This is a genomic window from Sphaerisporangium siamense (genome assembly GCF_014205275.1).
Taxonomy (GTDB): domain Bacteria; phylum Actinomycetota; class Actinomycetes; order Streptosporangiales; family Streptosporangiaceae; genus Sphaerisporangium; species Sphaerisporangium siamense.
Genome location: NZ_JACHND010000001.1, coordinates 857,183 through 912,036 on the forward strand (window position 1 = coordinate 857,183; position 54,854 = coordinate 912,036).

General features: G+C 71.3%; 58 protein-coding genes and 1 pseudogene (2 of these 59 running past the window's edge). 29 read left to right on the forward strand and 30 right to left on the reverse strand.

Annotation, left to right across the window (positions count from 1 at the left end):
* Positions 1-7, forward strand: the final stretch of a protein-coding gene (locus BJ982_RS03875; RefSeq protein WP_239123248.1) for a VOC family protein. The gene continues 518 nt to the left of window position 1, outside the view; the window shows 7 of its 525 coding nt (coding positions 519-525); its start codon lies beyond the left edge, outside the window; the stop codon is at positions 5-7.
* Positions 8-15: 8 nt separating this feature from the next.
* Here the strand turns inward: BJ982_RS03875 and BJ982_RS03880 are convergent, their stop codons facing one another.
* Positions 16-438, reverse strand: coding sequence for an STAS domain-containing protein (locus BJ982_RS03880; protein ID WP_311772305.1), 423 nt, complete (start codon positions 436-438; stop codon positions 16-18).
* Positions 439-478: 40 nt separating this feature from the next.
* Entirely contained in the window at positions 479-1,744 is a 1,266-nt protein-coding gene (locus tag BJ982_RS03885) for a styrene monooxygenase/indole monooxygenase family protein (RefSeq protein WP_184876621.1), read from the reverse strand.
* A 250-nt stretch (positions 1,745-1,994) separates the two neighbouring features.
* On the opposite strand from BJ982_RS03885, the gene BJ982_RS03890 reads away from it, so the two are divergent.
* Positions 1,995-2,573, forward strand: coding sequence for a DsbA family protein (locus tag BJ982_RS03890; RefSeq protein ID WP_184876622.1), 579 nt, complete (start codon positions 1,995-1,997; stop codon positions 2,571-2,573).
* Between the two features lie 404 nt (positions 2,574-2,977).
* Here BJ982_RS03890 and BJ982_RS03895 read toward each other — a convergent pair whose 3' ends face one another.
* Positions 2,978-3,970 (reverse strand): zinc-binding dehydrogenase, encoded by a 993-nt coding sequence (locus tag BJ982_RS03895; RefSeq protein WP_184876624.1) that lies wholly within the window; start codon positions 3,968-3,970, stop codon positions 2,978-2,980.
* A gap of 89 nt (positions 3,971-4,059) precedes the next feature.
* Between BJ982_RS03895 and BJ982_RS03900 the strand changes: the two genes are divergently transcribed.
* The 3 genes from BJ982_RS03900 (at position 4,060) to BJ982_RS03910 (ending at position 8,089) form a co-directional block, all read left to right on the forward strand.
* On the forward strand, positions 4,060-4,719 hold the full coding sequence (locus BJ982_RS03900; RefSeq protein WP_203959258.1) for a TetR/AcrR family transcriptional regulator: 660 nt from the start codon (positions 4,060-4,062) through the stop codon (positions 4,717-4,719).
* A gap of 119 nt (positions 4,720-4,838) precedes the next feature.
* A complete protein-coding gene (locus tag BJ982_RS03905) occupies positions 4,839-6,437 on the forward strand; it encodes a carboxylesterase/lipase family protein (protein ID WP_184876626.1) in 1,599 nt (532 codons plus the stop codon).
* 8 nt (positions 6,438-6,445) lie between these two features.
* Complete coding sequence (locus BJ982_RS03910; protein WP_184876628.1) at positions 6,446-8,089, forward strand: outer membrane protein assembly factor BamB family protein; 1,644 nt, start codon at positions 6,446-6,448, stop codon at positions 8,087-8,089.
* An 84-nt stretch (positions 8,090-8,173) separates the two neighbouring features.
* Here BJ982_RS03910 and BJ982_RS03915 read toward each other — a convergent pair whose 3' ends face one another.
* Positions 8,174-9,403 carry an MFS transporter gene (locus BJ982_RS03915; protein ID WP_184876630.1) on the reverse strand — a complete coding sequence of 410 codons (1,230 nt, stop codon included), beginning with the start codon at positions 9,401-9,403 and terminating at the stop codon, positions 8,174-8,176.
* 123 nt (positions 9,404-9,526) lie between these two features.
* Between BJ982_RS03915 and BJ982_RS03920 the strand changes: the two genes are divergently transcribed.
* The 3 genes from BJ982_RS03920 (at position 9,527) to BJ982_RS03930 (ending at position 11,944) form a co-directional block, all read left to right on the forward strand.
* A complete protein-coding gene (locus BJ982_RS03920; RefSeq protein ID WP_184876632.1) occupies positions 9,527-10,243 on the forward strand; it encodes an ArsR/SmtB family transcription factor in 717 nt (238 codons plus the stop codon).
* Positions 10,244-10,445: 202 nt separating this feature from the next.
* Positions 10,446-10,868, forward strand: a complete 423-nt coding sequence (locus BJ982_RS03925; RefSeq protein ID WP_184876634.1) for a helix-turn-helix domain-containing protein — start codon at positions 10,446-10,448, stop codon at positions 10,866-10,868.
* A gap of 347 nt (positions 10,869-11,215) precedes the next feature.
* Positions 11,216-11,944, forward strand: a complete 729-nt coding sequence (locus BJ982_RS03930) for a DUF1707 SHOCT-like domain-containing protein (RefSeq protein WP_184876635.1) — start codon at positions 11,216-11,218, stop codon at positions 11,942-11,944.
* 32 nt (positions 11,945-11,976) lie between these two features.
* On the opposite strand, the gene BJ982_RS03935 is transcribed toward BJ982_RS03930, so the two are convergent.
* Positions 11,977-12,690, reverse strand: a complete 714-nt coding sequence (locus BJ982_RS03935) for an SRPBCC family protein (protein ID WP_184876637.1) — start codon at positions 12,688-12,690, stop codon at positions 11,977-11,979.
* A gap of 237 nt (positions 12,691-12,927) precedes the next feature.
* On the opposite strand from BJ982_RS03935, the gene BJ982_RS03940 reads away from it, so the two are divergent.
* From BJ982_RS03940 to BJ982_RS03950, 3 genes are all read left to right on the forward strand, one after another.
* Positions 12,928-14,109 (forward strand): MBL fold metallo-hydrolase, encoded by a 1,182-nt coding sequence (locus BJ982_RS03940; RefSeq protein ID WP_184876639.1) that lies wholly within the window; start codon positions 12,928-12,930, stop codon positions 14,107-14,109.
* A 46-nt stretch (positions 14,110-14,155) separates the two neighbouring features.
* Positions 14,156-14,329, forward strand: coding sequence for a hypothetical protein (locus tag BJ982_RS03945; RefSeq protein ID WP_184876641.1), 174 nt, complete (start codon positions 14,156-14,158; stop codon positions 14,327-14,329).
* Between the two features lie 65 nt (positions 14,330-14,394).
* Positions 14,395-14,943 carry a hypothetical protein gene (locus tag BJ982_RS03950; protein ID WP_221482271.1) on the forward strand — a complete coding sequence of 183 codons (549 nt, stop codon included), beginning with the start codon at positions 14,395-14,397 and terminating at the stop codon, positions 14,941-14,943.
* On the opposite strand, the gene BJ982_RS03955 is transcribed toward BJ982_RS03950, so the two are convergent.
* The 3 genes from BJ982_RS03955 to glyA form a co-directional block, all read right to left on the reverse strand.
* Positions 14,931-17,369 (reverse strand): HelD family protein, encoded by a 2,439-nt coding sequence (locus BJ982_RS03955; protein ID WP_239123239.1) that lies wholly within the window; start codon positions 17,367-17,369, stop codon positions 14,931-14,933. The genes BJ982_RS03950 and BJ982_RS03955 overlap by 13 nt on opposite strands.
* A gap of 149 nt (positions 17,370-17,518) precedes the next feature.
* Positions 17,519-21,385, reverse strand: a complete 3,867-nt coding sequence (locus BJ982_RS03960; RefSeq protein ID WP_184876645.1) for a non-ribosomal peptide synthetase — start codon at positions 21,383-21,385, stop codon at positions 17,519-17,521.
* Between the two features lie 287 nt (positions 21,386-21,672).
* The gene (gene glyA, locus BJ982_RS03965) at positions 21,673-23,127 is read right to left on the reverse strand and encodes a serine hydroxymethyltransferase (RefSeq protein WP_239123236.1); all 1,455 of its coding nucleotides are present in this window, start codon (positions 23,125-23,127) and stop codon (positions 21,673-21,675) included.
* An 823-nt stretch (positions 23,128-23,950) separates the two neighbouring features.
* On the opposite strand from glyA, the gene BJ982_RS03970 reads away from it, so the two are divergent.
* Complete coding sequence (locus tag BJ982_RS03970) at positions 23,951-24,463, forward strand: superoxide dismutase family protein (RefSeq protein WP_184876647.1); 513 nt, start codon at positions 23,951-23,953, stop codon at positions 24,461-24,463.
* A gap of 286 nt (positions 24,464-24,749) precedes the next feature.
* Here BJ982_RS03970 and BJ982_RS03975 read toward each other — a convergent pair whose 3' ends face one another.
* Entirely contained in the window at positions 24,750-25,685 is a 936-nt protein-coding gene (locus BJ982_RS03975; RefSeq protein WP_184876649.1) for a LysR family transcriptional regulator, read from the reverse strand.
* A 134-nt stretch (positions 25,686-25,819) separates the two neighbouring features.
* Between BJ982_RS03975 and BJ982_RS03980 the strand changes: the two genes are divergently transcribed.
* The 4 genes from BJ982_RS03980 (at position 25,820) to BJ982_RS03995 (ending at position 30,537) form a co-directional block, all read left to right on the forward strand.
* Complete coding sequence (locus tag BJ982_RS03980) at positions 25,820-27,202, forward strand: MFS transporter (protein ID WP_184876651.1); 1,383 nt, start codon at positions 25,820-25,822, stop codon at positions 27,200-27,202.
* Complete coding sequence (locus BJ982_RS03985) at positions 27,199-27,855, forward strand: cysteine hydrolase family protein (RefSeq protein ID WP_184876653.1); 657 nt, start codon at positions 27,199-27,201, stop codon at positions 27,853-27,855. Before BJ982_RS03980 ends, BJ982_RS03985 begins: the two co-directional genes overlap by 4 nt.
* Before the next feature lie 151 nt (positions 27,856-28,006).
* On the forward strand, positions 28,007-28,177 hold the full coding sequence (locus BJ982_RS03990; RefSeq protein WP_184876654.1) for a hypothetical protein: 171 nt from the start codon (positions 28,007-28,009) through the stop codon (positions 28,175-28,177).
* 548 nt (positions 28,178-28,725) lie between these two features.
* On the forward strand, positions 28,726-30,537 hold the full coding sequence (locus BJ982_RS03995; protein ID WP_184876656.1) for a cellulose binding domain-containing protein: 1,812 nt from the start codon (positions 28,726-28,728) through the stop codon (positions 30,535-30,537).
* Between the two features lie 268 nt (positions 30,538-30,805).
* On the opposite strand, the gene BJ982_RS04000 is transcribed toward BJ982_RS03995, so the two are convergent.
* Positions 30,806-30,943 (reverse strand): hypothetical protein, encoded by a 138-nt coding sequence (locus BJ982_RS04000; RefSeq protein ID WP_184876658.1) that lies wholly within the window; start codon positions 30,941-30,943, stop codon positions 30,806-30,808.
* Between the two features lie 458 nt (positions 30,944-31,401).
* Between BJ982_RS04000 and BJ982_RS04005 the strand changes: the two genes are divergently transcribed.
* The 5 genes and pseudogenes from BJ982_RS04005 (at position 31,402) to BJ982_RS40850 (ending at position 33,849) form a co-directional block, all read left to right on the forward strand.
* Positions 31,402-31,785 carry a DUF6221 family protein gene (locus BJ982_RS04005; protein WP_184876660.1) on the forward strand — a complete coding sequence of 128 codons (384 nt, stop codon included), beginning with the start codon at positions 31,402-31,404 and terminating at the stop codon, positions 31,783-31,785.
* Positions 31,786-32,081: 296 nt separating this feature from the next.
* The gene (locus BJ982_RS04010) at positions 32,082-32,858 is read left to right on the forward strand and encodes a hypothetical protein (protein WP_184876662.1); all 777 of its coding nucleotides are present in this window, start codon (positions 32,082-32,084) and stop codon (positions 32,856-32,858) included.
* Positions 32,859-32,881: 23 nt separating this feature from the next.
* The gene (locus BJ982_RS38915) at positions 32,882-33,007 is read left to right on the forward strand and encodes a hypothetical protein (protein ID WP_260413661.1); all 126 of its coding nucleotides are present in this window, start codon (positions 32,882-32,884) and stop codon (positions 33,005-33,007) included.
* Between the two features lie 86 nt (positions 33,008-33,093).
* On the forward strand, positions 33,094-33,447 hold the full coding sequence (locus BJ982_RS04020) for a DoxX family protein (RefSeq protein WP_184876664.1): 354 nt from the start codon (positions 33,094-33,096) through the stop codon (positions 33,445-33,447).
* 16 nt (positions 33,448-33,463) lie between these two features.
* Positions 33,464-33,849 (forward strand): annotated as a pseudogene (locus BJ982_RS40850) (RtcB family protein).
* 482 nt (positions 33,850-34,331) lie between these two features.
* Here the strand turns inward: BJ982_RS40850 and BJ982_RS04030 are convergent.
* Positions 34,332-34,574 carry a hypothetical protein gene (locus tag BJ982_RS04030; protein ID WP_184876668.1) on the reverse strand — a complete coding sequence of 81 codons (243 nt, stop codon included), beginning with the start codon at positions 34,572-34,574 and terminating at the stop codon, positions 34,332-34,334.
* Positions 34,575-34,715: 141 nt separating this feature from the next.
* Here BJ982_RS04030 and BJ982_RS04035 point away from each other — a divergent pair, with 141 nt between their 5' ends.
* From BJ982_RS04035 to BJ982_RS04065, 7 genes are all read left to right on the forward strand, one after another.
* A complete protein-coding gene (locus BJ982_RS04035) occupies positions 34,716-35,537 on the forward strand; it encodes a DUF6907 domain-containing protein (protein WP_184876670.1) in 822 nt (273 codons plus the stop codon).
* Positions 35,538-35,864: 327 nt separating this feature from the next.
* On the forward strand, positions 35,865-36,017 hold the full coding sequence (locus BJ982_RS04040; protein WP_184876672.1) for a hypothetical protein: 153 nt from the start codon (positions 35,865-35,867) through the stop codon (positions 36,015-36,017).
* Positions 36,014-37,270, forward strand: a complete 1,257-nt coding sequence (locus BJ982_RS38925; protein ID WP_203959256.1) for a hypothetical protein — start codon at positions 36,014-36,016, stop codon at positions 37,268-37,270. The genes BJ982_RS04040 and BJ982_RS38925 overlap by 4 nt, the downstream gene beginning before the upstream one ends.
* A gap of 47 nt (positions 37,271-37,317) precedes the next feature.
* A complete protein-coding gene (locus BJ982_RS04050; RefSeq protein WP_184876673.1) occupies positions 37,318-37,692 on the forward strand; it encodes a DUF6292 family protein in 375 nt (124 codons plus the stop codon).
* A 92-nt stretch (positions 37,693-37,784) separates the two neighbouring features.
* Positions 37,785-38,060, forward strand: coding sequence for a hypothetical protein (locus tag BJ982_RS04055; RefSeq protein ID WP_184876675.1), 276 nt, complete (start codon positions 37,785-37,787; stop codon positions 38,058-38,060).
* Positions 38,057-38,434: a TraA-like protein gene (locus BJ982_RS04060; protein ID WP_184876677.1), complete on the forward strand. Its 378-nt coding sequence runs from the start codon at positions 38,057-38,059 to the stop codon at positions 38,432-38,434. The genes BJ982_RS04055 and BJ982_RS04060 overlap by 4 nt, the downstream gene beginning before the upstream one ends.
* Positions 38,434-40,431 (forward strand): hypothetical protein, encoded by a 1,998-nt coding sequence (locus BJ982_RS04065; RefSeq protein WP_184876679.1) that lies wholly within the window; start codon positions 38,434-38,436, stop codon positions 40,429-40,431. Before BJ982_RS04060 ends, BJ982_RS04065 begins: the two co-directional genes overlap by 1 nt.
* A gap of 357 nt (positions 40,432-40,788) precedes the next feature.
* On the opposite strand, the gene BJ982_RS04070 is transcribed toward BJ982_RS04065, so the two are convergent.
* The 11 genes from BJ982_RS04070 to BJ982_RS04120 all read right to left on the reverse strand — a co-directional run bounded on the left by BJ982_RS04070 (position 40,789) and on the right by BJ982_RS04120 (position 45,630).
* Positions 40,789-41,115, reverse strand: a complete 327-nt coding sequence (locus tag BJ982_RS04070; protein WP_184876680.1) for a hypothetical protein — start codon at positions 41,113-41,115, stop codon at positions 40,789-40,791.
* Positions 41,112-41,294 carry a hypothetical protein gene (locus tag BJ982_RS04075; RefSeq protein WP_184876682.1) on the reverse strand — a complete coding sequence of 61 codons (183 nt, stop codon included), beginning with the start codon at positions 41,292-41,294 and terminating at the stop codon, positions 41,112-41,114. Before BJ982_RS04075 ends, BJ982_RS04070 begins: the two co-directional genes overlap by 4 nt.
* Positions 41,291-41,506 carry a hypothetical protein gene (locus tag BJ982_RS04080; RefSeq protein WP_184876684.1) on the reverse strand — a complete coding sequence of 72 codons (216 nt, stop codon included), beginning with the start codon at positions 41,504-41,506 and terminating at the stop codon, positions 41,291-41,293. Before BJ982_RS04080 ends, BJ982_RS04075 begins: the two co-directional genes overlap by 4 nt.
* A gap of 174 nt (positions 41,507-41,680) precedes the next feature.
* Positions 41,681-42,541 carry a helix-turn-helix domain-containing protein gene (locus tag BJ982_RS04085; RefSeq protein ID WP_184876686.1) on the reverse strand — a complete coding sequence of 287 codons (861 nt, stop codon included), beginning with the start codon at positions 42,539-42,541 and terminating at the stop codon, positions 41,681-41,683.
* Positions 42,501-43,046, reverse strand: coding sequence for a DUF6879 family protein (locus BJ982_RS04090; RefSeq protein WP_184876688.1), 546 nt, complete (start codon positions 43,044-43,046; stop codon positions 42,501-42,503). Before BJ982_RS04090 ends, BJ982_RS04085 begins: the two co-directional genes overlap by 41 nt.
* The gene (locus BJ982_RS04095; protein WP_184876690.1) at positions 43,039-43,236 is read right to left on the reverse strand and encodes a hypothetical protein; all 198 of its coding nucleotides are present in this window, start codon (positions 43,234-43,236) and stop codon (positions 43,039-43,041) included. The genes BJ982_RS04090 and BJ982_RS04095 overlap by 8 nt, the downstream gene beginning before the upstream one ends.
* 221 nt (positions 43,237-43,457) lie before the next feature.
* A complete protein-coding gene (locus tag BJ982_RS04100) occupies positions 43,458-43,820 on the reverse strand; it encodes a hypothetical protein (RefSeq protein ID WP_184876692.1) in 363 nt (120 codons plus the stop codon).
* A 123-nt stretch (positions 43,821-43,943) separates the two neighbouring features.
* On the reverse strand, positions 43,944-44,717 hold the full coding sequence (locus BJ982_RS04105) for an N-acetylmuramoyl-L-alanine amidase (RefSeq protein WP_184876694.1): 774 nt from the start codon (positions 44,715-44,717) through the stop codon (positions 43,944-43,946).
* Entirely contained in the window at positions 44,714-45,046 is a 333-nt protein-coding gene (locus BJ982_RS04110) for a putative phage holin (protein WP_184876696.1), read from the reverse strand. Before BJ982_RS04110 ends, BJ982_RS04105 begins: the two co-directional genes overlap by 4 nt.
* Positions 45,027-45,284 carry a DUF7620 family protein gene (locus BJ982_RS04115; protein WP_184876698.1) on the reverse strand — a complete coding sequence of 86 codons (258 nt, stop codon included), beginning with the start codon at positions 45,282-45,284 and terminating at the stop codon, positions 45,027-45,029. Before BJ982_RS04115 ends, BJ982_RS04110 begins: the two co-directional genes overlap by 20 nt.
* Positions 45,268-45,630, reverse strand: coding sequence for a hypothetical protein (locus tag BJ982_RS04120; RefSeq protein ID WP_184876700.1), 363 nt, complete (start codon positions 45,628-45,630; stop codon positions 45,268-45,270). Before BJ982_RS04120 ends, BJ982_RS04115 begins: the two co-directional genes overlap by 17 nt.
* A 201-nt stretch (positions 45,631-45,831) precedes the next feature.
* On the opposite strand from BJ982_RS04120, the gene BJ982_RS04125 reads away from it, so the two are divergent.
* The gene (locus BJ982_RS04125) at positions 45,832-46,275 is read left to right on the forward strand and encodes a DUF4190 domain-containing protein (RefSeq protein WP_184876702.1); all 444 of its coding nucleotides are present in this window, start codon (positions 45,832-45,834) and stop codon (positions 46,273-46,275) included.
* Here BJ982_RS04125 and BJ982_RS04130 read toward each other — a convergent pair.
* The 8 genes from BJ982_RS04130 to BJ982_RS04165 form a co-directional block, all read right to left on the reverse strand.
* Positions 46,265-46,510, reverse strand: coding sequence for a hypothetical protein (locus BJ982_RS04130; RefSeq protein ID WP_184876704.1), 246 nt, complete (start codon positions 46,508-46,510; stop codon positions 46,265-46,267). The genes BJ982_RS04125 and BJ982_RS04130 overlap by 11 nt on opposite strands.
* The gene (locus BJ982_RS04135) at positions 46,510-47,622 is read right to left on the reverse strand and encodes a hypothetical protein (RefSeq protein ID WP_184876706.1); all 1,113 of its coding nucleotides are present in this window, start codon (positions 47,620-47,622) and stop codon (positions 46,510-46,512) included. The genes BJ982_RS04130 and BJ982_RS04135 overlap by 1 nt, the downstream gene beginning before the upstream one ends.
* On the reverse strand, positions 47,619-48,374 hold the full coding sequence (locus BJ982_RS04140) for a hypothetical protein (RefSeq protein WP_184876708.1): 756 nt from the start codon (positions 48,372-48,374) through the stop codon (positions 47,619-47,621). The genes BJ982_RS04135 and BJ982_RS04140 overlap by 4 nt, the downstream gene beginning before the upstream one ends.
* A 15-nt stretch (positions 48,375-48,389) precedes the next feature.
* On the reverse strand, positions 48,390-49,382 hold the full coding sequence (locus BJ982_RS04145) for a hypothetical protein (protein WP_184876710.1): 993 nt from the start codon (positions 49,380-49,382) through the stop codon (positions 48,390-48,392).
* Positions 49,383-49,410: 28 nt separating this feature from the next.
* On the reverse strand, positions 49,411-50,286 hold the full coding sequence (locus BJ982_RS04150; protein WP_184876712.1) for a phage distal tail protein: 876 nt from the start codon (positions 50,284-50,286) through the stop codon (positions 49,411-49,413).
* Entirely contained in the window at positions 50,286-53,906 is a 3,621-nt protein-coding gene (locus tag BJ982_RS04155) for a hypothetical protein (protein ID WP_184876713.1), read from the reverse strand. Before BJ982_RS04155 ends, BJ982_RS04150 begins: the two co-directional genes overlap by 1 nt.
* A gap of 297 nt (positions 53,907-54,203) precedes the next feature.
* Positions 54,204-54,704, reverse strand: coding sequence for a hypothetical protein (locus BJ982_RS04160; RefSeq protein WP_184876714.1), 501 nt, complete (start codon positions 54,702-54,704; stop codon positions 54,204-54,206).
* Positions 54,701-54,854: the final stretch of a phage tail tube protein gene (locus BJ982_RS04165; RefSeq protein WP_184876715.1), read on the reverse strand. It continues 329 nt past the right edge of the window; the window shows 154 of its 483 coding nt (coding positions 330-483); the start codon falls outside the window, past its right edge; its stop codon occupies positions 54,701-54,703. Before BJ982_RS04165 ends, BJ982_RS04160 begins: the two co-directional genes overlap by 4 nt.

Sequence of the window (54,854 nt, forward strand, 5' to 3'; positions counted from 1 at the left end):
CGGCTGACCCGCCCGTCAGGGCTCGCAGAGTTCCTTGACGGCCTGCTCGACCGTCTCGCGCGACTGCAGGTGACGCTCCAGGCCGCTGATCCGCATCCGCCGCCGCAGATGGGGAGGGACGGCGGCCAGCAGGAGCCGTCCCTTGGCCGAGGTCACCTGGTTGAACGCGTAGACGAGCGCGCCGAGCCCCGCCGAGTCGCAGAAGCGCACCTCGTGGAGGTCGATGACGACACGGGGACCCTCCTGGTCAGAGGGCCATGCCCCGTCGATGTGGGCGTAGAACATCGGCGTGGCCTCGAAGTCGAACTCGCCCACGACGCTGAGCACGGTGCAATGCTCCAGCCGCTCAACACGGATTTCCACATGAGGCCCGTGCTGTGACGCTGGCATGGAGGTGCGTCCCTTCTTCCGACGTAGCTTTTCGGCGGATCTGTGCATGGTATGCCGCGATCCGGCCTGAATGGCCACTTAGAGATTCTCACACCTCGCCGGTCGCGGGTGAGCCCTCCTCGCTCAAGACCTCTGCCCGGGATGCCAGCAGCGCGTCCACCGCCTCCGGGTCCCCCAGCAGCGCCCAGGCCCGCACCGGGTCACCGAACAGGTTGACGAAGTGGTCGGCCACGAACGGGTCCAGCGCCGCGGCGGCGAACAAGCGAAGCACGTGATCGCCCGGCGCGCCGAGGAACGCGTTCGTCCAGTCGGTCACCGGGCCCGCGACCTTCCACATCTCCGTCGCCAGCGACCGGGCGAACCCCTCGTCGTACGGGCCGCCCCGGGCGATGGCGTCGGCGGTGACCCAGGCGCAGTGCGAGCCGAGGTTGGCGCCCTGCCCGGTGATCGGGTCGTTGGTGACCCACGCGTCCCCGATGGCCAGGGCGACCCGCCCGCTCGGCAGCGTCGCGAAGGGCCTGCGGACGACCGGCGTCACCCCGCCCTGCAGCACGTCGTCCGGGCCCACCAGGTCGAACGCGCCGGGCTCGATCCGCTCGGCGAGGCGGGGGGCGTGCTCGGCCAGCGTCTTCTCCAGCAGGTGGAGGAACAGGCCGGGGTCATCGCGGTAGGACAGCTTGGTCACCGGCTCGATCGGGCCGCCCGGGATCGCCTCGACGAGGATCCCGGTGACCAGCCCGCCGTGCGCCACCATCGGCAGCGAGAACACCTCGCCGCCGCCGGGCGACACGTTGTAGCTGAAGAAGTCACCCGTCGTCATCCCCGCGTACAGGCCAGCGAGCAGCGAGCGCTGCGGGCGGTCGTAGGGGGAGCGGCGCCCGTCGCGGGGGAACAGCTCGGCCACCGAGCGGCGGCCCGCCGCCACGACCATCAGCTCGTGCCCGGCCGACCAGGCGTCCACCTCGCGCGCGCCCGGCGGCTCCGGCGTCACCACGACCCGCCCGCCGCGCGCGGTGTAGTCCTCGTACAGGGCCGGCAGCAGGACGCGGAAGTCGGCCGCGTGGAAGGGATCGGCCAGCGTCCCGCGGAACTCCAGCGGCGGCGCGCCGCCGATGTGCAAGCGGGCGCCGCCGACCAGGCTGCCCTCCAGCCTGCCGTGGACGCTGCCGAGGATCTCCTCGCGCTCCTGGGCGCGCCGCATGCGCGCGACCGTGTTCGGCAGCCGGCCCGCGCGCATCTCGTCGGCCGTCTTCTCGGCGTACAAGGTCACCTCGACGCCGAGCTGCTGCAGGCGCAGGGCCAGCGTGAGCCCCGAGATCCCGGTGCCCACGATGCCGATGCCACTGCTGGTCATCTTCCGTCTCCTTCCTTTCCCGTCGATTCAGGAGCAGGTCTCTTGGCATGCGGTCAACGAAAACTTGGCGTACGGTCGGCGTCGCCATCGTGGCTGGTCGGCGCGTAACGGCCTGGCGTTTTCCCGCCGAACGGAACCCCCGGATCATGCCCGGCACACTTTGTTCGATCTTTGTGCCCGCGGGAGAACACCGAGGCCCGGACCGGTCGTTGTACTGGTGAGTGCCCCATAACGCCCGGGAAGGAATCGCATGAGCATTCCCGACGGCCCGGACGGTCCACCCGTCCCGGTACCCGCGGGCGCCACCAACACCGGGGACGGCATCGTCCACGGCGTCGGCCCCGTCACGGTGGACGCCTACATCGACTTCCAGTGCCCGTTCTGCAAGCAGTTCGCGCTCACCTCGGGCCCGACCCTGGACAAGCTGGTGGAGAGCCGCGCGATCACGCTGGTGTACCACCCGATGGCCTTCCTGGACGCCGCGTCCACCAACCGGTACTCGTCGCGGGCGGCCTCGGCCTCGGGGTGCGCCGCCGACCGCGGCGGGTTTGTGCCGTACCACTACGCGCTGTACGTCGAGCAGCCCCCCGAGGGCGGCCCCGGCCTCAGCGACGACGAGCTGATCGCGCTCGGCCCGGCGGCCGGGGTCGAGGACCCGAGCTTCGTGGTGTGCGTGCGCGCGCACCGGTACGTGGACTGGGCGGCGGCGGTGACGGCGGCGGCCGCGCGGCGCGGGGTGAACGCGACGCCGACGGTCTTCGTCCAGGGCGTGTCCGTCCCGGCCAACCCCCAGATGATCGCTTCAGCGGTCGCCGCGGTCACCGCCTGACCGTCACCGCGGTACCGCCGTGCGGTGCGCTCACCCGTTGAGCACCGCGTTCACCTCCGCCATGCGCTCGTAGTGGCGGGTCCAGTCCGGCTGGCCGGTCATGAGGACGGCCCGCTCGGCGCCCGCCGAGGACCGCGGGGACCCCGACCGTGACCACCGGCGCGGGCCCCCCTCTCGGCGGCCTCCGCGCGCAGCCGCGTGACCTCGCGGGCGAGCGTCCTCGGCGCGATCGCCGAGGGGAACCAGCGTCCCCGTACGCCAGCGCCCGCCGCCGCGCCACCTGCCCGTTCCCCCCGATCAGGATCGGCGGGACGGCGGTGGACGGCGTGAGCCTGGCCTCGGGGCGGCCGGGCTCGTGCGGCAGCACGGTGGGCTCGCTGGCCGGCTCCGATGTGGAGGGACATTCAGCGCTCCTTCGGCACGGACTCGGGCACGGTCAGCAGGGTCTTGCCGAGCGTGGCGCGCGCCTCGATGGCGGCGTGGGCGTCGGCGGCCTTCTCCAGCGGGAACGTCTGCCCGATGACGGGCCGCAGGCGTCCGGCGACGGCCTCGTCCAGCGCGGCGGCGGCCATGGCCGTGATGTCGGCGGGCGAGGCGAACAGCTGCCAGCCGGTGATCAGGGTGAGGCTGCGCGCGAACACCTCGGCGACCGTCGCGTGCGTCACCGTCCCGCCCGCCGCGCCGTACAGCACGAAGCGCCCGCGCGGGGGCAGCAGCTCGAACGCGGCCCGCCCGACGGCCCCGCCGACGCCGTCGAACACGACCTGGACCCCGGCGTCGCCGACGGCCTCGCTTACCCGGACGTCCCAGCCGTCCTCGGCGTAGTTCACGGTGACCTCGGCGCCCAGTTCGGCGGCGAGGTCGAGCTTGCGCGCCGAGCCGGCCGCGGCGACCACCCGGGCTCCGGCGTTGACGGCGAGCTGGACGAGCAGGCTTCCGACCCCGCCGCCCGCCGACTCGACCAGCGCCCACTCGCCGGGCCTGAGCGCCGCCGCCCGGGCGAGACCCATCGCGGTGCGGCCGTCCGCCAGCAGGGCGACGGCCTGGGCGAGCTCCAGCCCCGGCGGCACGGGGATCAGGCCGTCCACGCCCGCCGCGACCCGCTCGGCGTAGCCGCCCGAGCCGCCGAGCGAGGTCACCACGCGCGTCCCCACGAGCCCCGGGTCGGCGCCTGGCCCCACCGCCACGACCGTGCCGCCCACCCCGTTGCCCGGGATGATCGGCAGCCGGGGCAGCGGCACCGGCGCCGACCCCGATCTGACCTGGGTCTCGATGAACGGGATGCCGATCACGGCCACCTCGATCACCACCTGTCCCGGGCCGGGGATCGGCTCGGGGGCCTCCCCCGGCACGAGCACCTCTGGGCCGCCGAACTCCCGTAGCCATACCGCACGCATGACCGCTCCTCTCCTTGGAATCATCTATCGGAGTGAATCGCTCCGACTAACATAACGGAGCAATTCACTCCGTTCGCTAGAATCTCCGGGTGAGCGCGACGAGACAGCCGGAGCCGTCCCGGCGGCGGTGGGGCCGCCAGGCCGAGGCGGAGCGCAACGACCACCTCGTGCTGGAGGCCGCGCGCACCGTCTTCGCCGAACAGGGCGCGGGCGCCCCCATGGCCGCGCTCGCCGAGGAGGCCGGCGTCGGCATCGCGACCTTCTACCGCAGGTACGGCAGCAAGGAGGAACTCCTGCAGCGGCTGTGCCTGCTGTCCATGCGCGAGTCGATCGCCGCCGCCCGCGAGGCGCTCGCCGGCGACGGCGATGGATGGTCGGCCATCGCCCACTACGTCCGCAGATGCGTCGCCGCCCGCGTCGGCGCGCTCGCCCCCGCCGCCGGCACGATCGCCGTCACCGACGAGATGACGGCCGCCGCCGAGCTCGGCCGCGAGCTGATCGAGGAGCTCGCCGCGCGGGGCCGCGCGGACGGCAGCGTGCGCGGCGACCTCGCCCCGCTGGACGTGTCGTATCTGGTCGAGCACCTCAGCAGGATCCCCCGCCGCGCCCCCGAGCAGGCCGGCGTCTGCGACCGTCTGCTCGCCATCGCCCTCGACGGGCTGCGCGCCCCCGCCCGGGTTTCCGACCTGCCCGGAACCCCTCCGACCTGGGAGAACTACGGCGCCCGCTGGTACGAGCGCGCGGAGTAGCGACCCCTGCCGATCACCCCGGCGTTATGGCGCACCGGTATGACCACCGCCATTGATCGATCTGACTCGCCTTGTCATGCTCTGTATGACCCCAAACGATCAGCTGAGGGAAGCGCATCATGAAGCCTAAGTACGGGCTGAGCGCGCTCGTGGCACTCGCGTTGCTCGGCATGATGACTCCAACGCAGGCGGCGTCCCGCTCCGCCCCCGCCTGCGCCCCCGGCACAACGGTCGCCACCGACACCGGACAGGTGTGCGGGACGACCGGCGACGGCGTACGTTCCTGGCTCGGCGTCCCCTACGCCGAACCCCCCGTGGGCGACCTGCGCTGGTCACCCGCCAAGCGGCACGCGCCGTGGACCGACGTCCTGCAGGCCACCGAGCGCGGCAGCGCCTGTCCCCAGGCGGGCGTGCTCGGCCAGCCCTCGGAGAACGAGGACTGCCTCAAGCTCAACATCGCCACACCGGCCGACACCGGCGCGGGAGGGCTCCCCGTCATGGTCGAGTTCCACGGCGGCGGCTTCCGCTTCGGCTCCCCGGGCCCCGGCGCCTACCTGGCCCAGGCCGGGAACGTCGTCCACGTCGGCGTCGGCTACCGGCTCGGCATCTTCGGCTTCCTGTCGCACAAGGCGCTCGGCCCCAACGCGGGCAACTACGCGCTGAGCGACCAGCAGGAGGCCCTGCGCTGGGTGCGCCACAACATCGCCCGCTTCGGCGGCGACCCGCGCAACGTCACGATCTTCGGAGCCAGCGCGGGCGGGTCGAGCGTCTGCGCGCACACCGCCTCGCCCACCGCGGCCGGGCTGTTCCAGAAGGGCATCGTACAGAGCGGCGAGTACAACTCGCTGCGCGGCGGCGACACCACCTGGCAGACGCAGGACTGCAAGTCCGCCCTGCCCACGCAGGCCGAGGCCCAGGCCCAGGGCGCGCGCTTCGCCACCGCGCTCAAGTGCGAGCAGACCGCCGACGTGGCCGCCTGCCTGCGCGCGCTGCCCGTCAAGACTCTGCTCGACCAGTCCTCCGACGGCCTCGCGCCCGACCGCGGGACCCTCGCCCCCATCGTGGACGGCAGGATCCTGACCATGTCCCCCGCGGAGGCGTTCGCGAAGGGCAAGGTCAACAGGGTCGCGCTGATGCACGGGGTGGGACGCGACGAGGTGCAGCTCGCGCCGGCCACGACCCCCGAGCAGTACGAGGCGCTGGTGAAGCAGCAGTACGGGTCCCTCGCGCCCGAGGTGTTCGCCCGCTACCCGCTGAACAGGTTCCCCGAGCCCGCGGCGTTCATCGCCTACCGGACGATCGTGGCGGACAGCAACTCGGTCTGCCCGGCGCTGCTCAACGACGAGCGGCTGTCGCGGCGGATCCCGGTGTACGCGTTCGAGGTCGACAACGCCGACCCGCCGCCGCTGTTCTTCCTCGACCAGACCAAGCCGAACGGCGCCTACCACATCAGCGAGGTCCCGTTCCTGTACGGCCCGCCCCGCTCCGACATCAGCGCCAACCAGCGCACCTTCGGAAACCAGATCGTCGCGCAGTGGACGGGTTTCGCCCGCACCGGCAACCCGACCGTGGACGGCACACCGCTGTGGCCCCGGTACACCCACGGGGACCCGGCCGTCATGTCACTGGTCCCCGCCGGTGACAGCGCGGCCACGCGCGAGATCGCCAGGCAGCACAACTGCGCGTTCTGGAACAGGCACGCGCCCTACGTCGACTAGGAGGGGACATGAACCGCAGACGGCTCTCCCGCGCGGGAGTGGCGCTCGTCGCGCTCTGTCTCACCGTGTTAAGCGCACCATCCGCGACCGGGTCGGTGACGGCCCCGGCGCCACCGTCCGACACGGCGTCCGACACGGCGTCCGAGTTCGGGCACGGCGGTCGCGGCGACTGGCCGATGTGGCAGAAGGACCCCCGCGGCCTGCGCCACAACCCCGACGAGCGCAAGATCACCCCGCAGAACGTGAGCGGCCTCGAACTGAAGTGGGCGTTCGCCTACCCCAGGGCGGCGGGCTTCCCCCGCAGCCAGCCCGCCGTCGTCGGCGACACCGTGTACTTCGGCTCGCCCGACGGCAAGCTGTACGCCCGCGACGCCGCCACCGGCGCGGCCAGGTGGGAGTTCGACCTGACCACCGTCGGCGAGGGCCGCACCTCGGTGCAGGACGGCCCGGCCGTGGCCAGGGGCAAGGTGTACTTCGGCGACAGCCGCGGCTACTTCTACGCCGTCGACCAGCACACCGGCAAGCTGGCCTGGTCGCAGCGGCTCGACGACACCATCACGGCCATCGTGACCAGCTCCCCGCTGGTCCACGGCAACCGGGTGTACGTCGGGGTGTCCAGCGGCGAGAACATCCTCGGCAAGGAGCACGCCTGCTGCACCTTCCGCGGCCACCTCAACGCCCTGGACGCCGACACCGGCAAGCAGATCTGGCGCTTCTACACCACGCCCAAGGCCGAGCAGGACGGCACGTGGCCGAACGGCCAGCCGAAGTACGGGCCGTCCGGGGCCGGGGTGTGGAGCTCGCCCGCCATCGACCCGGTCACCCGCACCGTCTACGTCGGCACCGGCCAGAACTACACCGGCAGCGCCGGGCACTACGACTCGGTGCTCGCCATCAACGCCGACACCGGCCGTCCCCGCTGGACGCGCAAGATGACCGACGTGGACACCTGGCGCATCGAGTGCTCGCTGCCCACGCCCGAGGACCGCCAGTACTGCCCGAACTTCCCCGACGGCACCGCGCTGGACTTCGACCTCGGCGCCTCGCCGAACATCATCAGGGCCCACGGCCGCACGCTGATCGGCATCGGCCAGAAGGCCGGCGTCTTCCACGTTCTCGACGCCCGCACCGGCAAGATCATCTGGCAGCGGCAGCTCTCCACGCCGATGCCCGGCGGCGGCCTGTCCGGCGTGCAGTGGGGCACCAGCTTCGACGGCGAGCGGCTGTACGTCTCGACGTACATGGCCAACCCCGGCACCCTGTTCGCGCTGGACCCGCTGACCGGCCACCTGCTGTGGCAGACCCCGAACCCGTCCGACGGCTGCACCACCGGCGGCGCGGCGCAGTTCCCGAACGTCTGCCGCCTCGGCCACGGCCCGGCCGTGAGCACCACGCCCGGCCTGGTCTGGCTCGGCAGCATGGACGGCAAGCTGCGCGCCTACTCCGCGCGCACCGGCGAGGTGCTGTGGGCCTACGACACCATCCAGAAGGTCCAGGGCGTCAACGGGCTGCCCGGACGCGGCGGCGCGGTGTCGGGCGGCGGCGGCGCCGTGGTCTCGCACGGCATGGTGTACGTCCAGTCCGGCTACTTCTTCACCCCCTACCCGAACCCGGACGGCTCGGTCTTCCTCGCCTTCGGCCTGAAGTCCTGACGTTCTGAGGTCCCGAAGTCCTGAGACTTCGAGGGCCGGAGCGGTTCCGCGGTGCCCCGCGGGCCGGGCGCGCCGTGACCGTCGTCACCGGGTGCGCCCGGCCCAGCGCGCGAGCGCGGGCACGGGCAGCGAGACCGCCACGAAGACGGCCGCCACCAGCAGCCACCCGCCCGCCGCGAACGTCGTCAGCGCCAGCGTGAACACCGCCGGCGCGAACATCTGCACCGTGGCCGTGGCCGCCTCCGACGCCCCCTGGTAGGCGCCCCGCGCGTCCTCTCTCATCAGGGCCACCGACAGGCCCCAGCTCCCCCCGACGTAGCCCAGCTCGCCGGCCAGGTGGAACAGCGCCGCGGCCATCACCACCGCGATCCCCCACGCGCCCGAGCCCCCGCCCGTGGTGGCGAGCAGGACGCAGCTCACGGCGAGGAAGACGCCCGCCCAGACGACGGTGCGGGCCGCGCGGGCGACCGTCTCGGTGAACCGGGTCACGAAGATCTGCAGCGCGGCGATCCCCGCCGAGCCGGCGAACACCACCGCGCCGCTGAGCCAGAGCGGCAGCCGTGTGGACCCGGCGATCCACAGCGGCAGCCCGGTCGAGACCATGGCCCAGCACAGCGACAGCAGCGACGTCACGCCCATGACGGCCAGGTAGGGACGGTCGCGCAGCACCAGCCCGGCCCGCGGGCGGCTCTCCCGCGCCGGGCGCGCGGGCGTGGCGGGGACCGCGAGCGTCAGCGTGGCGAGCACCGCGAAGCTCGCGGCGTTCGCCACGACGGCCACGACGTATGCCGAGGCGTCGTCGGCCGCCAGCACCACCGAGCCCGCCGCGGCCCCGAGCGCGTACCCCACGTGCTGGGCGACGCGCTGCCGCGCCAGCGCCGCCACGCGCGCCTCGGTCCCGGGCACCAGGGCGGCGACCAGCGCGGTGCGCACGGCGGTCGCGCCGTTGGCCGGGCCCACGAACACGGCGGTGACCAGCACGAACACCCACATGTCCGCGGGAAGCGCGTAACAGGCCATCGCCACGCCGCGCACGACCGTGACCGACACCAGGACCAGGCGGGCGTCGAACCGGTCGGCCAGGGCGCCGAGCGGGATCGCCATGGCGAGGCCGAGCCCGCCCGCGACCGCCATGGCCGCGCCGACCGCGACGGGCGGCATGTGCAGGACGCGGGTGAAGTACAGCGCCCAGATGGTGAACCACAGGCCGTCCCCGAGCGCGGAGACGCCCCGCCCCCACAGCAGGCGCCGCAGCCCCGCCGCCGTGCGGGCCTCGTCCCGGCGCTCGTCCCCCCGGCTCGGCGCGACGACCATGGCACATCCACCTTTCAGGTTTACGTTAAAGATGAACGTAACCGTCGACCTGCCCGTCAAACAGCCATCCTTCAGGATTTCGTGAAGCTTGATAGGCTGAGGCATGAGAGGAGGGGGTGTGCGATGAGCGGATGGGTCGACTCGCGCGAGCCCGTCCTCGCGTCCGTCATCGCCCTGACCCGCGAGCTGGCCGACCCCGTGCGCCTCACCGCGCTCCAGCTCCTGTCCGCGGAAGGGCCGCACACGCTCACCCAGCTCGCCGACGCGCTCGGCGTGTCCGCGCCGCGCCTCGGCAATCATCTCGCGCGGCTGCGCGAGAGCGGGCTGGTCACGGCCGTGCGCACCGGCAGGCACGCCGTCTACCAGGTGGCCTCCCCCGGCCTCGCCGACGTGCTCGCCGCCCTGGCCAGGTACGCGCACACCGACCTCGCCGCGACCGCCGGGTGGCGGGCGACCGCGCGCGACCTCGCCCACACCTGCTACGACCACGCGGCCGGGCTGCTCGGCGTCACCCTGTTCGCCACGCTCGTCGAGCGGGGCGCCCTGCAGCCGCCCGACGGCCGCGACAGCGCGCTCGCCCTCGGGCGCGACACGTCCCTGTTCGCCGCGCTGGGCGTGGACCTGGACGCGGTGCGCCCCGGGCGCCGCAAGCTCGCCACCGCCTGCCTGGACCGCACGCACCGCCTGCCCCATCTCGGCGGCGTCCTCGGCAAGGCCGTGCTCGACGCGTTCGTCGCGCGCGGGCTGGTGACGCCGGCGGAGGGCGCGCGCGAGCTCACCGTCACCCCGCGCGGCGCGGCCGAGCTGCCGTCCCTGCTGCCCGGTTTCACCGCGCCGTGACGCCCGCGGGCTTCCATCCGGTTATCCGTCTTTCACCGCATAACCGCCCATAACTCTATTTCCGGTTTTCAGCGCGGCGTCAGGGCCGCGAACCGCGCGGAAGTCAGGTAAACATGACCGGTGCCGGTCTATGTTGGCCGTTCAGGAATTCCGTACGGTCGAGGAGATGAGGAAAGTCAGGGTCAGAGAGTATGTCCGCCGGTTGAGCAATGGCCGGCTGGTCACCGTCAGAGCCCATATCCGCCGGCTGCCCACCCGCACCGTCATCACCGCGGGTGCGGTCCTCACGGCGTTCGCCATAATCGTGCTGGTCATCTCCGCGCTGCTGCCCGACTCCACGCCCGAGCCGTCCGGCGTGGCCGCGCGGTCCCAGACCACCGCCGCGCCCGCCCCGGTGACGCGCGCCTACCTGGCCGCCGAGCTGCGGCGCCTGCGCGAGGGCGCCGGGCTGTCCCTCGCCAACGCCGGGCGGCGCGCGGGCATCGACGAGCAGCGCGTCACCCGCATCGAGAGCGGCGGCGTCCGTCCCACCGCCCGCGACGTCTCCGCACTGTGCGAGGCGTACGAGCTGTCCGCCGAGGAGCGCAACCGGCTGATGTTCGTGCAGTACCAGCTCGACCGCTGAACCACCCCGGCGATGCCGTGTCGTTGTCGGGGTCACTCCCGGGACGGCGGGGCGCAGGTGTCCCGGGCGGCCCGCCCGCGCGGCGCCGTCCGGGACACCGCTCACGCCGGCGGGCCCGTACGGCGAGTGGCCGGAGTAAGCCGGGTTCGGCTCATAAAAGTGGCGAATCCATCTCGAAGCACGGAGAAACCATCTAAGGTTTCCGAGTTCGGCACCCGCGCTTCGGGCCGGCCCCGCCGACTCGTCGGTGGCAGCCCGGGGGTTCACGGCGATCGTGACGGTTTGCGTAATCTCCGGACATATGGCGTGACATATCAATATTTCACCGGATCCTGGAGAGGGTAACCATGGTGCACGGCAACCCGAACCTTCGCGCCGACGACGCCGACCGCGACCAGGTCACCGCCCTCCTCAGCGAGGCGTACGGAACCGGCCGGCTCACCCGCGAAGAGCTGGACGACCGCCTCGAACGCACCCAGACCGCCCGCTACCGCGGCGACCTCCAGGACCTCGTCAGAGACCTCCAGGCCACCCCTTACCCGCCGTCCCACCCCCAGCGACACACCCCCTGGCAGCAGACCCCGCACATGCCGGACCCCCGCTCCCAGGGCGCCTACGCGCCGGGGTCGTATCCACCGGGCTCCCCCTCGCCGGGGCCGTACTCTCAGGGGCCATACGAACCAGGAGGGTACGCACAGACGCCGTACTCCCAGGGGCCGTACGCGCAGGGACCGGTCTCCCCGCAGGGGTCCCACCTACCGCCCGTGGGCGACTCCGGATACCAGGGCGAGCCGCTGCCGCCGTACCAGTTGCAACAGATCCTCGACCAGCAGATCACCCAGCGCCTCGCCATGGGCTGGCGCCTGGAGAGCCGGCACGGCTGGCAGGCCGTCCTGACCTACGGCGAGCCGCTCAACCCCGGAGTCCACGTCGCCCACGCCGCGATCACCGTCTTGACGTGCCTCGTGTGGGCCATCGTCTGGGCCGTCCACGCCAGTAAGTCGGGCATCCAGCGCCGCGAGCTGATCTCCATAGACGCCTGCGGCAACATCCACGTCCAACCCCTCCCCAAGTAAGCGCCAGCGCCCCGGGGTCGTGTGTCGCGAGGTCAGTGCCGACCGGAGCGGGCCTCGGCGGCGGTCTTGAGGTCGGCCAACCACGCGTCCAGACCCGGTGCGAGGTAGCGGATGGCGGTGTCCGGGTCGGCCTCGATCTGGTCGCCGGTCCAGCTCTCCTCGGTGCGGACGACGACGCCGCCCGTGACCTTGACGAAGTTCCAGACGTGGACGCCCCGGTCGATCCGCAGCCCCTCGCCGATCGCGGGCCCGGTCCAGCGGACGCACCTGTTCTGCTTGATCTGCTGGACGGTGGAGGTGATGACCAGGGTGGTGGCGGGCGTCGAGGGCGTGGCGGGCGCCGGAGTGGTCCACCGGAACCGCGACCCGTCCCGCAGCGGCCCCGGGTCCAGCCGCCTCATGCCGGTGACGGCCCCCTGCCACGAGGGCCAGCCCTCCACGTCGGTGTGCAACTTCCAGACGGTGCTCAGCGGCGCCTTGATGAAGGTCTCGGTCCGATGGCGCAGCTTCGCGGCCGGATCGATGCCCTCACCCCGACAGGTCAGCGAACCCGGGGCGACATGACCGGCCGTCGCCCTCTGACCGGCGGCGGCCGCACCGGCCGGTAGGGCGACGGCGCCAAGGAGCCCCGCGGCGACCAGCGGGATCGCGACGAGAGCGGAGCGCCGCGAGCCCCGGCGGAGGGATCGCGCGACGCCGGCCGGCGTCCGCCGGTTCGGCGCGGTGGAGGGGCTGGTGTCCATCATGACCGTTCTCCTCATTCCTTGGCTGACCCGAGGGGCGAGTTAGCACCACTCGCTTCAGTTAGAAGCTATAACACCCAGACCGCATGAGGCAACAGCGAAAGTGAGATGTTCTAACCGCGCCAGGTATCCTCCTCAGACACTGTGTCGCATCATCCGGCCCGCGATTAGAACACGGCGGGGGAAGTGCCCCGTGGCCTGGGGGACATAGCGTCGGCGGGCACATAAGGAAGTGGTCTCATGACGAATACCCCCGTGTCCCCCTGCTGCGCGACGCCCGAATCAGGCAGCTCGCGACGCAGCCTACTCAAGGCCGTCGGCGCGCTCGGCGGGGCGGGTGTGGCCTCCTTGGCCGGCGCCGCGCTCACCCCCGCCGCGGCGAACGCGGCATCGGCCCAGGCAGGGCCGGGCAAGCAGGACTGGTCCGGTACCAACGTGGTGCTGCTGGGCACCGGCGGCGGTCCGATCCCCATGACGGACCGGCAGATGACCTCGCAGGTCGTGGTGGTCGACGGTGCGGCGTACGTGGTCGACTGCGGGAGCGGCGTGGTCCGGCAGATGTACGCGGCCGGCGTGACCCATGGGATGCTGCGGGCGCTGTTCGTGACCCACTTCCACGCCGACCACTTCAGCGACTACCTGCCGCTGATGCTGTTCGGACGACCACTGCCCGGACAGCAGTACGGCTATGCCGGTCAGCTCCACGTCTACGGCCCGCCGTCACTGGGCCTGCCGCCCGGGGTGCCGATGCCGGGGGTGGAGCTGATCCAACCGGACAACCCGCACCCGGGCATGACCGACGTCCACAACGGAGTGCTGGCCGCGTTCGCCACCACGACGAACAGCCAGGGCATCAAGGCCGCGTTCGGACCGGATATCCGGGACCTCATCGTGCCCCACGACCTTTCGGTGAACGCGACGGCCGACCTGCCGTCACCGCCCCGGATGCGTCCCTTCACCGTGTACGAGGACAACCGCGTGCGCGTGAGTGCCACGCTGGTCAACCACTACTGGCCCTTCCCGGCGTTCGGCTTCCGGTTCGACACCGACCACGGCAGCGTCACGTTCTCGGGCGACACCACGCCGAGCGACAACCTCGTGGAGCTGGCCCGGAACACCGACGTGCTGGTGCACGAGATCATGGACGGTCAGAGCATGCTGGACCGCGGCATGGCGGAATTCATGGTGAAGGGTCTGCGCGGCTGCCACACCGACATCACGCAGATCGGTGATGTCGCCACGCGGGCCGGAGCGCGCACCCTCGCCCTGTCGCACATCGTGCCGCTCACGCTCTCCTCGCCCACGCCGCCGAAGATCCCGGTGGGGCACTGGCGGTCGACGATCAAGCGGGACTACGACGGCACCCTCGTGATCGGAGAAGACCTGCAGCGCGTGCGCGTGGGCCGGCGACCCGGACGATGAAGTTCATGGTCTCCGGCTGAACCAGGCCGGGAAAGGCCGGACGGGAGTGATCCCGTCCGGCCTGCGCGGGGCGCGGGGAGCCTCCGCGGCGGCCTGGCGGTACCGGGCGCGAGACGTCGTCCACGCCCCCGCCGAGGTCGTCGAGGTCACCGGGCCGTCCGAGCTGGTCGACCACATCCGCGCGCTCGCCGGCCGCTACACCCGCGCCGTGCCCTCGTGACCGCTGTGAAACGAATCACGGCCGAGGGCGCGAACCGGCGGCCGGGTTGCGCACTCTCACCTGACATGGAGACTTTCAGGAAACGGACCGCGTTCGGCGCTCTCGCGCGCGCCGCGGCGGTCACCGCGACGGTGGCCGCCGCGCTCGCCGTGGGGACGGTCACCGCCGACGCCGCCACGATCCCGAAGTTCACGCCGCCCAAGGTGTTCGGCACGACCTTCCAGCCGGACCCGCACCACGACTTCACCAAGCACATCTCGCCGCGGCACGACGGCGTCCTGCGCGGCTGGGTCACGCACTACCGCGCCGGGGTGGCGGAGTACAAGCCGATCAAGTGGGTGAAGGACAGGTCCGGCAACACCGAGGGCTGGTTCACCGGCCCGCCGGAGGGCGACGTCAGGGTGTACGCCTCGCCGGTCTCGTCGAAGGTGGCCTTCTACAGCGCCCTCGGATGCCGGAAGCAGAGCGAGCCGACCGTGAACCGGCAGAGTGTGGGCGACAAGCGCTGCGCGCGCGACGTGCTCGTGTCGCGCATGAAGGCGTACCCGCGCCCGGCACTGATCACCGTCTACAAGGGCAAGATCGTGAAGTTCCAGGAGATCTACACCCCCTGACCGGTGTCCCTGGGTTCGGCGCCGCCGGCGTGCGGGCCGTCGTCCGCGGCCTCCCGGAGTTCCGGCACGGCGTCGGCGATCTCGGCGGGCGGAGGACCCGGGTGCAGGACGCCGAGCCGCCGGGTGGCCCGCGTCATCGCCACGTACAGGTCGTTACGGCCGCGCGGTGACGCGGCCAGGATCGCGGCCGGGTCGGCGATCAGCACCGCGTCGAACTCCAGCCCCTTGGCCTGCCTGACCCCGAGGACGACGACGGGGGCCGTCAGATCGGGATCCGCGCCGAAGGCCGCCCCGGGCACCGCGGCGCGGACGGCGGCGACCAGCTCGTCGCGCCGGCCGTCCGGGACGATCACCGCGAGCCGTCCACCGCGCAGCGCCGCCGCCTCGCGGGCCGCGTGGCGGGCCAGCACCGCGGGCAGGTCGCGGGCGGCTGCGCGCCACGGGAGCACACCCGTCCTGCGCACCGACCGCGGGGGCGCCGCCTCGACGCCGAGGTCCGCGGCGAGGCCGGCGGCGGCGTCCATGATCTCCGCCGGGGTGCGGTAGTTCACCGACAGCCGGGCCAGGCGCCACCGGTCGCCCGCGTACGGGCGCAGCACCTCGTCCCACGACGTCGCGCCGGCCGCGTCCGACGTCTGGGCCAGGTCGCCGACCAGCGTCATCGACCTGCCGGGGCAGCGCCTCATCACCATGCGCCACGCCATCGCCGACAGCTCCTGCGCCTCGTCCACGATCACGTGCCCGAAGGTCCAGGTGCGGTCCACGGCCGCCCGTTCGGCCACCGTCGCGTCCCCGGACTCCTCGTGCCGGTCGGCGAGCCGCCGGGCGTCCAGCAGGTCCCCGGCCGTGAGGACCTCCCCGTCGTCGTCGGCGGCGGCGATGTCCAGGACGCCCTGGGCGTAGGCGACCCGCCGGGCACGATCCCGTGCCGCCCGTGCCCGTTCCGCCCGGTCGTCCACGCCGAGCAGTTCGGCCGCCTCGTCCAGCAGCGGCACGTCCGCCGTGCTCCAGCCGCCCGGCGCCCGGACCAGGGACGCCCGCTCGGCCTCGTCCAGCCCCGGGGCGACGGCGGCGAGCCGGCGCGGGTCGGAGAACAGGTCCTCCAGCAGGCGCCGTGGCGTCAGCGCGGGCCACAGCGCGTCCAGCGCCCGCCGCACGGCGGGATCCGACGCGAGGGCGCGGCGCAGGTCGCGGACGTCGTCCTCGCCGCCGATCTCCTGCCGGGGCGTCTCGGGCTCCTCCGGCAGGCCCAGGGCGGCGAGGTCGGCCCGCACGGCGCGGTCCACGTCCGCCTCGGCGAGGATCCCGGCCACGTCGGCCTCGATGCGGTCGGCCAGCTCACGGGTCCGCTCGGCGAGGCGGCGCGCGAGGTGGCCGACGAGCGTGGCGACGAACCCCGGGCGCGCCTGGTTGTGCGGCAGGCGGGAGGCACGCGCCCGCGCGGCGGCCCGCGCGATGACCTCGGGCTCCAGGACGAGGGTCTCGGTGTCGAACTCGACGCGGACCTCGGCGCCGGGCGGCGCCTGGTATTCGCGCACGGCCGCCGCCAGCACCTCGGCCATCACCGCGCGGCCCTTGACCTCCGCCGCCGGCTCGGCGCGGTCCGCGCGGACGCCGGGGAACAGGTCGGCGACGGTGGCCGACAGCACGCCGGTCTCCCCCAGGCCGGGCAGCACCTGGCCGATGTAGCGGAGGAACGTGGGGTTCGGGCCGATGACCAGCACCCCTTGGGACGCCAGCCGGGGACGGTCGTAGAGCAGGTAGGCGGCGCGGTGCAGCGCCACCGCCGTCTTGCCGGTGCCGGGGCCGCCCTGCACCACCAGCACCCCGCGATGGTCGGAGCGGATGACCGCGTCCTGCTCCGCCCGCAGGGTCGCCACGACGTCGGGCATCCGCCCGGTACGCCCGGTGTTCAGCGCGGCCAGCAACGCCGCCTCCCCGGCCAGGGTTTCCGCCGCCGGGGCGTCGCCGTCCTCGCCGAGGGTCTCGTCGTCCACGCTCACCACGCGGCGTCCCCGGGTGAGGATGTGGCGCCGCCGCCGTACGTCCTTCGGGACGGCCGGGGTGGCCACGTAGAAGGGGCGGGCGGCGGGGGCGCGCCAGTCCACGAGCAGCGGGTCGCCGTCTCCGGACTCCGGCCACAGCCCGATCCTGCCGATGTAGCGCCGCTCGCCCCCGCCGAGGTCGAGTCGGCCGAAGCACAGCCGGTTCTCGGCCGCGTCGAGCCGGGCCAGCCTCCGGGTGTGCTCGCCGAACGCGACATCCCGTTCCGTGCGCGCCTGGGCCGTGCCGCCGGTGTCGTGCGACACCTCGGCCAGCCGGGCGCGTGTCTGGGCGCGCAGCGCGTCAAGCCGCCCGTAGAGCCGCGTCACGTACGCCTGCTCGTGCGCGGTCTGGTCGCCGTGTTCCGGGTCTTGTGAAGTCACCGTCTTGTCGCCTTGTCCTGGGAGCGGTTTCCGAAGCCCGTCCAGCGTGCGGCGGCAATTCAGGAAATAGCAGTCTTGTTCTTGCGACGCGCGTGAGCCGCCCGGCATCGCAGCAGGTCAGAGCGACCCATGCCGAGCGGCCCGCGCGGTCACCTGCCGTCGGGCGGCGGCACCTCCAGCGTGCCGAGGCGGCGAGCGGGGTCGGACGCCATCTGGTCCAGCACCGAGCGGAACCCGGCGGCGACCCTTTCGGCCGTGTCCTGGTCGAGAAGATGCCGCTGGTACTGCAGGATCATGCGGCCCGCCTCGACCACCAGGGTCAGCGGGTAGCTGTTGCCGCCGATCGAGTCCACCCCGGTCAGCTCGACTCCTCCGGCGCCCGCGTCGTCCTCGCGGTTCCACAGGTAGGACTGGAACGCCACGAGCGTGTCGAAGAGCGTGTCGAAACCCGCCGCCCGCTGGATCTCGCCCAGGCTGTGGTGGTGATGGTCCAGCAGCGCGATCTGCCGGGCCTGCAAGCCGGTCAGCAACTCGGCCACCGTCGCGTCCGGCGCGCGGCGGACGCGTACCGGGATGGTGTTGATGAACAGGCCCACCATCCCGTCCACCTCCGCCAGCGTCCCGGGCCTGCCGGAGACGACGGCGCCGAACACGACGTCCTCCCGCCCCGTCAGCGCCGAGACCAGCACGGCCCAGGCGCCCTGCACCAGCGTGTTCAGCGTCACGCCCAGCTCGGCGCACCGCCTGCCGTACGCCCGGGCGTCCGCCACGGACACCGGGAGAACGACCTCTCCGACACCGCCCGGCGCTTCCTCCGCGGCGGCGCGCGGGGCGGCGAGCGCCGGGAGCACGGTGGTGGGGCCGTCCACGCCCGCGAGTTCCTCGGCCCACGCCTTGGCGCTCGCCTCACGGTCCTGCCGCGACAGCCAGGCCAGGAAATCACGGTACGGCCGGGCGGGCGGCAGCGCGGAGGCGTCCCCGTCCGCCGCGTAGAGCTTGACGAGGTCCCGCCCCAGCACGTGCTCCGACCAGCCGTCGATCAGCACGTGGTGGATCGTGAGCACGAGCGCCGTACGGCCGGGGCCCAGCCGGACCAGCGTCATACGGAGCAGCGGAGCCGTGCCGGGCGCGAACCTGGACACCTCGTCCTCGGCGAGGAACCGCCGGAACGCCTCGTCCCGCTCGTCCTCGGCGAGTTCTCCCAGGTCCAGGTGCTTCCAGGGCAGTTCGACGCCGTCCACCACGATCTGCACCGTGTCGCCGAGCTCGTCCTCGACGAACGCGACACGCAGGTTGGGGTGACGCTCCAGGACGGCCTGCGCCGCGGCCCGCATCCTCACCGGGTCCACCTCGCCGGACAGGTGGTAGACCGTCTGCAGGTGGTAGGCGTCGTGACCGCTGTCGTTCAGCATCGACTCGAACAGCATGCCCGCCTGCAACGGCGTAACCGGCCACACATCCGAGATGTGCGGATGGTCCTGGCCCCAGTAGTCCATGTCCTCCTGGCTGACCTCGACCAACGGCCCGGAACCGCGCCCGTCACCGCCCGGAATGCCGTCACCGCTCAGAACCCCGCCCGGGTCGCCGTCATCCCCGTGCGAGTTCCCGGCCGCTGTGCCGTTGACGGGCGCGTCCCCCACGGTCGCCTTCCCGACGACCGCGACCGCGCCCCCGATGGCCGCGGGCTCCGTGGCCGTGTCCGTGACGCTCGCGGCCAGGTCGGCCAGAGTGCGCGACTGGAGCACCTGCTTGGCGGTGATGTGCAGGCCGTAGGCGCGGGCGCGGCTGGTGAGCTGGATCGCGCGGATGCTGTCACCGCCGAGTGCGATGAACTCGTCGTCCAGCCCGACCCGTTCCACCTCCAGCACGTGCGCCAGCACCTGGGCCAGGGTCTTCTCCACCGCCGAGCGCGGCGCGCGATACCCCGTACCCGTCCCGCCGAGCCGCGGGTCGGGTAACCCGCCCCGGTCCAGCTTGCCGTTGGGCGTCAACGGCAGGCGTTCCATCACCACGAACGCCGCGGGCACCATGAACGCCGGCAAGCGTGTGGCCGCGTAAGCCCGTAAGTTCTCGACATCCACCTCTGTGGACGTGGCGGGGACGATGTAGGCGGCCAGGCGGCCCTGACGGGCCATCACCGCGACCTGAGCCACCGACTGGTGGGCGCGCAGCACCGCCTCGATCTCGCCCAGCTCCACCCGAAGCCCGTTGATCTTGACCTGGAAATCCGCCCGGCCCAGTAACTCCACCAACCCATCGGCCCCGAACCGTGCCACATCGCCGGTCCGGTACAACCGCTCGCCCACCACCGGCCCATACGACCAGTCGTCGATGAAACGCTCGGCGGTCTGCTCCGGCCGGCCCAGATACCCCCGCGCCAGCCCCACCCCCGCCAGATACAACTCCCCGGCCACGCCTGGGGGCACCGGCCGCAGCGACCCGTCCAGGATGTACACCCGCTGATTGGCCATCGGCCGCCCGTAAGGAATACTCCGCCAGCTCGGGTCCACCCGATCCACCTCGAAGATCGTCGAATGGATCGACGCCTCGGTCGCCCCGCCCATCACCACGAACCGCACCTGCGCCGCCCACACCCGCACCCGCCCCGGCAATGGCACCGGCACCCAATCCCCACCCAGCAACACCAACCGCAGTGCCAGGCCCGGCGGCGCGTTCTCCCCAGCGGCCGAGCCGAGACCCGCCTGCTCCAGGTGGTCGATCAGCAGGCCCAGCAGGGCCGGAGCCGAGTTCCAGATGGTGATGTGCTCGCGGGTCAGCAACTGCGCCCAGTGGGCGGGGTCCTTGGCGTGGGAAGCCTCCGGGATGACGACCCGGCCGCCGGCGATGGTCAGCCCCAGGAACTCATACACCGACATGTCGAAACTCGGCGAGGACAGGGCCAGCACCGCGTCCCACGGCCCCACCTGGAACCGCGTGTTCAGATCGGCGAGATTGTTCATCACCCCCCGATGCCGCAACGCGATCGGCTTGGGCTCCCCCGTCGACCCGGAAGTATGAATGATGTAGCACAAATCCTCAGGGCCAGAGGTGGGCCCCAGGTCGTCATCCGGCTGAGCGGCCAGTAAGGCCGTATCCCGATCGAGCAACAACAGCCGCCCGCCATCACCACCGGCGCCCGCACGGGGCAGACCGGCACCATCCACGACGCCCGCACCGGCCGCTTCAGCGGTCGCACCAGCGCCGAAGCCGGTGTCAGAGCCGTCGCCTGTGTCAGGCAGGTTGGCGGTCAAGCCTTCGCGGCTGATCATCACGGCGCACGCGGTGCCGGTCACCATCGTGGCGATCCGCTGGGCGGGGTAGTCCGGGTCCAACGGGACATACGCCCCGCCGGCCTTCAGCACCCCCAGAACCGCGACCAGCAGATCCACCGAACGGTCCAGGCACACCCCCACCCGCACATCCGGCCCCACACCACGCTCACGCAGATAGCGGGCCACACGGTTGGCGGCGGCGTTCACCTGCCGATAGCTGTACCTGTCCTGGCCCTGCACCACCGCGACCGCGTCAGGGGCACGCCGCACCTGCGCCTCGAACCCCTCGTGCAGGCACACCTCAGACGGCAGATCACAGGCGGTGGCATTCCACGCGACCAGCATCCGCTCCAGCTCGGCATCCCCCAGCAACCGCAACCGCGCCACCGCACGATCGGGAGAACGCCACGCCTCCTCCACCAGAGTCGCCACGTGCCCGAGCAGCCGTGCCGCCGTCCCGGCGTCGAACAACCCCGGGTCGTACCAGAGCTCCACCGCCACGCCCCCGCGCGCACCGGAACCCGCACGAACCACCAACTCCAGCTCATGCCCCGGCCCCGGGGACGCCGCCCCATCCCGCCCGGCGAACCGGATGGCCACCGGCCACCCTCCGGACCCGTCATCACCCTCGGCCGAGGCGATGACCTCGCCGCCACGCATCAACTCACGCAGCGACGGCTCACCGGTGAACACGAACCCCACCCGCGCGACCGACCCCGCGACCACCGGATCGACACGCTCCACCGCCTCAGCGGAATCGGGAACGGCAGGCCCCTCGTCCCCCGCACCCGCGACGTCATCCCGGCGGTGCAGAGCGACGTGATCCTGACCGGTATAGCGGGACAGCACGGCCGCGAACCCGGCCGTCAGCGCATCACGCCAGGACGCTGCTAAAAGCGAGATGTCCACACCTAGTTCGCCGTGCACCACGTCCGAACATCGGGGCGTCACGCCAGGGCGACGCGAGCGGTCGGTGGGCAACAGCACCAGAGGCCAAGAGAACGGGGTGGTGTCCTGGCGGGGGTCAGTGATCACTGGCCGGCTCCTCGTCCGTAGCGGTCATCGCTCCCATCGAACGGCAGCGGATGCCGTACGCACAATCTCCGCACGTCCGCGCGGACCTCGGCCGCCACCGCCGGATCGGTACGGAACTCGGTGTCGGACGACGCGGTGGTGGCCGTGAGCACGGCGTGCACGAGGCGGGCGCATTCGCGCATCTCCTGTGGGCCCATGCCCCGCTGGGCCAGGATGTTGGTCCCGAGCCGCAGCCCGCTGGTCACCAGCGGCGGCCGGACGTCCCCGGGGACGCGGTTGCGGTTGGCGAGGATTCCGCACTCCTCCAGCGCACGCTCGGCGACGACCCCCGTCAGCCCGCGCGCGGCGAGGTCGATCACGACCATGTGGTTGTCCGTGCCGCCGGTCAGGACCTCGTACCCGAGCCCGGACAGCTCCTCGGCGAGCGTCCGCGCGTCCTCCACGATCAGCCGTGCCACCCGCCTGAACCCCGGCCCGGACGCGATCGCGAACGCACGGGCCATCGCCGCGACCGTCGCGGGGCTCGGCGTCCCCTGCGACTGCGGGAAGACGGCCCGCTGCATCAGCCGGGACAGCGGCGTGCGCCCGTCCGGCCCAGGGCTCTCGTGCTCGCGCCCGCTGAGGATGATCCCGCCGCGCGGCCCGGCGAGCTGCTTGTACGTGCTGGTCGTCGTCACGTGGGCGACGTCGATCGGGCTCGGGTGCTCCCCGGAGACCACCAGCCCGGCGAGATGCGAGATGTCCGCCAGCAGGTACGCCCCCACCGAGTCGGCGATCTCGCGGAACCGCTCGAACTCGATCACACGCGGATAGGCGCTGGCCCCGGCGATCATCACCTGCGGCCGATGCTCCAAGGCCAGCTCCGCCGCCTGGCCGTAGTCGATGTATCCGGAGCGATCCAGCCCGTAGTGCACGGCGCGGTAATGACGCCCGGTCACCGACGCCCGGGACCCGTGGGTCAGGTGCCCGCCGGCGTCCAGGTCGAGGGCGAGCAGCGTCCCACCCGGCGGGAGCAGCGCCGCCAGCACCGCCAGGTTCGCCGAGGAGCACGAATGCGGCTGCACGTTGGCGTACCGCGCCCCGAACAGGACCTTGGCCCGCTCGACCGCCAGCGTCTCCACCTGGTCGAACTGCGCGGACCCGGGGTGGTATCGGGCCCCCGGATATCCCTCCACCGTCAGGTTGGACAGCACGGCCCCGCCCGCCGCCAGCACCGACAGGTCGGCGACGCTGGCCGAGGCGATCATCGCCAGCGTCGTGGCCTGCTGGCCCGCCTCGGCGTCCAGCAACCCGGCCAGCTCGGGGTCGTCGCGGTGCAGGGACTCCATGCCGATGCGCAGCAGCTCCGCCTGCTCGCTCACCGTCCCGATCAGGGCGGCCGGCTCATCCTCCGCGGAACCGGCGTCCATGCGTGCGGTCTCCACCGCCGCGGTGTTCATCCGACCGGCCATCTCCGGCACCCCATCTCACGCATTGAGAACGACATGGAAAGGCGAATAACATTCGGCCCGCCACCGCAGGAGAAGCTTACGTCGGGAGCATTGGATCGCACGAGCCCGCCACCGGAAACTTCCGCGAAAATCCGCACCCGCTTTCCGCGACAAGAACGACCGGCATCATCCCAGCTCAGCCCAGGTGACCCAGCACAACAAAGAACACGAAACCGACGAATGTACAAATAACTTGCAGCCGAACAGGCCACCCCCGAATACGACGATGAGACCCGGGCTCCCTTATGAGCGATATCGCGTAACCGGAATCGGGCCCCACCCATGAACCACCACCCCCAAGCCCCCGGGATCCCCCCTCCCTACGGCGACCAGGGGGCCAGAGACCTCGGGCGAAGGAGCCGCCGCCCGCGTCCGCGGTGACGAGGACCCGCCGAGGGCAGGTTCGGCTGCACGCCGAGATCTCCGCCCCCCGGCCGTCGGCGAGCCGGTCCAGACGATGCCACCACAGGCGGCGCCGGCGAGCCCCCACCGGCCACTCCCCTGGGATGTCGCCTGTCTTCCTAAAGCGCTGCACGATACGCGAAAGCGGAGCAATATTCATACATTCGCTCATTGTCGACACACCATTGAAGTTCCAATCGGACACCGACTCCCGGGATCTCCATAGCGCCGAACGAGTCATTAGCCGGTATGCGAGAGTTCCTGGAACACAGCCGGGCGACCGAGTACGGTGACTGTCATGCCTGGAAAAGTGCATCTTGCTTTAGTGGCCGCGTTGAGCGTGGGCGCGGCGGGTCTCGCTTTCGCCGGGACCGCCGAGGCTATGCTGGGTCAACCGGCGGCCGAGGCCATCATCAGGAATGTCGACGGCGCGAGCGTCGGCTCGCTCCGCATCGAACACAGGGATTCCAGCACGCCCAGGATCACCGTCGCCGTCCGGGGCCTCCCTGCCGGATATCACGGCTTCCACATTCACACGACGGGCGTCTGCGATCCCCGATCGATCGACCCGAACACCGGCAGCCCGTTCTTCAGCGCGGGCGGCCACTTCAACCTCGGCACCGGCTCACACCCCGACCACTCCGGCGACCTGCCGCCCCTCCTGGTGGGCGCGGACGGCACCGGCAGCGCGTCCTTCGTCACCGACCGGTTCCGTGCCAAGCAGCTCCTCGACACCGACGGCAGCGCCGTCATCGTCCACGCCCGCCCCGACAACCAGGCCAACATCCCCGACCGCTACCACAGCGCGGACGACAAGTCCGGCCCCGACGCCGACACCCTGAAAACCGGCGACGCCGGCGCCCGCCTGGCCTGCGGCGTAATCAAGAACCGCTGACGCCACCCATTCGGAACCGCGTTTCGACAGGCCGCGCCGCTCGATTTCCATCACCGCTCTGACCTGTGGAGGCACAAATCCCAGCCTGGGCAGGACTCAAGTCGGCCCAGTCATCAAAAGGATATCCACAGGTCAGAGGGCTGAATGGAACGACAATGACGCGCGTCTCCGATATTTCTCCAGTGGTGCACGTCGTAGCGTCGTCTTCACACCCACTCGACACGGAAATCGAATATCAATCTCCACGTCATCTTCCGCCTCGGCATGGACACCGCCGAGGCGGCGTTCAGCGTGGGATGGTCCAGTCCGGCGTCCAGGTTCCGGCGGCGTCATGGTCTGCCGTCGCGGCGGCGAGGTGGGCGCGGAGGGTGGCCATCGCGGGGTGAGGGTTGTCGCGGTGCCACAGGAGTGAGTGCGGGTAGACCGGCGTGGGGTCGGTCACCGGGATGCGGCGCAGGCCGTGGCCGGCGGGCCAGACGAGGCGGGTGTGCTCGCCCATGAACGTGGCCAGGGCCGGGGTGTCGGCGATGGTGTCGAGGAGCGCGTCGGAGCCGAAGTTGGGGCCGGTCGCCTCGATGGTGAGGCCGAACTCGGCGACCAGGTCGTCGTAGTAGGCGGCCCACTCCGTACCGGGGACGATGCCGGGCATCCAGATCCGGTGCCCGGCGAGCTGGGCCAGGCGCACCGACCGGGCGGACGCCAGCGCGTGCCCGGGGCCGGTGAGGAGCTGGAGCGGCTCGTCGAGCACCCGCACGGCCTCGATGTCCTCAGGCAGGGGCCGGCCCGGCACGGCGACGGCGCGGAAGGACGCGTCGATCACGCCGGACCGGATGGCGGCGACGGCCGTCTCGATGTCGAACAGCATCACCACGTCGAGCTCGATCTCGGGGCGCGCGCGGTGGAAGTCCCGCAGCAGGCCCGACGCCGCGCCGCGTGAGGCGATCATGTCGACGCGCAGCGGACGGCTGCCGGTGCGGACGGACGCGACCGCGCGCTCGGCGACCCGGAGCAGTTCGCGGGCGTGGGGCAGGAACGCCTGCCCGTCGATGGTGAGCTCGGCACCGCGCGGGGTGCGGGTGAACAGCCGTACGCCGAGGGTGCGCTCCAGCGCGGCGATGCGTTTCGAGACGGCCTGCTGGGTGACCGCCAGCTCGGCGGCGGCCTGCTGGAACTGCCCCGCGTCGGCGGCGGCGACGAAGGTCAGGACGGCGTCGAGGTCCATGCGGACACCCTAGGCGTACAACCACGGGTTGTGGCCTAGCGTCCTCGCGGTTGTTTGATCCCCTGGTCCGGCACGCGGTTCGATACTCGCGATCGCGGTTCGGTTGTGCGGGCGAGGGGCGAGGAGCGTCGGGCATGCGGAGCGGGCACCGGTTGGGGCGGCGGTTCGGGTGGCTCTGGGCAGCGTACGGGACCAGCGCCCTCGGCACGTGGCTCGCCTTCGGCGCGTTCCCGCTGATCGCCATCCAGGTGTTGCACGCCGGGCCGGCGGAGGTCGCGGCGTTGTCCTCCGTGGGGGCTTTGGTGGGCGCGGTCGTGGCGACGCCGCTCGGCCCGTGGGTGGAGTTCCGCCGCAAGCGGCCGGTGCTGATCGGGATGGACCTGGTACGGTTCGCGGCGCTGCTGACGATCCCCGCCGCGTTCGCGCTCGGCGTCCTCTCCTTCGTGCAACTCCTGCTGGTCTCGGTCATCGTCGCGGCGGCCGACATCACCTTCCGCGCCGCCTCCGGCGCGTACCTGAAGACGCTCCTCCCGGCCGAGCACCTGCTCGTCGCCAACGCCCGCTTCGAGTCCACATCCTGGACGACCACCATCATCGGACCACCGCTCGGCGGCGCCGCGATCGGAATCCTCGGCCCGGTGACCACAGTGCTGGCCGACGCGGTCAGCTACCTACTCTCGGCCCTGAGCATCCGCGCGACACGCGGCCGTGAGCCACGGCCCGAACGCCCGGAGGCCGCGCCCAAGCGGGCCGGAGGGAAGAGGGTGTCCACTACCCGCGGCACGCCACGGGACGTCTCGCGCGTACGGGCCAGCAGGAAGAAGGCGTCCCCTACCCGCGGCGCGCCCCAGGAGGCCCCGCGCATGCGGGCCGGGGACCTGCTCGACGGCTGGCGGTACATCCTCGCCGACGCGACGCTGCGTCCGCTGTTCTTCAACACCGCCTTGTTCAACGGCCTGGTGATGGCCATCGACGCACTGCTGGCCGTCCTGATGCTCGGCCGCCTCGGGTTCACGCCGTGGCAGTACGGCCTCGCCTTCGCCGCGCCCGCGCTCGGCGGACTGTTCGGTTCACGACTGGCCCGACCGCTCGCCACCCGCTTCGGACAGCACCGGGTCCTGGTCGTGTCCGGGACCCTGCGCGCGCTCTGGCCCATCGGCCTGGCCTTCCTGGGCCCGGGCACCGGAGGTCTGCTGCTGGTGATGGGCGTAGAACTCGGGCTCATCTTCTGCTGCGCTGTCTTCAACCCCGTCTACGCCACCTACCGCCTGGAGCGCAGCCCGACCGACCGGGTCTCCCGCACACTGTCCGCCTGGGCGGTGACGACGAAGGCCTCGACCGCACTCCTGACGGCCGTATGGGGCGTGCTGGGCACCCTGCTCGGCCCACGCACGGCCATCGCCCTGGCCGGCGTCCTCCTCCTGGCCACCCCCCTGCTACTCCCCCGACGCGCCCCGGCACCCCGCACCGAACAGGACCCGGCTCAGCACGCCCTGATCACCCAAGGAGAGAAATGACCGACACGCCCCCGGCACTCGACCCCCGGACGTCCGCACTACTCGTCATGGACTTCCAGCAGGGAATCCTGGCCTCGCTCCCCGGCCTGGCCGCCCCGGAAGCGCTGCTGTCACGAGTGGCCGGCGCCATCGCCGACATGCGCACACACGGCGCCACCATCGCCTACGTACGAGTCGCATTCACCGAAGCCGACTGGACGGCGATCCCACCGACCAACAAAACCTTCTCCTACCTCGGCCAACAGCGCCTCATGCACCACGCCGACCCCGCCACGGACATCCACCACCGCCTCGCCCCCGAGCCCGGCGACATCACCGTCCGCAAAACCCGCTACAGCGCACTCTCCACAACAGACCTGGACCGACGACTACGAGACCGCGAAATCACCACCCTGGTAATAGCCGGCATCACCACCACCGGTGCCGTCCTATCGACCGTCACCGACGCCGCCGACCGCGACTACCAGATCTACATCCTTTCCGACGCCATCACCGACCCCGACCCGCAGACCCACCAGACCCTGATGACGGGCATCTTCCCCAGACTGGCCCACATCATCGACACCACCGACCTGCACTCGCTCCTGCATGATGGCCGACCTCGAATTCATCCAGAAACAGCCGAAGATCCAAAAGGCCCAGCGGGAGCGTGAAAGACGCGCTGACAACGAAGAACCCCAGGCCAGAAGTATGACCCCGCACGTCCTTCACGTCCGGACATTCCTGCTTCACGACGGCGAGCATGTCGGCGTTGACGCATTCCTTCGGCCGGGACGACATCCCGCCGGCCGCGAGGTCGTCACCGTGGCCGTCCGCGACCTGGAGGCCATCCGCGCCGAGCTCGAACCGAACGGACGCATCGGCCGGACCCTGCTGTCCGACAGCAACCCGACCCCCGCCAACCTCGCCCGCGACGAGTGCCTAGACCTGCTGCGCGCGGCGCTCGCCGGGCTCCTCCCTCAGGACGCCTCATGATCCCCTGGTCGGAGGTCCTCACTCACTCCTGATCCAAGGGCTCACCAGCCAGTACGCCAGCAGCCAGGAACGCGACCTCATGGGGCGCTTCTGGCACCCACCCCGACCTGTCCTACCTCAACGCCCAGATGGACGGGTAATACGACCCGCCACCACCCCCGAGGAACCGACCGTGATCTTCACCCTCGACGACGCCTACCAACTCGGGGTGCCGTTAAGGAACGTGTCACCAACCACAAACGAGAGAGAAGGCACAGCTCAGCGGCCTGCATCGAGGAGTTTCGATGAGGCCGGGAGTCGAAGCCTCTATGAAGGCATACCTTCCTGACCTGCAGCGACGCTACGGTTGGCGGCTGGTGACACGTTTCTTAACGGCACCCCGTCTTCCACCGCAACGCCAACATCGCACCCAGCCGCTGACCGGCGAAGATGAGCATGACTCGGTGGACACGCGGGCGACGCCGGACGTTCAACAATTGCCTTGCTCGCCGGGTTTCAAGATCAGTTAGTGTCCGCAGAGGCAAGATCCCTCCGAAAGGAAAAACCTTTTGCCTCTCGCATGGAAGCGCAGACTGACCCTGGCCTGCGTCGCACTCACGCTGCCCCTGACGGCGACGGCGATTCCCGCCCAGGCGGAGACGGCGGGTCTGGCACCACTCCTCGAAGCCGGCCCGACGGCCGCCGGAGGCGACCGCTACATCGTGGTCGTCAAGAAGTCGGCGGCCCTGTCCGGGGAGTTACGCGCGTCGCTGGAGCGTGACGCGGTCGTCGAAGGCGGCCAGATCACCCGCCGCTACGCCAAGGCCATCGCCGGTTTCGCCGCCGTCCTGCCCGACGACGCCCTCGACGCGGTCCGCGCCAACCCGGCCGTGGCCTACGTCGAGCCCGACTCGGCGATCAGCGGCCAGACGGTCCAGCCCAACCCGCCGAGCTGGAGCATCGACCGCGTCGACCAGCACAACCTGCCGCTGGACAACAGCTTCACCTACACCACGACCGGTGCGGGCAGCACGGCGTTCATCGTGGACAGCGGCATCCGCACCACGCACACCGAGTTCGGCGGGCGGGCGTCCTTCGGCGCCAACTTCGTCGAGGACGGCAGGACCGACGACTGCCACGGCCACGGCACGCACGTGGCGGGCACGGTCGGCGGCGCCACCTACGGCATGGCCAAGGCGGTCAACCTGGTGGCCGTGCGCGTGCTCAACTGCAGCAACAGCGGCCTGACCAGCGACCTGGTGGCGGCCATGGACTGGGTCGCGCTCAACCACCCGGCGCGCTCGGTGGCCAACTTCAGCCTCCAGGGCTACGGCACGGCCACCAACGACGCCGCCGAGGGTCTGATCGACTCTGGCGTCCAGACGGTGTTCATCGCCAACAACTTCAACACCGACGCCTGCACCAACGCGCCGCGCTCGCCGCGCGGAATCGTGGTCGGGGCGACGGACATCACCGACCAGAAGGCGACGTTCTCCTCCTACGGCACCTGCGTGGACGTGTTCGCGCCCGGCGTCTCCGTCACCTCCTCGGTCAACACCGACGACAACGCCTCGGGCTCCTGGTCCGGCACGTCCATGGCCGCCCCGCACGTGACCGGCTGGGTCGCCCGCTACCTCCAGGACAACCCGACGGCGACGATGGCCGACACCAAGGCCGCGCTCATCAGCAGTTCCACCAAGAACGTGCTGACCAACATCGGCGACGGCTCGCCCAACCGGCTGCTGTACGCCGCGCCCGGCACCGCCCCGGAGGACACGGTCCCGCCGAACACGCCGGGGACCCCGGTGGCGAGCAACCTGACCTCCCGCGCGGTCACGCTCACCTGGACCGCCTCCACCGACAACGTCGGTGTCATCGGCTACGACCTGTTCACCGGCTCGGGCCAGCCCGTCGGCACCTACCCTAGCGCCAGCGCGGCGCTCACCGGGCTCAGCCCGAACACCACCTACACCTACTACGTGCGGGCCCGTGACGACGCGGGCAACGTCTCGGACCCGTCCGGCACGGTCAGCCTGACCACCCCGGCCGATCCGGGCGTCGGCGCCTGCAAGGTGACCTACAGCCTGGCCTCGGAGTGGTCAAACGGCTTCAACGCCGACATCACCTACACCAACACCAGCCTGAACACGGTCACCGGCTGGACCATCGCCTGGTCCTTCTCGGCCGGCCAGCACGTGAACAGCGGCTGGAACGCCGTCTGGAGCCAGAACGGCGCCAACGTGACGGCCAGCAACCTGATCTGGAACAAGACCGTGGCTCCCGGCGAGTCCGTCTCGGTCGGGATCAGCGGCAGTCACACCGGCACCAACCCGGCGCCGACCGCCTTCACCGTGAACGGCTCGGCCTGCACGGTGGGCTGACGGCACGGCAGTGAATGAGGGAGGCGGCGGGCCATGGTGCACGCCGCCTCCTACCGTGTGCGGGGTCAGGGCGATGACCTGCCGGGCCGTGGTGTCCGTGGTCGGGGCAGTGACCTGCGGGGCCGTGGTGTGCGGGGTCAGGGCAGCGGCCTGCCCAGCCTCAGCCGCACCCGGCCGCCACGCCGCAGGCTCTCGCGCGTCCAGGATCAGGCAGGGGTAGAGGTGCGAGTAGGGGACCTCGATGGCGTGTGCGCTCACATGATCACCACTACCCGGCGCACCGGGCCCGCGGTGCGACCACGCCGACGCGCTCGAGGTCGAGCCTCTCGGCCAGCTCGTCGCCGCGCTGTGCCCATCCTGCGGCGAGCAACTGCCAGCCGAGTGGCTCACCTGCCCGCATGCTCAAGCCGAGGTCCTGGAGTGGGACAAGGGAGAGAACCTGGGGCCGGGACAAGAACTCCTCGTGACGATGTACCCGGGCCACAAGCTCTGCCGAGCGTGCGGGGTCACGTGGTGGGGAGCCGGTCGAAGTCATGTGGATGGGCTGGCTGTGACGGGGCCCGTCGCCGGCGGCATCCCGCTGGGTTGGCTGCGTACCGGGCCTCGCGGGCTCTCTGCGGCCGGCTGATGGGAACGGTGAAGTCCGCCGCACCTGGCAGGTGGGCGAACGCACAGCACCAGAAGGCGGCCTACAACGGCCTGACGGCCGCCCGCTATCGCAGGGAAACCCGTCGCAAGCTCTAGCCACAGTCGCCGTAGCCGTAGCCGTAGCCGAGAAGGCTGTGCGGGACGGGAAATACGCTGCACGTACGGCGGAAGTGCCCCTGCCCCAGCGCGGGCGCGCCTATCTCGTGAGGAGGAGAGATGGATGATCTGGTGGCGTTTCTCCGTGCCCGCCTTGACGAGGACGAGCAGATGGCGCGCGCGGCCGGTGGGGCGTGGCAATACGTCGCCCTCCCCGATGTCATCAGCCCTGCCGGGCATTCGCTTCAGCTTGACGACGACCGGGCGCTCGTGGACGTCGGATTCATGGAGGACGACGCCCTACGTCCGGCCGAAGCTCAGCACATCGCCCACCACGACCCAGCCCGGGTGCTCCGCGAAGTCGAGGCCAAGCGGCGACTGATCGAGGCACACGTCGACCACTACGGGCTCGTCTTTGACCACTTCTGGCCCGTGCCAGTTCTGAGCCTGCTCGCTCTGCCGTATGCCGACCACGCCGACTACCGCGAGGAATGGCGGCCATGACGGAACCCAGCAATCGCGTCGTCTGGACGCGGCTACCCAACACCAAAACGTGATGGAACAGGTCTACTGTGGGCCACTTCGCACCACGGCACCACAGGACCACCCTGTACGACGATGCAGCCTGATACCTCAGAAACCGCATCGAGCAAGCAAAACGCGACGGCACGATCCCACCCGACACCATCGCCACCTACAACGCGGCGATCGACGGCCACTGGCGCGACGCAGGCCTCGCCGAGTGCGCCCGCGGCAACCAGTGCACCGACCCCCGCATTCTGCCCGCCGCCGACGGCACCATGCGCCGGGCGCCCGCGCTCACCCCACGAGCCTTCTTCAGCGGTGACGAAGCCATCATCGCTCAGGTCCTGGCGCTACTCCCCGCGCGCTGGCACGACGTCTACGGCGAGCTCGGTACCAAGGGCCAGGCCGACGGTCCCAAGGTCGCCAGCTCCAAGACGGCGCCCCTGCCCGTCTCGGAGCACGCCGACGAGTTGCTCGGCGACATCGTCGCCATCCTCACCTCCTGGGAGGAGCGCGTCGCCGCCGTGGCGCGGCTGCACATCGACACCGACGCCTGGCGCCGGCGCCGGGCGCACGTCGCCGCCGCCACTCTCACCAGGCACCTCGCTGTGCTCCTGGCGCTGCCGGCCGAGCCGACGATGCGGGCCGTGTCGCTCACCACCGCGGCGACCCTCCCGCGCGGCGCCCGCGGCCTTGTGCACGAGGCGGCCGGGTACGCAGAGGTCTTCCTCGACCTGTCCGGCGCCGACGCCGGCCTCGAGGTTCTGTCGCTGCTCCGCCGCTGCCGCCGCCTGCTCGGCGAGACCCCGCCCACCGCGCGCCGTCTCGACGGCGTCGCCTGCGGCGGATGCGACTTCGCCGAGCTGCGCGAGCTTCTGGACGATGACGGCGCGTTCGTCGGCGCCCGCTGCTACGAGTGCGGCACCGAGTACACCACCACGACGTACGCCGAGCTCGTCGACGAGCGCAAGCGCGCCGCTATCCAGGCCGGATACCGCCGCCGGACCGTCCCGCGCGCCGCCGATGGCGACCAGGTCGCCCGTCGGGTCTGACCCGCAAGTTCGCCGCCACCGACATGAACCATCACACCGGCCAGCTGACGGTCACCAAAGGCACCGACCCGATCGTCGAACTCGCGATGATCGACGCCGACGGGCCGACTGGAATCTTCATCGATCGCCTCGGACCCATCGGCTGGTGATGTCACCTCACCTTTTCGGCGGCTGCGTCGTCGGACCAGTAGCACCGAGTCACAAGACCTGATGCCATGACCACCATGGAGGACTCATGTTCGCCGCCTACGCGACGATCACCATCTTCGCCTCGCTGCTGTTCGGCAGCGCGGCAGTCATCTACCTGATCGGACACGAATTCCCGAAGGCCCAACTGGACATGAAGAGCCTGCCGCGCTCATGGGGACCCGTCCTGGGCGCGATGCTGGCGCTGGGCGCGTTGGGATTGCTGGGCGGATTCGCCATCCCTCTGCTGGGGACTCTGGCCGCCTACAGCCTCGTGCTGTACTTCACCGGCGCGCTCCTCGCGCACCTGCGAGTAGGGTCACGCAAGCTTGGAAACTGGGCCTTCTTCTTCGCCACCGCGGTGGCCGCACTGGGCGCGAGCCTGCTCTACCACTGGTGGTGATCCCTGGCGAGGGGGAGTGAGATTCTCCCGCCACCACCGGGCTCCCGGCGGGTGGCCCCCACCGCACGTAGGAGGCACACCTCATGCCGAAGCAGGTAGCGCCCAAGCTGCTGTTCTGGGCACTCGCTCGTACATTGTCCGCAGCCGCGAGAACCCCGCCTCGTACAACTCCTGCTCGCACGGCGCGGGCCGGCGCATGGCCCGCGGGCAGGCCGCCGGGACCTGTCGGCCGAGTCGCTCACCGCGGCCATGGAGGGGCGGACCTGGAACGCCGACCGCGCCGGCGCCCTGGTCGACGAGCACCCCGAGGCATACAAGGACATCGACGAGGTCACGGCCGACCAGCGCGACCTCGTGGCAGTGCAGCACACGCTGCGCCAGGTGTTCAACTACAAGGGCTGATGTCGCCGCCGTACCGTCCCGCGTGCTACCGACGACGCCCCGGACTCCCATGGCGCCTGATCCCGTTGCCTGCCGTATCGTGGGGGGCGTTCATCAACGGCGTACGCGCGGGGAGCGCGTGACGTGAACTAGGGATCTTGCACCCTGTCGCCTGTCAACCGTCCCTGTCACAAGAAGACCCCCCGGAATACGGTTCCGGGGGGTCCTCGCTCTTCAGAGCGCTGAGCCGCCTAAGGGAATCGAACCCTTGACCTACGCATTACGAGTTCCGAGTAGGCCCGTTTCTCGATGTCTCCCGGAGTCTCGCTATCGCCTCTGACCAGTGCTTTCTCTCCTCGAAAGACACCCAGAGATGCCGAGAGACTGAGACGAAAACTGAGACGGAACCCCGGGGCCCTACTACTCGACCTCGATCACAGAGAGTGAACCACGTCGGCCGCACTCCCCCGGCCGCACAGATTCCGCCGTTCCCCCTCACTGGATCACTTCTTCCGCTTCGGCCCACGCGCGGCCGGCTCGACTCCTCGTTCGCGCACAACCCGGCGGACGTAGGCGGCGGAGAATCCGCAGTTCTGGGCGATCTCCTCGGGGCTGTAGCCGGCCATGGCTGCGGCGGCCCAGACGTCGAACATGGACTCTCGCGCGGCCTCGATCTGGGCCTCGCTCTCAGCCTTCTTCGCCTCATATTGGCGACTGGCTCGCGCGACGGACTGAAGATCACTCATGCCGAAAGCATATCGCAACTGCTGTTGCGAATCACTCCCCCAGATAGTTACGCTACTGCTGTAGCGAATCAGCAAGACGGCCCCCGCCTGACGATTCCGCCGCCGGACGAGGGCCTTGCACAGGAAGTGAGCTCCTGCACCATGACCACCGTACCGACCCCCGCCGAAGAGGCCACCACGCCGACCCCCCTCGACCTCAGCGCGCTCAAGCAGAGCCTCACCGCCGGGCAGCGCAACGGCCGCTCCTGCTACCGCTGCGGCTCCACCGAGCGCCCCCTCGTACCCGCCGGAAAGCTCCTCGACGTGGACGTGGTGGAGTGCGACGTCCACCGCTGGGAGCGCGACAACCAGGCCAGCCCGCCCCTGTGGCTGACCGGGCCCTGCCCGGCGTGGTGCGAGGAGAAGCACCGCGGCAGCGACCACCCCGACGACCGCAAGCACCACGGCGGCACGCTGTCCGTGCCGCTCCTCACCATCGCCTTCGAGAACTTCGGGACGCGGGACGAGCCGCGTCTCGCGCCGGTCGAGCTCCTGGCCGACCTCATGCAGCACCACCGTGAGGCCGAGCCGCGGGTCGTGCTCGGCGACACCAGCGACACGTTCTCGCGGTACCTGTCCCTCGGCGAGGCGCAGCGGTTCGCCTTCGACCTCGTGGAGCTGGTGGCCGCCGGCCGCACCGGCACCGACGTGCAGACGCTTCCGGCGCCCGGGGGGGCCGCCGGATGTCAGCCGTGGTGCGCCAAGGAGCACGACCCCGGGTGCCCGGAGCTGTGCCTGGCCGAGAACGAGCCCGTGCCGGTCAGCGGGTCGCCCGCCGACGCGTTCGTGGGGCTGTCCCACCACCCCGACGACGGGACGGTCATCGACGTCGACAGCGCGCTGCACCTGACCGTGGACGAGGCCGAGGTGCTCGTCCTGGCGCTGCTGCGGCAGATCCGCCGGGCCCACCTGAAGGCCGCCTAGCAAGACGGCCCCGGGCCGGTGCTCGAACACCTGCCCGGGGCCTGAACCCAATCCCTGCACGAACAGGAAGAGGATCTATGGGCAACATATCGCCCCCGCAGTGCGCCGTCCCCTGCCGCGCCGCCGTCCACGACCGGCCCGGCGCCGCCCGCGCGCCCCGCCTCGCCCTCCGGCTGACCGGGGGTGGCCGGTGAAGCGCGCCGAGCAGTGGCCCAGCGCCCTCGACGACCAGCCCGGGACGCCGCTGCGGTCGTGCGCCTGCGGCGCCTTGCAGGTGAGCCCTGGGCACGTCTGCCCGCGCACCGCCCCGGAAGCGAAGGACAAGCGATGACCGGCGAGAAGATCGAGGCGTTCCTGGACACGCTGACCGCCCGGCAGCTGCGGCTGGCCGCGGTGTGGCTGCTCGGCTATGACCGGGAGGCGTTCGCCCGCGCGACCGGCCTGGCCGTCGAGGACGTGCCGGATGTGGTGGCCCGATGAACCTCCGCTGGCCCTTCCAGGACTTCCTCACGACCGTCCCCACGCAGGTGTGGCAGACCCTCCTTGCCGTCGCCACAGTGACCGCCACGGTGCTCGTCCTGAGGCAGCTGCTGCGCGGCGTCAAGCTGCTCGCCGGGCGGGTCGCCGCGGCCGGCCGCCCCGGCGAGGACATCCTCACGATCGCGGTCGCCTGCATCGCCACCGGCGTGTCCGCCCAGGGCATGTGGCGCTTCACCGGGGACGTGCTCGGCTTCGACGGGCCGCTGCGCCTGCTGCTGTTCGCGTTCATCGAGCTGGCCGTCCTCGCCAGCGCCGTGCGCGCCCGCCGCAACATGCGGGAGAACCATTCGGCCGGCATCGACGGCATCGCGGTGTGGGTGCTGGCCGCGCTCACCGCCGTCTTCTCGGCCCTGGACGCCCGCAGCGCGGCGGAGGCCATCTTCCGGCTCGCCGCCCCTCTGGTGGCCGCGTGGCTGTGGGAGCGTGGCATGGCCATCGAGCGGCACCGCATCAGCGGGCGTTCGCGCATCAAGTGGCGTTTCACCCGGGAGCGCGCGATGGTCCGCCTCGGCCTGGCCGAGTTGAGCGACCGCACCGTGACCGAGGTGGACGCGCACCGCAGGCTGACCCGCGTGGCCCTGGCCGCCAAGCGCGCCCGCGCGCTGCGGGAGGCGGGCGCTTCCCACCGCAAGATGCGCGCCGCGCTTCACCGGCTGGACCGCCGGCTCGACCAGGCCGTCGAGCACACCGGCCTCGCCCGCGACGAGGCCGCGCAGCGGGCGCTGCTGGACCAGGTGACCGCGCTCTACGGCGGCACGTCCCTGCTGGACCTGCCGGACGTGGCGCCGTGGACCCGCGTCGACCACCCGGCCGTCTCCCGGCCGGAGGTACAGGCCGAGCCTGTCGCTGAGCTGGTGGAGTACGTACCCGACCGGCCGGCGGTGCCGCCGAGCCGCGAAGTGTACGACTGGGCTCGCGAGCGCGACCTGTTCGACCCGCCACCCCCGGGCGACGCCCCGCCTCCCCCGCCGGACGGCGACGAGCGGCCCGTCGAGGAGGAGGCCGAGGACCGGACCGAGTACGTACCTGAGCGCGTACCCGAGGAGCTGCTGCAGAAGGCGACGAGCCGGTTCCTGCCCAACGTGGTGGCCGGCGACATCCCCGGCGTCCGGACGCTCAAGGACGAACTCAACATCGGCCAACCGAAGGCGCAGCTGGTCAGGGCGTACCTGTCCCGGCTGGCCGCGCTGTGACGCCGTACCCGGAGATCAGCTCTGGGTCCAACTCGAAAGGATCTTTCATGGAGCACGAACCATACATCCGGGCCGTCGCCGAGGCTCTGCGCGCCGCGGACGTCCCCGTAGCGAGCTGGCACGGCAACCCCGACGACCCGCGCAACGGCGCCATCATCCTGCACCTCGACGACACCAGCGAGACCGCGCTGGTCTGGGATGAGGAACGCGGCTGGGCGCACGGCACCGGCCGCGGGGACGGGAGGCTGAACCACCTGGAGTGGATCTGCGACGACGTCTTGCCCGAGCCCGCCGAGGTGGTCCACGCCGTGCGCCGCGAGGAGGGCCACGTGCGCGGCTACGACCTGCCCTGGTATCGGGACTCCGAGGACGGCGACGACTTCCACGAGCGGCTCGCCGCCTACCGTCCGGCCGGGTCGTAGCCGACAGCGCTCACGTCCACGTTTCTCCCGCCCCCGGGTCAGAGCTTGACCGGTCCTACCCGGGGGCGGGCTCCCCTATGAGAGGAGAGTCCATGCTCCAGCACCCGCCGCGGTCCGGCAAGCGCCGTGACTGGTACGCCATCGGATCGGCGATCCGGGCTCTGCTGCTGTTGGCGCTCACCGCGGTCGACGACTGGGTGAGTGCCGTCACCGGTATCCGCCCGATCCGCTGGCACGCCCGGCGAGCCGCCGACGTCGCCCGCCAAGCGTGGTGGCTCGCCCTGTACGGGCCGCCGGCCGAACCCGGGCCGGACGGGATCTACGACGCCGAGGTGGTCGACGACGAGAAGAAGGAGGGTGGGCGGTGAAGGCGGGCCGGGACCGGATTCCGGAGCTGTCGAGCATCCCATTCGGCGGGCCGAGCGCGATCACCGAGTATTCGCGGGCCGGGCGCGACCTGTGCCGCGACCTCAGCGAAGAACTCAACATCGGCGCCGACGAGCTGTACCAGGTCCTCATCCGCTCGTTTCGCGGGCATCCGGTGCTGGCGCTGCTGGGCGCCCCGGACGTGCGGATGCGGGCCAAGAGGGTGGTCAAGCGGCTGCGCCGCGCGGCCGAGCTGCAGAAGGGCGCCGGGACCGAGCTGGTGAAGTTCTACGCCCAGTTCCGCAAGGAGTTCGTCAGCGTCCTGCCGCAGGCCAAGCCCGAGCGGCGCCGCGTCGCGTTCGACTGGGACGACTGATGGCCGGCCACTCCAAGGACGTCGCCGTCGTCGAGGAGTCCTCGATGGCCAAGGTCGCCGCGCGGGAGGTGTCGCGCCTGGCGCGCATGGCCACCCCGTGGGTGGTCGGCGTGTTCGGCTACGGCCTGGCCGCGGCGCTGCACTTCGTGCTGTACGACCCCGGCACGATCGCGGCGTGGTCGAGCATCGCGACGATCTGCGTGGTCGTGCTGACCGGGGTCACCTACGGCCAGTCCCACGCCCGCGGCCCGTGGGGCAAGACCCACACCACCGCCACCACGTTCCTGGTCGGCATGTGGACCGTGGCGACCATCATCGCCGGTCCCGGGCACCCGGCGATCTGGCGCATCGGCGTGCTCGGCGGGTTCACCACGGCGCTGACGTGGAACATCCGCACCGTCATCCGCGCCAAGGGATGGGACGAACAGGGCGCCATCACCGACCCGCTGTCGTTCTTGTTCGACCGCAACAAGCGGCAGGCCGGCCTCGGCGGCGCGACCATCCACACCGTCGAGGAAGGCGAGTCAAAGATCGCCGCCCGGCTGCAACTACCGCCCGGCGAGAAGACCGCCGAGGACGCCCAGAAACGGGCCGCGAACATGGAATCGGGGATGCAGCTCCCGCCTGGGACGGTCACGGTCACGGTGAACCGGGATGACGCCTCGGTCGCCGACGTGGTGCTCTCAGACCCGCGGGTCATGGAAAACCCGATCTACTGGCCGGGCCCGTCGCTGCCGGGCGGCACCGCGGCCGACCCGGTGCGAAACGGCGTCTGGCAGGACCTGGAGCCGGTTTCCTACGTCATCACCGGCCACCACCTGCAGATCATGGGCATGACCGGGTCCGGCAAGAGCTTCGGCGGGTGCTGGTCGCTGCTGGGCGAGCTCATCACCCGCGACGGCAGCGAGCACGCCGAACAGACCGGCGAAAGCGCTGATGCGGTCGTGGTGTTCGCCATCGACATCACCAAGGGCGAGCAGACCCTCGGCCCGCTCCGTCCCGCGCTGCACCGGCTGGAGACCACCGAGGAGGGCGCCAAGAGGCTCATCAACGACCTGGAGGCCATCCTGAAGAAGCGCACAGACGACCTGTCGGCGCGCGGCTATCTGAAGTGGGCGCCCGGGTGCGGCCTGTCCTACATCGTGCTGTGGATCGAAGAGGCCGCGGACGTGTTCGAGGTCATCGACATGGACAAGTTCAACCGGCTGATGAAGGCGCTGCGGTCGGGCGGCGGCGGCGTGGTCTACAGCCTCCAGCGGGCCGACTCCAGCCAGCTCCCCACGCTGACCAAGGGCCAGGCCGGGAACATGTGCTTCGGCGTGGCCAACTCCCATGACGCGGGCTGGGGCCTGTCGGAGGCCCAGCAGGACGCCGGCGCCTCCCCGGAGCTGTGGGAGAACCGCCAGCCCGGCATGGCCTACCTGGGCGCCCCGACGATCCCGCGGGCGCGGATCGCGATGCCGCTGCGCGCGTACGACTGGGGCCGCACCGACGCCGAGCGCAACCGCACCATGCGCCAGCACGCCGAAGCCTGGCCCGCCTCGGCCCGCGTCCCCGACCCCATCACCGCGACGATCTGCGCGCCCTCGACGGGCCCCGCCGGCGGCCCCGACGGCGCCGAGGCGGAGGAGGACGTGTCCGGCGTGGTGGAGGAGTACCTCGAAAGCGACGACCCCGACCCGGAGGTGCAGGGCGACATCGACGACGAGATCCCCGACCTGCCCGAGGGCGACCCGCCGTGGACGTTCGCCGGGCCCGCCCGGCGAATGAGCGCCGAAGAACGCGGCCAGGCGCTCCTGGGCCGTCTCCAGGAGTTGTGGGACGGCGGCGCGCGGGACTTCTCCACCGGGGACTTCAAGCCGCTGTGGGAGAGCACCGACATGTCGCGGTCGTGGGTACAGAAGACCCTCAAGAAGCTGGTGGCCGCAGGCGTGCTAGCCGGGTACGACGAGGACCGGCAGCGGTACCTGATGCCCGACCGTCCCAAGGTCGACTGACCGCCTGTGGCACCGTGGCACCCGCAGGCGGGGGTCTGGGGGAGGGATTACAGGTGAAAGGGGTGCCACCATCCGTGGCACCCCTGCGTGGCACCCTCCGTGGCAGGGAGGCGGCGGCCCTCCGTGGCACCGCGGCAGGAAGATCAACTTCTGGTGGATCGCGCGATCCACGCGCGCAGCCGTACGCGCGGGCGGGTTGCGAACAGCCCGCCGAATATTCCTTGATCTATTCCACCGGTAGGACGACCGCGTGGAAGCGCGGCGGCGCACCCCGACACCCGGCGAGGGAGAGGTGTACGCCGCCGCACGCCAGACCCGCCCGGCCGCCCCTCCCACGGCGAGGCCGGGCGGGAGCCTCTACCGGGCCCGGCCCAGCAGCAGCTGTTGCCACAGCGCCGCGGCGTCCCGGTGCCGCAGATGATCGGTCTCGACGATCTCCGGCTGCTGATCTGCCACGTTGCGCTTCTTCACCCGGCGGATCCATGCCCGGCCGGCCCCAACGACGAGGACGTACACGGTCAGCCGGCACTGGCATGTCCAGCGCTGCTCTCGCGGCCGGTCGACATGCGGGGCCGCCTTGTACCAGGTGATGCGCTGCCCCGGCTCGCCCGGCAGTTCCTCCACGTGCGGGCCGTGGCCTGCGTGCCCCTGGGAGGCGCCGAGCATACCCTCGATGTGGCTCACGACCACGCCCGCTTCAGAGCCTCGCTGATCCGGATTACCAGGGCGTCGAGGCGGATCGCCTCCCAATTCTCTCCGCACGCCTCGCGCCTGCTGGCGATGTGGGTCGCGCGCAGCAGGCCGTCCTCATCCTGCCGCAGGTCTTCGAACTCGGCGAGCCCGTGCTCGGCCGCGGCGTTCACTGCTCACCGGCCAGGGCCGCACGGGACTCCTGCTCGGCGATCACCCGGGCAAGGCCCACCACGTCGTCGGCGTCGACCATGGGCTCGACGCCGAACTTCCACTTCGAGGCCGGGAACGGCGGTACTCGTTTCGCCCACAGGCGCCCGGTGTCGCTGCGGAAGACGCGCCATGTGGGCGCGGTGTCTCCGGGGGCGGTCGTAGGGTGTGGCATGGATCGGACCTCCATCCGATCAAGGCCCTGTCGTAGCGCTTACCTCGCTGCGGCGGGGCCGCCTCATCCGTCGAGTTGGACCGTAAAACCGCGACGGCGCCACGGTGAAGCATGATGCGCCAAGGTGCGTGGCGGGTTGGTGCCGGATCGCACTGGAGCATCTCCGCGCATCTTCTAAGGCTCGGGGTCGGGGAGCTCGGCCAGAACGCGGGTGATGACGGCGCGGGCCTCGGCGCCGTACCGGGCGGCGTCGGCGAGCCGCGCGAAGGTATCCAGGTAGGCGCGGACGTCGGTCTCCTCGGTGAGCGTGAGCGCGGCCGTCACCGTCTCGACGGAGACATGCCGGTCATCGAAGATCCAAAAACCGTGGATCGGTGCCGCGGGATACGGGACGTCGAACGGGATCACGCCGACGCGGATGGTGCGCATGGTGGAGGCGACGGCGAGCCGTTCGAGCTGGGCCGTCATGACCTCGACGGGGCACAGCCGGAATCTGAGGACCGACTCGGCGAGCACGAAGTGAAACCGCTTGCCCGTCGCGTACAGGACCTGTTGCCGCTGCATGCGCGCTGCGACAGCCTCGTCGAGGTCGTCGGGGGCCGCGTGCGCTGAGATCCCTTCGGCCAGGCGGAAGCGCGCGTACTCGGGGGTCTGCAGGAGGCCCGGCACGAAGCACGTCTCGAAGTTGCGCACGATGAGGCTCTCGGCTTCGAACTCGGCGAAGGTCCGCTGGCGAGCGGATGCGCCCGAGCGGAACATGCGCCGGTACTGGACGTATCGGCCTTCCAGGGAGCGCAGGGCCGCGATGAGCTCGGGGGCGCGTTCGGGCGCGCCGCAGGCGGCCGCCCATGCCTCCAGGTCGGCATCCGACGGGGTCTGCTTGCCGCCCTCGATCTTGCTGATCTTTGTCGGGTGCCAGCCGTGGGACTCCGCGAGCTGGCGGCCGGTCAGGCGGGCGTCCCGGCGCAACTCGCGGAGCCGCGACCCTAGTTCTTCACGGGCCTTCTGGAAGCTCGACACGGCCTCGGTACTCATTCCAGGGCACGGCGTAGTGCCGTGCCACGTCCCGGTAGTAACAGTGCTTGACCACCGTGGTGGGGTCGGTGGTGTAGTCGGCGCCGAGCAGGACATCGTCGTCGCCGAACCGCAAAATCAGAAGCGATGCGGAGTCGATCAGCCAGAAGTCGTGATCGGGCAGGTCGAGGCCAGCCGCCTGCCCGCGCGGCAGGTACCGGATGTCCTCGCCGGCCTGAACGTTCTGCGCGGCCACGGCGAGCCCGAACCGGGTGTAGTCGCTGTGCGGCTCGCTCACCACGCGCACCCGCTCCATGCGCTGGCCATGCGCCGTCCGGGCGCCGATCTGCGTAACCCAGCCGGCGAGCATGTCGTGGTCCACGTGGCCGGTCCGGAGGAACTCGCCGACCGCGCCGGCCTCAGACGGCTCGTTGTACCGGTCGCGCGTCTCCAGCCGGAAGGCGGTGTGCTGGAACGACAGGACCAGGTTGGTGAACTCCGGGCGGACGACGAACCGGCTACTCACCGCGGGCGAAGCCGAGCAGGTTCGCCGGGATCTCGACGACGAGCTCGTCGTCGCGGAGGTCCACCACGCCGGCGAGCGCCTCGGGGTCATGGATCTTCTTTCCTTGGACGACGTACGTTCCGCGGTCGGTGGCGTACAGCGCAGGGCAGCCGTCGGCGCCGCTGGAGGTACCGAGCAGAGTGAGCCTCATTGTGTGCCTCTCGTCTGGGAATCGTCCAGCATGATGCTCCGACGTGCCTGAGGTGGCGTCAAGGTGCTCAACAGGGGCAGGCCACAAAGAAGTAACGCTCCCGCCCACCCTCCGAAGAGGGCGAGCGGGGGCATTCACATGCGGGGAGACAGGCCTAAACGGCCTGGTCAGGACATGTGTGATCAAGACGAATATTATTTCCCTTGATCACACATGGATGGTCAGGCGGCGAGGCCGTAGGCACTCTTCGGTCTGCTGGTCTGCCGGATGAACACCGACACCGCCAGGCCGATGAATGTCATCAGCGTGGCGGTCTTCTCCGGGGTGACTTCCCATCCGAACGTGACCGCGAGGGAGACACCGGCCTGGACAAGGCCGAGAATCGCGGCCTTGATGGATCCGCCGTTGTCGGTGGCCTTGGTGGTGAACGCGACCCAGATGCCGGCGGCAGCGAGCACGACGGCGTTGATGCCTGCGACCTGGGCGTCGGCCAAGGGCAACCAGAACGCGGCGATGAGCTGGACAGCGGAAGCGACGAGGCCGGCCCAAAGTGCGGGCTCGCCGGTGAGTTCGTTGTTGGGCATGGTTCCTCCGTGGAGGACGGGGCCGCCGCTCGGCGGCCGGGACTCGGGGGGCTCCACCGCCTCGGCGGCGTGGAGCGCGCGGCGCAGCGCAGGGAGCTGCGCGCCGGAGATGAGCGGATCCACTCAGGCCAGGCGGAGCAGCTTGGCCCAGGTCTTCGGGCCGACGACCGCGTCCGGGGCGAGGTGCTCGGCGACCTGGAAGTTCCTCACCTCGGCCTTCAGCTCCTCGTCGTAGACCTTGGACAGCAGGTCCGCGGGTGGGTAGCCGCGGGCGCCCAGCAGCGCGCGCACGGTCTTGACGTCCCAGCTCTCGACGCCGGGGCGCAGGGTGGGCAGGTCCTTCATGAGTTCCTCCGTCCACGACGCGGCCGCGGCGGCCGGCATCTGGTCAGCGCCCTGTACGAGCGCCATGAACTGCGTCCAGGGGAAGCCGTACCCGGGGTCGGAGTGGTCGGTCTGGCCGAACGCCCTGGAGACGTCGACGTGTCCGCAGATGCCATGCCGCCCGGCGCGCAGGTCGGCGACCGTCAGGCGGCGAAGCGGGACATCCCAGCGCGCGGCCACCCGGCGCACTAGATCCGCGGCGAGGCGGAGCATCTCCTGGTGGTCGGCGTCCTCCCAGCGCGACGCCGGCCCCCTCTGCGGGTCGCACAGCTCGATGCCGATCGAGCCGGTGTTCGGCGGCGCGTGGTAGGCGACGACGTCCTCCTTGAGGCAGCACACGATCTCGCCGGGGTCGACGACGTAGTGCGCGCTGCCGCCCGCTCCGCGGCTCTGGAAGTAGCGGGCCACCGAGGTCGCGCCGCCGCGCACGCATGGGGAGACCGTGGCGTGGATGACGATCCGCGACACCGAGGTCTGGGTACCACCGTGCTTGCCGGCCTGGACGTATTTCACTGGGCGTCCTCCTTGCCTCGGCGCCGCTCGGCGCGTTTGCCCTTGGCCAGCAGGCGCAGCCTGTCGCCGAGGATCCAGGCGATCGCGGCGAAGGTGAGCGTTCTGGCCCACTCCCGGGGGCCTGCGGGGGTGGGTGTCCACGCGGTCCCGCCGGCGACCAGCAGGACCGTCCACAGGGTCATCGCCGCGGCGACCACGCCCATGAAGGTGAACAGGTGGCGGCCTTCGTCGCTGGTCCACCAGCGGAAGAACAGTCCGTAGAACACTGCGCAGGTGAGCGCCTCGGTCGTGGCCAGGACGACCAGGACGCTACCCAGCTGATGGATCACCAGGGGTTCCTCTCAAGGCGTTGGCGAAAATCTCGGCGAACCCGTTGCGTTCGCGGACCCGGCGCAGCGAGGAGGCGATCTGCTCGACCTCCGGCCGCCGGGCCCGGGCCAGCTCCAGCTGCCGCTCGGCCTGGCGGCGCGCGGCGCGCGCGGCCGCCAGGCGCTGAGACTCGTCGGCGGTGATCTGCGGGTCGGGCGCGGGGTCCGGCGCGGGCCGGCGTCTACGGGGCCACCACATCGCGGGCCTCTCCGGGGGGTACGGGGGCGATGGACCGCAGGATCGCGACCGTGGTGCGGCTGGACTCCATCAGCTCGCCGATCTGCACGTCCTGCTCATGCCGCGCCTTCTCGGAGGCCAGCCACGCCGCCTTGTACTCGGCGGCCTCGGCGGCCTTCTGCTCGGCGTACTCCTTGGCGGCCTTGACGCGCTGCTCGGCGGAGTCGGTGAGCGCATCGACCGTGGACCTCGGGACCAGTCGGCCGACGTAGACCAGTCGGAAGCCGTACACGACGGTTCCGACCAGCGCGGCGAAGACGCTGCCGAGCACACCTGCCTGTGCCGCCGTGATCGACAGCAGTTCCACTCGGGCCTCCGGTCTCGGGATGGGTGGGGTGCCGCCCGTGCCCGAGCCGTCACGGGCGGCACGTCAGGGGTAGGGGAAGGAGTGCCGCCCGCCGCAGGTGAGGCCACGGGCGGCACGATCGGGTGTCCGGATCCGGACAGCGGGTCAACCGGGCGGCCGGGCGGAGCGACTCATGGTCATTCCCCGCCGCTTGGAGAGCGCATGTCGTATCCGGACCCGAATCAGCAGTACGGACAGCAGCCGTATGGGCAGCAGTCGTACGGCGGGCAGCAGTCGTACGGGCAGCAGCCGCCGCAGTACGACGCCGCGGCCTACGGGCAGTACCCGCCGCAGGGCTATCCGGGCCAGCCGGGGCCCTACGGCTACTACGCCCCGCAACCGCGGCGCACGAACGGCCTGGCCATCGCTGCCGTCGTTCTGGGGGTCACGGCGGTGTGCTGCGGTATCACGTCCATACTCGCCGTGGTGTTCGGTCATGTCGCCCTCGGCCAGATCGCGCGAGACGGAACCGACGGGCGTGGGATGGCGCTGGCCGGGGCGATTCTGGGGTGGGTCGGCGTCGGCGTGTGGGTGCTGTACTGGGTGCTGGTGTGGACGGGGGTTCTCACCGGGGCGTGGGATCCGAGGAATGGACCTAGCTGGTGAGCTGGTGGATGGACCCGTCGGCCTCGCGGACGAAGAAGTGCCCCGCCTTGGCGTACAGGACGACGCCGCTGGCAGGGGCGGGCGGGTCTGAGGCCATGTTGGGCAGGATCAGCCCCTGGGAGGCGCTGGTGTAGGCGACCCGGGACTGGCCGGCGGTCTGGGCGGCGGTGCGGGAGGCGCGCAGGTCGCGCACCTCGTCGGTGAAGTCGCGCGGGTAGTTCGGGGTGCCGGCCATCACGCCTCCTCGAAGATGAGCTCGGCGGCTTCCTCGCCGTCGTCGGAGGTGGGCGTCTTCAGGTCCATGCCGACGATCCGCCAGGACTTGCTGAACGTCGGTCCCTGGTCGCCGAGTGGGAAGTAGTCGTTGACGAGCGTGAAGCGCGCGGTGTCGCCCAGGTAGTTGGGGTCGATGGAGAACGCGTCGTCGAAGTGCACGACGATCCGCGGCACCGACACCGCGCCAGAGCGGGTGGCGGCGAGCTGCTGGGCGTAGGCGTTGAGCGTGGCGACGTCCTTCACCGAGGAGTAGTCCTCGGTGCGGTCCAGCAGCGGCCACCCCGCGCCGAGCCTGGCGGCGTCCTCATAGACCTGCGACATCAGCGGCTGGCTGGTGGCGGACAGGTCGGTTTGGATGGTGTCGCCGCGGGCCTGCCAGGCGGTGGCGGCCTGGGTGGCGTCGCTGGGGTAGGACCAGGCTTTGATCTTCCCCGGTTGGGTGATGTCGCGGGTGACGCCGGGCGTGCCGAGGGTGGTGGCCCACACCCAGGAGCGGGTGCGCTGCCCGGTGGTCGGGTCGACGGCGACGCGAATCATGTACTCGAAGCCGCCTGCCACGTTGGCCAGCTGCTCCAGGCGCTCGCCGTAGGAGGCGTTCTCCGAGGCCAGGTAGGTGCGGTCACGCAGCACCCCGCTGGTCCCGGACGCCAGCACCAGCCCGATGTTGCCTTCGGGGCGGGCGGACATGTGGGTGAGCAGCGCCCGGGCGATGGCGATCTGGTCCTGCCCGGTGTAGGTGAGGTCGCTTCTGATCTTGCGCCGGTAGGCGTAGGACTCCAAGGAGGAGCCTTGCAGCTGCAGGGTCTGGTTGCTGGCCTCGTCCATGGCGGGTTCGGCGTACCAGATGACGTAGCTGCCCCAGATGTCGGCGCCGCGGTACAGGTGCACGACGGTCCGCCCGGCGACGATCGCCCGGCCCCGCTCGGCCTCGCGCGGGTTGGGCATCGGGTAGGTGGCGCGGAAGGCGCCCGGGACGATGATGCGGCGCTGGGCGGTGTCGACGGGCAGGTCGAGTTCGGTGAGGGTCTGGTCGGTGAGCAGGTCGGCGACCACGCAGTGGTAGACGGTCATAGCAGTGGGAGGCCCCAGCCGGTGAACGGGTAGGTGGTCAGGCGGGGTTTCACTTCGCAGAGCCCGACGCTCCAGTAGTGGTTGACGCTGCCGCCGCTGTACCCCTGGTGGGAGACCTGCCAGCTGATTCCCGACCCCGCGGTGTTGGTCCCGGCTTTGACGAAGGAGCCACCGCCGGCGCCGAGGGAGGTGAATTGGGTGTCTGTCCACAGGTTGGCGGGAGTGGCCAGGCTGGGTGAGGGCACGGTGGCGGTGCTGGAGCCCATCTGGTCGCCTCTGGGCCCGGTGAAGATGAACTGGCCCAGCATCATCGATCCGGTCGTGTTGGGCGTGAAAGTGCCCCCTTGTGCGGTCGAGGTGGTGGAGGTCGCGTTACTGAAGGTGTTGCCGAGGAACGGCGGCATTTCCGCGCCGCTCAGCACGAACAGGGTGCCGGTTACGGCATAGGGGCTCAGTGTCCCGGTGGTCCAGTCCGGCACGGCGGTCAACGAGAAGCGGGGAAACAGGTACCACCATGCCCAATACGAGGCCGCGCTCCCGGCCTCCGCGCGCTCGCTGAGCAGAGCCCAAGGAGTCCCGCTGAAGTTCAACGGCTTCAGCTGCCCGACCGCGTCAGGCCCGAACGACAAAAAGCACTGCAGTGCCATGATCGCTACAGAGTTCGCGGGGATGGTGACGGCCGACGGGGCGCTCTGAGGGTTTCGACTTGACGTGCTGCGCAGCTTGGTCTGCGAGACAAGCGCTATGGCCATTGGATGCTCCCCTGCTCAGACGATGACCTGGACCACCAGATCGGCACCCGCGATCGTTGACCCGACTTGGTCGATGTCGATGGTCAGATAGCCACCGTCAGGCCAGGCGGTGACGTTCATGTTGGTGACTTTGCCCGAGGTGTTGGAGCTGGCGGCGATGGCGGGCCGGTTCGCCTGTGTGGTGAATATCGTGGTTCCGCCCAGGTTCACATCGACCAGGATCGAGGCCCCGGTTGGCGCCGTTCCTACCGACGCTCGAACGCCCTTGATGACCAGCGGCTGACCCGAGTCGTTGTAGAACCTCGCCGTCCCGGTGCCCGTGGCGATCGTCCCGGCCAGCGTGAAGGTCGGCGTCCCCAGACCGCCACCGCCGCCTGAGCTGCGCCATGCCCCTGACCAGTACTGTTCCACGTTCCCGGTGTCCAGGCGGGTCACCTCAAGCCCCGGGATCGCGGGCAGCGCGTCCCGCTCGGTGGAGGAGTTCACCGGCACCCGCAGCGGGGTTGCCATCCACTGGCGTTTGTCGGTGCGCGCCGAGGCGAAGGTGATGCTGGAGGCCCCAGACGGGACGGTCACCTCCCACAGCAGCAGCGAGGAGGCCGGCATCGTGGTGGCGGCGCCGGTGGAGGTGTTGCCTTTCAGCACCAGGACCTGGGCGTCGGTGAACCCCGAGGCGTCGTAGACGTTGTCGCGGACCTGGAGGATGACACGGTCGGTGCGGGCCACCGACGGCTCCCCGGCCGAGAAGGTCAAGGTCACGTTGGCGTCCACCACCACCAGGACCTGCCCCTGCAACGCGTTGCTGGTGCCGTCGATCACCGCCACGAAGGGGGTGACATTGGCCTGCAGCGCGGCCGCGCTCACCAGGTCGGCCGCGCCCGGGTAGTAGTACAGCCCGGGCCGCCGCTCCAGCACGCTCGCGCCGGGTGCCATGAACGCCCCCAGCGCCAGCCGGTGGTCCTGAATGGAGGTGACGCCGGAGGCGAGCGCCAGGGTACGGATCGTCACGGACGCCTCCCAGAGGTGTTGAGGATCATCACAGGTAGGCCGATCGCCAGGTCACCTGGACCTGCGCGCCGACGCCGAGCGCCGCCCCGAACAGGGTCAGGTTGTTGGGGCCGGGGGCGAGCTCGAAGTACTCCACCGGGACGCTGGTGCCGGTGCGTTTGTACAGCCGGTCGGTAGTGCCGTTCAGCAGCACCGTGCCGGCGTCGGTGTCGACCGTGAGCGTCTGCCCGGCGGGCAGGTCCAGGTCGAACTCCAGCGACCTGCCCAGCGTGCTGTTGACCATCCGCGGGGTGGTGATCGGCCCGGTGAACACCAGGACCGGGTTGGTGGCCTCGTTGCCAGTGTTGACGCAGGTGGCGGTGGCCGGCCCGGCCGGGGTGCCGTAGGACAGCGGGTAGGTGAGCGGGTAGGTCAGCCCGCCCGACCCGCCGGTGGGCGCGCCGATCGTCGCCGACTGCTCGGCGAGCTCGTACAGCCGCGGGTCGGCGCAGCGCCACTGCAGCGGCACGGCCAGCGCGACGCCTGCGGCGAACAGCTGGTCGACCGACAGCAGACGATTGGCGAACTTCCCGAACGCCACCAGGGTCTGTCCCAGGGCGCGGATGGCCAGCGGCGCCTCGGTGGCGTCCCTGGCCACGCCGGTGGCGGCGCGCAGCGCGTGCACCGCATCCCCCATCGCCGACCGCTCGGCGACGATCCGCACGATCGCGGTCACCGTGCGGGCCTGCGCGCGCGGCCGTCCCGCCCACGAGCCGTGCCGGGACGGCCGCGGCACCGACCGGTCCACCAGCGGCGGGCTGTCCAGCCACCCGTCCAGCTGCACGACGGTGTAGGGGGTGCCGGTGCCGATCAGGAAACCGTCCCAGTCGATGTCCCAGTCGCCTGCGATCAGTTCGCCCGCCATCAGTACCCCCGCGCGATGGAGAGCAGGTAGAACTGCTCGGCGATGTCCCGGGGGTCCTGGGCGGGGCTGGCGTAGTACCGCTCGATGGTGACACCTCCCCGGACCGGGACCGCCGTCTCCGCGCCGCGGGGCGCCGCCGCAGGCGCGGGCATGGGCATCATCGACAGCGCGCCCTGCGGCTTGAGGAACACCCCGCCGAAGTCGTCGGCGATCTGCGAGACGAGGGACTCGGCCCTGTCCCGGTAGGCCAGATCATACGGAACGAAAGCTTCGTCACCTCTGCCCTCCCCGTACAGGATCGTGGGCCGGGAGGCGATCATCGGGGCGGCCGGGCGGCGTATCCCACCGGCGGCGTACCGGTCGATGCCGCCGATCTCGCGGTTGGCCGGGTGGTTGCGCATCTCCTCCCGCTCGCGGATCAGCTCATCCAGCGCCCCGAACTCGATCTTGACGATGCGAATCCGGCCCAGATCCAGGCCCCTGTCGACCTGGAGGCCGAGTTCCCACGCCGCGGCGTACACATCGGTGCGCCTGTCCAGCATGGTCTGGCGCAGCTGGTCGGCCACGCCCTGGCCGTGGGTCCTGGCCACCTCCCTGAGCACCCGCAGCGTCTCATCCAGGTTGCCGGCGAACTGGTTACCGGCCTCCTTGCCGCGCGAGCCCATCAGCCCGACGAACTGGCGCAGCTGCCCGTCGGTCATGTTCGCCATCTGCTCGACCAGGCCGGCGCCGCGCGGGCCGAGCGTCCGCAGCTGCTCCATGATCTCGTCGGGCACCCGCCCGCCCAGCGTGATCATGTTTGCGGCCCACCGCTCCTGGGCCCCCACCTGCTCGGCCAGCGACGCCAGCAGCGCCTGAGTGGTCACACCCGAATCGCCGCGCAGATCCGCCCACGCCTGACGGACCGCTTCGCCGGCGGCGATCGCCTCCCGGGCGGCGTCCTGGCGGGTCTGGCGGACCCGGTCCTCGGCCTCGGCGACCTCGCGCGCGCTGTCCTTGGCGGCTTTTGCGACCTCGGCCTGCGCGGCGGCGATCTCCCGCGCCGAGTCGCGGGCCGCGGTAGCCGCCTCGCGTGTGGCCGCGGCGACGTCGTCCTGGGCGCGCTGGACGTCGGCGGCGTTCTGCCGGCGGGTCTGGTCCAGCTCGGCCTCGGCGCGAGCCAGGGCACGCTCGGATTCCTCCCGGTCGCGGTCGGCCCGCGCCCGGGTGTCGGCCAGCGCACGCTCGGCATCGGCGATGGTGCGGGCGTTTTCGGCGCGCTGGGCGGCCAGCGCCGCCTCGGCCTCCTGCTCGGCCTGCTGGGCCTCGGCGATACGGCCCTTGGCCGCGACGACCTCGGCGCTGCCCTCGATGCCATCCCGGTTGGCCTGCTCGATCTCGGCGGCGAGTTCGGTGTTGCGTTTCTGCACCCGGCGTAGGCCCTGCTCGGCCCGCTCCAGGGAGTTCTCCGCCTCGCGCAGATCCAGATCCGAGACCTCGATGTCCCCGGCCTTGCGCCGAGCCAGCAGCTCATCGCGGCGCTCCAGGGCCCGCGCCAGGGCGATCTGCGCCGACTCCTCATCGGTCGCGCCTTCGGCCTGGGCGTCAGACAGCTCTTCCACCCGGCGGCGCGCGCTGGCGTAGGCGGCCTCCAGATCCTTGACCGCCTCGACCGTGCGGGCGTGGCTGTCCTGTACCCGCCGGCTGGCGGCGACTTCGCGGGCAGCCGCTTCGGCCTGGGTGTCGGCGACCCGGCGTGCCGAGTCTTCGATGGAGCGGGCCGAGTCGGCGGCGACCTCATCGGCGCGGCGCCGCGCCTCCTCGACCCCCTCCCGGGCGGCCTGCTCGCGCTGGGCGCTCTGCTCGACCGCCGCGGCGAGGGCCTCCTCGGCCGCGCGGATCCGGGCCTGGGAGCGTTCGGCCTGCTCGGCGGCCCGCTCACGGGCGGCGCTCTCGCGAGCCTGCGCGGCGGTGACCCGCTCGGCGGCCTGCTCGTGCGCCAGGGCCAGATCGGCCTGCGCCCGGCGGATCTTGTCGGCTCCACTCCGCTGGACCTCGGCCAGCCGCTGGGACGCCTCGACGAGCTTCTCCTGGGCGGCCGCCTTGGCCTTGGCCTGCTCGACCGCCTGGCCGATGTCGATGAAGCTGGTGTAGGCCTGCGCCCAGGCCTCCCGCGTCGCCTGGGCGGCAGCCTCCTGAATCGTGGTGGCCTCCCGGGCCGCGTCGGCCGCGCTGCGCGTAGCGGCGCCCAGGCCCCGCACGTCCCTGCTGGACTCGGCCGCAGCCATGCCCGCAAATGCCACTACGGCCCCGGCCGGGGCCATCGCGGCGACGAAGGCGGCCGCGGCCTTGGCGTTGTCGTGCAGCCAGTCGGCGAACTTCGTCAGCTCGCCGATGGCCCGGCCGGCCCAGTCCACCAGCGTGGCCAGCCCGACCATCATGCGCTTGACGACCTGCGGGTTCTCCTCGACGGCGTCGGTGATCGCGGTGATCGCGTTCGCGAAGTGGCCCATGATCTCCGGCATCGCGGGGCCCAGCTCGCGCAGCACCGCCGAGAAGGCGCGCTGGATGCCGTCCAGGGCCGGTGTCAGCTGCTCCAGGCTGGCCCCGGCCTGGTCGACGAAGTTCTCCACGTCGGGGGCCAGGGCCTCAAGGTTGCGGCGTACCGCCGGTGACAGCGACGACAGTTCCCGCTCGGCCACCTGGACGATCTTGACCCAGACCTGCTCGAACGGCTCGCCCATCCGCGCGGCCTCTGCCTTGGCGTACGCCTGCAGCTTGCCGAGCGCTTCCTGCGCCTTGTCGCTGCCCTTGGCCGCCGCCAGCCCCAGGGCGGCCAGCGCGCCACCCAGGACCACGGTGATGCCGTTGGCGGCCACGAGCGCCGCGCCGGGCAGCGCGCCGAGCGCCACCGCGACCGCGGCCGGGCCGCCGCGCGTGGCGGTCGCTCCCAGCTCGGTCAGCGCCTGCCCGATCCCGCTGATCGCCGACTGGGCCGCCCGGCCACCGTCCACGTCCACCCGGATCCGGGAGACCCTCCCGTCGACCTTGCGCGCCTCCCGCTCCACGCGCTCCAGGCCGGCGATCGCGCGCTCGACGTCGACGCCGACCAGCACCTCGGGATGCTGATCCGCCAGGACCATCAACTCCCGGCGGACCTGGGCGATCTTCTCCTGGGCGTCGCGCGCGCTGATGTCGATGCCCAGCCGCATGCCCGACAGCTCCCGCAGCCGGCCGGTGAGCTCGGCGAGCTGCCGCTCAGGCTGGGACAGGTCGGCCTCGACGTCGAGCTTGGGCAGCCGCCGGGTGGCCTCCTCCAGCAGCCGGCGCGTGCGCGCCGCCGAGCTGCCGATCGCGTCCATCTGGGCGGCGCTGCGCTTGAGCTGGGCCTCGTGGGCGCGCAACGCCTTCTCGCTGCGCTGGGCCGCGTCCTCTTGGCCCTTGAGGGCCTTGCTGTAGCTTTCGGCGCGCTGCCCGGTCTGCTGCAGGGCCCGCTCGGCGCGCTGGGCCGCGTCCTCCTGGCCGCGCAGCGCCCGCTCGAACCTGGCGGACCGCTGCTCGGCGGCCTGGAAGCCTCGTTCGAGCTGGGAGACGTCCGCGCTGACGCTGAGGCGTAGGTCACGGAACTTGGTCGCGGCCACCGGTCACCTCCCGGTTGCGGACCAAGACGGCGCGTACGCCGCCGCCGTCCTCGCTGGTGATGCTCTGCTGGGTGCTGTCGAGCAGCTCACACCCGCGGCAGTGCTCCTTGTCAGGGATGTAGGCGTGCCGGTGCCCGCCTCGGGACGTATCCCACTCCTCCGGCCGCGTCCCGCAGCGGGGGCAGGTGCGTCGCTGGCGCAGGTACTGGTGGATCGCCTTGTCACGGTCGTCGGCGGAGCGCGACAGGAACTCCGAATGGAAGATCCGGTAGTGGTGGCAGACCGCCAGCTCGATCGCTAGCTGCGGGTCTGCATCCAGTCTTTTGGGAGCGTGGCGACCGGGAGCCGGGCATTGACCCGAATCGCCTCGGTGTACAGGTCGGCCCGCTCGACGTCGGAGACGTTGCCGGCGAGGAACTGCTCCCAGTCGGCCGCGCTCATCTCGCCCTCGGCGCAGGCCAAGAAACACGCCTCGGGGAAGGTGGCGACGTTCCAGGCCTTGTCCTCGGTGCCCTCGCGCGCCGGGTGCTCGGCGATCAGCGTCTCGAAGTCGCGGGGGCGCATGGCGCGCAGCACGATGTGCTCATAGCACGCTTCCAGTTCCTCCTCGGCCTGGTCGAGCTCCTCGCGGGCCGCGGTGAGCGCACCCTGGTCAGCCTCGTCGCCCTGGGCCTGCAGGAGGTGCAGCACCCTGCGCGCATCCTCCAGGCGCCTGCGCTGCTCGGTGTCGTCCTCGACGCGCAGCGTGTAGGTGGTCGACGGCCGCGGCCGGGCCAGCAGCCGGTCGCGCTGGCTCACGGAATCACCACGTTCTCGGCGGGCTCTGCGGTGATCGCGTACTGGATCGGCAGACGGGCGGGCTCGGCGCCGATCTGGCGCTGCTTGCCGACCGACAGCACCTTCACCGGAAACACGTCCATCAGCCGCCCGGTCACGTCCCCGCCGTCC

What these genes read in the sequence shown, in the direction of transcription:
- BJ982_RS04065 (WP_184876679.1), top strand. Translation starts at nt 38,434, where the DNA reads ATGGCCGGCCACTCCAAGGACGTCGCCGTCGTCGAGGAGTCCTCGATG.
- BJ982_RS03915 (WP_184876630.1), bottom strand. Translation starts at nt 9,403, where the DNA reads ATGGTCGTCGCGCCGAGCCGGGGGGACGAGCGCCGGGACGAGGCCCGC.
- BJ982_RS04020 (WP_184876664.1), top strand. Translation starts at nt 33,094, where the DNA reads ATGTTCGCCGCCTACGCGACGATCACCATCTTCGCCTCGCTGCTGTTC.
- BJ982_RS38915 (WP_260413661.1), top strand. Translation starts at nt 32,882, where the DNA reads ATGAACCATCACACCGGCCAGCTGACGGTCACCAAAGGCACCGACCCG.
- glyA (WP_239123236.1), bottom strand. Translation starts at nt 23,127, where the DNA reads ATGGCCGGTCGGATGAACACCGCGGCGGTGGAGACCGCACGCATGGAC.
- BJ982_RS03950 (WP_221482271.1), top strand. Translation starts at nt 14,395, where the DNA reads ATGGAGACTTTCAGGAAACGGACCGCGTTCGGCGCTCTCGCGCGCGCC.
- BJ982_RS04140 (WP_184876708.1), bottom strand. Translation starts at nt 48,374, where the DNA reads ATGGCCATAGCGCTTGTCTCGCAGACCAAGCTGCGCAGCACGTCAAGT.
- BJ982_RS04085 (WP_184876686.1), bottom strand. Translation starts at nt 42,541, where the DNA reads ATGAGTACCGAGGCCGTGTCGAGCTTCCAGAAGGCCCGTGAAGAACTA.
- BJ982_RS03940 (WP_184876639.1), top strand. Translation starts at nt 12,928, where the DNA reads ATGACGAATACCCCCGTGTCCCCCTGCTGCGCGACGCCCGAATCAGGC.
- BJ982_RS04035 (WP_184876670.1), top strand. Translation starts at nt 34,716, where the DNA reads ATGACCACCGTACCGACCCCCGCCGAAGAGGCCACCACGCCGACCCCC.
- BJ982_RS03885 (WP_184876621.1), bottom strand. Translation starts at nt 1,744, where the DNA reads ATGACCAGCAGTGGCATCGGCATCGTGGGCACCGGGATCTCGGGGCTC.
- BJ982_RS04130 (WP_184876704.1), bottom strand. Translation starts at nt 46,510, where the DNA reads ATGGCCGGCACCCCGAACTACCCGCGCGACTTCACCGACGAGGTGCGC.
- BJ982_RS04010 (WP_184876662.1), top strand. Translation starts at nt 32,082, where the DNA reads ATGCGCCGGGCGCCCGCGCTCACCCCACGAGCCTTCTTCAGCGGTGAC.
- BJ982_RS03880 (WP_311772305.1), bottom strand. Translation starts at nt 438, where the DNA reads ATGCACAGATCCGCCGAAAAGCTACGTCGGAAGAAGGGACGCACCTCC.
- BJ982_RS04050 (WP_184876673.1), top strand. Translation starts at nt 37,318, where the DNA reads ATGGAGCACGAACCATACATCCGGGCCGTCGCCGAGGCTCTGCGCGCC.
- BJ982_RS04100 (WP_184876692.1), bottom strand. Translation starts at nt 43,820, where the DNA reads ATGCCCAACAACGAACTCACCGGCGAGCCCGCACTTTGGGCCGGCCTC.
- BJ982_RS04080 (WP_184876684.1), bottom strand. Translation starts at nt 41,506, where the DNA reads ATGCCACACCCTACGACCGCCCCCGGAGACACCGCGCCCACATGGCGC.
- BJ982_RS04095 (WP_184876690.1), bottom strand. Translation starts at nt 43,236, where the DNA reads ATGAGGCTCACTCTGCTCGGTACCTCCAGCGGCGCCGACGGCTGCCCT.
- BJ982_RS04150 (WP_184876712.1), bottom strand. Translation starts at nt 50,286, where the DNA reads ATGGCGGGCGAACTGATCGCAGGCGACTGGGACATCGACTGGGACGGT.
- BJ982_RS04040 (WP_184876672.1), top strand. Translation starts at nt 35,865, where the DNA reads ATGACCGGCGAGAAGATCGAGGCGTTCCTGGACACGCTGACCGCCCGG.
- BJ982_RS03910 (WP_184876628.1), top strand. Translation starts at nt 6,446, where the DNA reads ATGAACCGCAGACGGCTCTCCCGCGCGGGAGTGGCGCTCGTCGCGCTC.
- BJ982_RS03890 (WP_184876622.1), top strand. Translation starts at nt 1,995, where the DNA reads ATGAGCATTCCCGACGGCCCGGACGGTCCACCCGTCCCGGTACCCGCG.
- BJ982_RS03970 (WP_184876647.1), top strand. Translation starts at nt 23,951, where the DNA reads ATGCTGGGTCAACCGGCGGCCGAGGCCATCATCAGGAATGTCGACGGC.
- BJ982_RS03975 (WP_184876649.1), bottom strand. Translation starts at nt 25,685, where the DNA reads ATGGACCTCGACGCCGTCCTGACCTTCGTCGCCGCCGCCGACGCGGGG.
- BJ982_RS03920 (WP_184876632.1), top strand. Translation starts at nt 9,527, where the DNA reads ATGAGCGGATGGGTCGACTCGCGCGAGCCCGTCCTCGCGTCCGTCATC.
- BJ982_RS04055 (WP_184876675.1), top strand. Translation starts at nt 37,785, where the DNA reads ATGCTCCAGCACCCGCCGCGGTCCGGCAAGCGCCGTGACTGGTACGCC.
- BJ982_RS04005 (WP_184876660.1), top strand. Translation starts at nt 31,402, where the DNA reads ATGGATGATCTGGTGGCGTTTCTCCGTGCCCGCCTTGACGAGGACGAG.
- BJ982_RS03935 (WP_184876637.1), bottom strand. Translation starts at nt 12,690, where the DNA reads ATGATGGACACCAGCCCCTCCACCGCGCCGAACCGGCGGACGCCGGCC.
- BJ982_RS04135 (WP_184876706.1), bottom strand. Translation starts at nt 47,622, where the DNA reads ATGACCGTCTACCACTGCGTGGTCGCCGACCTGCTCACCGACCAGACC.
- BJ982_RS03895 (WP_184876624.1), bottom strand. Translation starts at nt 3,970, where the DNA reads ATGCGTGCGGTATGGCTACGGGAGTTCGGCGGCCCAGAGGTGCTCGTG.
- BJ982_RS04115 (WP_184876698.1), bottom strand. Translation starts at nt 45,284, where the DNA reads ATGTGGTGGCCCCGTAGACGCCGGCCCGCGCCGGACCCCGCGCCCGAC.
- BJ982_RS03905 (WP_184876626.1), top strand. Translation starts at nt 4,839, where the DNA reads ATGAAGCCTAAGTACGGGCTGAGCGCGCTCGTGGCACTCGCGTTGCTC.
- BJ982_RS03980 (WP_184876651.1), top strand. Translation starts at nt 25,820, where the DNA reads ATGCGGAGCGGGCACCGGTTGGGGCGGCGGTTCGGGTGGCTCTGGGCA.
- BJ982_RS03985 (WP_184876653.1), top strand. Translation starts at nt 27,199, where the DNA reads ATGACCGACACGCCCCCGGCACTCGACCCCCGGACGTCCGCACTACTC.
- BJ982_RS38925 (WP_203959256.1), top strand. Translation starts at nt 36,014, where the DNA reads ATGAACCTCCGCTGGCCCTTCCAGGACTTCCTCACGACCGTCCCCACG.
- BJ982_RS04125 (WP_184876702.1), top strand. Translation starts at nt 45,832, where the DNA reads ATGTCGTATCCGGACCCGAATCAGCAGTACGGACAGCAGCCGTATGGG.
- BJ982_RS04030 (WP_184876668.1), bottom strand. Translation starts at nt 34,574, where the DNA reads ATGAGTGATCTTCAGTCCGTCGCGCGAGCCAGTCGCCAATATGAGGCG.
- BJ982_RS03930 (WP_184876635.1), top strand. Translation starts at nt 11,216, where the DNA reads ATGGTGCACGGCAACCCGAACCTTCGCGCCGACGACGCCGACCGCGAC.